Here is a 56,453-nt window from a genome sequence, read left to right on the forward strand (position 1 = left end):
GCATCCGATCGTGCAGGAGGTCGGCCGCTTCGGGCGGCTCGCCCCCGCGGACCAGCGCCGCGGTCTCGTCGAGGACGTCCGCAATCGCCGAGGCCAGCCGGGAAGTCGCCGCGCGCAGGCGTTCCCCGTACAGCGGAGGCAGGACCACCGCGTTCAGCACCGCGCCGATCGCCGCCCCCAAGGCGGTCTCCAGCAGCCTGTCCGCGAGCAGGACGGGTTCGGTCGCGCTGCCATAGGAGATCAGCAGCATGCCGGTGACCCCGACCCACACCCCCGCGTCGCCGAACCCGCGCCACGAGCCGATCAGCAACCCGCCGAAGACCACGAGGCCGAGCGCGACCGTCACCGACGGGACGAAATGGCCTGCTCCCGCCGCGAGCAGGACTCCAACACTGACGGCGCCGACCTGCTGTGCCCAGCCACGCAGCGACCGGTAGACGGTGGCCTGCACGAGGAACACGGCCGCATACGGCGCCAGGAAAGGTTGCGGAAGCTCGAGGACCGAGGCCGCGACGACCCACGCGAGCACCGCCGCGGCCGCGGCCTTCGTGGTCTGGACGAGACTGCGGCGTTCCTCCCCTGGAACGCGGAACACCCTGGCGACCCAGCCGAACGGCGCCGTCCAGCGGTTCCGAACGTCACCCATCACACCTCCCTCGCGATCTCGAAAGGTGGTTACCCGAAGTCCCCGTCCCGCACACGTTTCCGTTTACCGGCGACGAGCGGGGGTAGCCGCGAGGGAACCCACGATCGTGAAGGGGCGGGACCTGTGGCACAGCATCGAAAAGACGCGAAGGACGAACAACTGCAAGGAAACCGGGTGGATCCGGACGGCACCGTACTGACGACGCAGCAGGGTGTCCGCGTCGATCAGACGGACGACTCGCTGACGGCGGGGAGCCGGGGGCCGACCCTGCTCGAAGACTTCCACGCCCGCGAGAAGATCACGCATTTCGACCATGAGCGCATCCCCGAACGGGTGGTGCACGCCCGCGGTGCGGGTGCTTACGGCTTCTTCGAGGCTTACAACGACGCGCTCGCGGACCTCACGGTCGCCGAATTCCTCACCAGCGGCGAGAAGATCCCCGTGTTCGTCCGGTTCTCCACCGTCGCCGGTTCACGGGGCTCGGCCGACACCGTCCGCGACGTCCGCGGCTTCGCGACCAAGTTCTACACCCGGCAGGGGAACTACGACCTGGTCGGGAACAACATGCCGGTGTTCTTCATCCAGGACGGCATCAAGTTCCCCGACTTCGTGCACGCGGTCAAACCCGAGCCGCACAACGAGATCCCGCAGGCCCAGTCGGCGCACGACACGTTCTGGGACTTCGTCTCACTGCAACCGGAGAGCCTGCACATGGTGCTCTGGCTGATGTCGGATCGCGCGTTGCCGCGCAGCTACCGGATGATGCAGGGCTTCGGCGTCCACACCTTCCGGCTCGTCAACGCCGAAGGCAAAGGCACCTTCGTGAAATTCCACTGGAAGCCCGTCCTCGGCACGCATTCCCTGGTATGGGACGAATGCCAGAAGATCGCGGGTAAGGACCCCGACTTCAACCGGCGCGACCTGTGGGACGCGATCGAGTCCGGCCATTACCCGGAATGGGAACTGGGTGTCCAGCTGGTGAACGAAGACGCCGAGCACGACTTCGACTTCGACCTGCTCGACGCCACGAAGATCATCCCCGAGGAGCAGGTACCCGTGCGACCGGTCGGACGGCTGGTTCTCGACCGCAACCCGGACGACTTCTTCGCCGAGACCGAGCAAATCGCCTTCCATACCGCGAACGTCGTCCCCGGCATCGACTTCACCAACGATCCGTTGTTGCAGGCGCGGAACTTCTCGTACCTCGACACCCAGCTGATCCGGCTCGGCGGTCCCAACTTCTCCCAGCTCCCGGTGAACCGGCCGATCGCGCCGGTGCACACGAACCAGCGTGACGGGCACGGGCAGCACAACGTCCACAAGGGACGGACGAGCTACTTCCCGAACTCGCTCGGCGGCGGTTGCCCGGCGATCGCCGATTCGGACGTCTTCCGGCACTACACCGAAGCCGTGTCGGGCCACAAGATCCGGGAACGCAGCGAAAGTTTCAAGGACTTCTACAGCCAGGCGACACTGTTCTGGAACAGCATGTCCCCGGTCGAACGCGAGCACATCGTCGCCGCGTTCCGGTTCGAACTCGGCAAGGTCGAGGACCGGGAGGTCCGGGCCCGGACGGTCACCGAACTCAACAACGTCGACCACGACCTCGCGGCCAGGGTGGCCGAGGGAATCGGGGTGAGTGTGCCGGCCGCGCCGGCCACCGCGCATCACGACCGCACCTCACCGGCGCTTTCCCAGCTCAACCAGCCCTCCGGTACGGCCACCACTCGGAAGGTGGCCGTACTCGCCGCCGACGGGGTGGACACGATCGGCGTCGGCCGCGTCGTCGAGGCACTGACCGAACAAGGCGCGATCGCCGAGATCCTGTCACCCACCGAAGCCGAACTCCGTCCCGGCGGCGAGGGCGATCCGCTGCGGCCCGATCGACAGCTCAACACCATGGCCTCGGTTCTCTACGACGCCGTCGTCGTTCCGTGCGGCCCGGCTTCCATTTCCATCCTCGAACGCGACGGCTACGCGGTGCACTTCGTCGCCGAGGCCTACAAGCACGGGAAGCCGGTAGCCGCGTTCGGCTCCGGTCTGGATCTGCTGCGCCGGGCCGGGGTGACCTCGAAGCTGGCCGACGACGTCGAGACCCTGATCGACCAAGGCGTGGTGACCACGACGGCGGCCGAATCGAGTCTCCCCGACGGCTTCTTCGCCTCGTTCACCGCGCAACTGGGCGAACACCGCTCCTGGCTGCGGAAGACCGACGCGATCCCCGCCTGACCGGGCGTTCCCGGCTGAGGCTCCCGTCGCGGTGCCTCAGCCGGGCGTCGTCTCCCCACTCAGTGCGGCGATGACCTCGCCGCTGTAGTGCGACGAAAGCGATCGAAATCGATGACGGCCCGCCCTGCGCGCCGAGCGGGTGACCTGAACGCGCGCCGCCGGACAAGCCCGAAGGCTCGCAGAAAAGAGTCGCGTTCCGTTCGCCTTCCACGACCGAGCACCACTAGCCGGTCGAGGTGGATGTCTCCGCAGGGATATCAGTGCTGGAAGGCGCGGCCGCCCGGAGTCCGGCGCCATAATCGAATCTTTGCTGACACGGCCGACACCGGCTGTCAGTCAAGGGAGGGCTGATGACACACCTGTCGCCTGTCCTCGACCGTGCCATCGTCGCGGTCGACGTTATGGGCTTCACAGACCCGCAGCGGAACTCGCTCGATCGGCTGACTCTCCGCCAAGGACTCTATGAGGTGCTGAAGACCGCGTTCGCGGAGAGCGGCGTAGACTTCGATGATTGCGAGTTCGAGGACCGCGGCGACGGCGCGCTGATCCTGCTCCCGCATGGCACCGCCAAGGCTGTCGTCGCGGACCGCCTGCCGGACCGCTTCGCGGCCGTCCTCCGCCGCTACAACCACACTCGAACGCCGCAGGCACAGCTTCGGCTGCGGGTCAGTCTCAACGCCGGTGCCGTGCACAACGACGGATTCAGCTGGGGCGGCGACCCGATCGACACCGCTTTCCGCATCCTTGACGCACACGAAGCAAAAAACAGGTTCGCGGAATCCGGCCGGACGATCGCGTTGATCTCCTCGCAACAGTTCTTCGATGACGTCATCTCACGCGATCCAGCCCTGCTGCCTGAGTCGTACAGCCCGATACCAGTGTCAGTGAAAGCCTTCACCGGAACGGCATATCTCCGGCTGCTGGGAGAACCTCCCTCATCCGCCGCCCTCACGCAACAGCCGGTTCTCGCGGAACAGAGCGCAGCTGCTCGGACAGACGACGAGCAGGCCGACCCGGCAATGCACGGCACGGCCCTGGACATGATCCCCCGCACGGATCTGGTAACGCTGCGGCACCGGCTCACCCGGATGGACGTCCCGCACCTGGCGGTCATGATGAGCCGGGCCCTCGGGCCTGCCGTCCCCTTGCCGCGGCTCGAGAATGTCACCGACGCGTGGAGTGCCCTGCTGGTCCTCAGCGACTACAACGCCGGCCCGGACGGCATCCCGCCCGCGATCACCTTCCTCCGGTTGCTGGCCGCGCAGCTCGATGGCGAGGCCGGCGCTTCGATCACCGCTTGGATCAACGACCAGGCGCGTGCGCTGCGGCTGGGACCCATGCTGGCCCGGCAGGCAGAGACCCGGCACGCACCACTGTTCCACCTGGAATGTCACTACACAGAGCTCGACGACCTGCTCGTGTCCGACGGGCCGGACCTGGCCGGCCTGTTCGAGCCTCCGCTTCCTGACGCGCAGCAGGCCGATTCGCGAGGATTTCCCATCTCGATCTACCTGTCCACCGCCGCGGGGCACGAACTGGTCCAGGCGGCGGTCGAAGACCTGGTACGCACAGCCGGGGCAGAGATCATCGAACTGGGCGATCCGGAGATCGGGTCCTGGATGCGCCGTCTCGTCGGCCGCCTGAAGGACGCCGCGAACACCCCCGCGGGGAGGGACGCCGCCGTGACAGCGGCACACGCGGTCGAGGCCCGGCTGGTGCAGGCACAAGACGCCACCAACACCGCGACCCTGATGCAGAACCTCGCGCCGACGCTGACAGCGCTGCAACACACCCCGTCGGCGGTGGTCCGGGTCGGAGCACTACTGATCGTGAAGAACGGGGACGCACTAGCCGTGCACCAGCTCACCGCCGCCCAGCAATTCCAGCTGAATCACAAACCCGCCCTGCTCACCTCGCCTCACGACATCCTGCGGGCGCTGGGCCTGCACGCCACCGAGAGCCCGGCGCTCACCACCACAGCACCGGTCACTCCTCCAGCCCCGCCCCACCTCTCCCCCGTCCCACCCGGCGGTGAACCGGCCGACCATGTCGGTCCGGCATGGCAGCGAATCACAACCTGGCTACACACCCACACACCGGCAACCGCCGCCACCCTCAGGCCACCCGCACCGGCAGCCGAGATCCACGCTGTCCAGCACGCCCTGGGGCACGTGCTCCCAGGCGACCTGCTCGAGTGGTGGAGCCTGATGGACGGCGTCAACGGGGAACGCGACCACCACACCGCGTTCACCCTTCCCGGCACGTACTTTCCGCTGCCAGTGCGACAGGTGCGGCAGACCTGGGCAAGCCTGACCGAACACCCCGCCGAACACTGCTGCCGCCGCGGCGCACACCAGCACGCCGCCGGCACCACCACTGCCGGGTTCTGCACCGCGCTGCTCCCCATCTGCCAGGCCCACGGCGGCGCAGTCCTCGCCATCGACCTGCGCCCCGGCACCGAGCACGGCCGAGTGATGGAATGGGTGCCCCGCACAGGCGCGCGCCGCAGCATCTGGGCCAATATCGAGGCATTGCTCACTGACACTGCCCAACGCCTCGACCAGCGCGACAGCAGGTGCGGAACCCCGCCGCGTCCAGGCGATCCAGTGATCCGCGACGGCGCACTGACCTGGACATAGAGCAGACCAAGACCCGGTATGACCACACCGCAACCTCCCCGGGAAGTCCCCGTGGAAATCCGGCGCCCTGCGACGCTTCTGCGCTCCCCCGAAGAACGGCTTGTAGTCCCTCGCCGGGCGGGTCGACGGTTCCGCAGGGCGATGCCCGGCAAATGCTGCGCTCCTGGCATAGCCCACCTCGCCACAACACAGAACGCCCCGAAACCACACCAGCGGCCACATCGGTGATTCCAGTTGCAGGGAGCCGATGACGACCGCAGCGCAGCAAGCGTCCGGCCCCTGCTTCACCGCCCTCGGCGTCTAGTGTCCCGATGGTGAAGATCTGGACGGAGCCGCCCGCCAAGACCGACGTCGAAGGAGTTGTTCGCCGCTACTTCGGCCTCCTGCGGGACGGGGAGACGACTGAGGCCGAACAACTGGTCGATCACACGTCGGTCAAGCACGTGCTCAAATCGCTCTGGTCGGGTGCTGTCGGTGCGAGCCTCGATACGGAGCCGGCCGCCGATGAGTGGGAACGCGACTTGTCCTGGCTCGCCGAGCTCGCCCTGGGGAACTTCGCCTGGAACGACTCCAGGAGCAATCTCTACATCGAGATCACCTTCCGCGAGCAGACGATCGAGGTGGCCTTGGGCTTCTGGGTCAAACCTGTCGAGGGGGGTTGGGTCGTCGCGGGGCCATCCACGCTCTGGTAAGACGCATCGAGCGATGGGCGCATCCTGTGCGCAGCCAGAGGGGAACGTGCGGCAAGCAGAGGGCTCTTGCCTACGTTCCGGCGTTGGAGCGGAATTGCCCCACCTGCCTTGATCGCTGTAGTCGCGGTGCCGGTTCGGACAACCTCCGCCTGTGGCCAGAATCGGCGGTTGACGGAACCCGTGGCGGTCCGACACCGTCAGTGGTGTTGGGGAAGGGTGCCGAGGGAGGGGCGGTGGCCGGTGGCGGAACTCAGTGATGTCGAGCGCATGGTGGCGGACTGGGAGCGCGACGCGGAGGAGAAGGCGCAGCGCTATCAGCGCATGCAGGAGCAGGTGGAGCGGATCTCGATCACCGAGTCGGTGGCTTCCGGCGCGGTCAGTGTCACGGTGGGGCACAACGGATTGCCCACGGACGTCAAGATGACTCAGGCTGTGCTGAAAATGAGTCCGGACGAGATCGCCTCGAATGTACTGAGCGCGATGCGGAAGGCCCAGTCGAAGTATCCGGAGCGGCTCGCCGAGATCACCGCGGAGACTGTCGGCGACGACCAGACGACCCGGCATCTGGTCGCGACCGCCGTGGACAATTTCCCGGCGCCGCCGGAGGAAGACGAGTCGCTGCCCGCCTCGGAACGGCAACTGTTCCACCACGACGAAGAGCCGCCGAAGTCGCCTTCCGTGCCGAAGCCGACGCCGCGGCGTAAACCGGGACCGGACGACGACGGCGAGGACTTCAGCGATCAGTCGTTCCTGCGACACGACTGACGATTCTTGGGGAGGGGACGACCATGGCCAAGGGTTATCAGGTTCTCAACGACGAACTCACCACGCACACGGGCAAAGTGGACGGGCTCGCCGACCGGATGGGCACCGCCGTGGAAGCGGCGAACACGGTGACCATGGATGACAGCGCGTACGGGGTGATTTGCCAGCCCTTCGCCATGTTGTTGCAACCGTTCGAGGAAATGGGCGTCAACGCCCTGAAAACAGCCGCCGAGTCGCTGACCGAGACCGCGACGAAAGTCCGGGACGCCGCCAAGGCGTATCAGGATCGCGAGGGTGACACCGTCGACGCGATCAAGAAGGCCGAAGCCGGCTGAGCACGTTTCGCTGATTCGAAAGCCATGGGGAGGAGCTGGAGATGACGGCAGGCGGAAATCCACTCGTCGCGCAAGCGCGGTCGCAGACGACGGGTGTGACGGGGATCGGGATCGCGGAGTCGGCGGTCGATCTGGCCAACGGTGTGTCGGATGGTTCGTGGGTCGAGGCGGGTCTGGGGGCGGTCGGGGTCGGGCTGGAGGTCCTGTCCCTGGTGGTGGATCCGATCGGCACGTTGGCGTCGTATGGGGTGTCGTGGCTGATCGAGCATGTGCAGCCGTTGAAGGAGGCGCTGGACTGGCTGGCCGGTGATCCGCCGGTGATCCAGTCGTTCTCCGAGACCTGGGCGAACGTGGCCGGCGAGGTGAACGCGATCGCGGGGGACCTGACCACTGAGGTGAACAACGGGACCGCCGGCTGGCAGGGCGAGGGTGCCGACGCGTATCGGGGCGCCACCGCTGAGCAGGCGGATGCGTTGGCGGGTGCGGCTTCTCTCGCCGATGGCATCTCCGCCGGTGTGATGATCATGGGCACGGTGGTCGCGGCGGTGCGGGAGTTCGTCCGCGACTTGGTGGCGGAGCTGGTCGGGAAGCTGATCACCTGGGCGCTGGAGGCCGCCGCCACTTTGGGGTTCGCGACCCCGGCGATCGCGGTTCAAGCGACCACGGCGATCGCCAAGACCGTGTCGAAGATCGCGGATTTCATTCGCAAGCTGGTCAAGACGATCGGGAACGTCACCCCGAAGATCCGCAAGATCATCGACAAACTCGGCGAGATCATCGAGAAACTGTCCAAGATGCTCCGCAGGGGCGGCAAACCCGACGGCGGCACCACCCCATCCGCGGCCAAGGGCGGCCCGCCGAAAACCGACACCCCGAAATCCCCGGACAGCAGTCCGGATACCACGCCTTCCAGCGCCGACACCACCCCCGACGGCGGCACCGGCACGCCGGACGGTGGCAAGCCGGGCAGCAACGATCCCTCGGTCAAGGGCAACAGCTCCGATCCCAACACCGCGTCCAGGGAACGGCAGTGCGTGCCGGGATCCGGCGAGCCCGTCGACGTCGCCACCGGGCAGATGTACCTGGGTGAGGTCGACGTTTCGCTGCCCGGTGCGCTCCCGCTGACCGTCGAGCGGATGCACTACTCGGAATACCGGGCGGGCAGGCTGTTCGGCGCCTCCTGGGCGTCTACTTTGGACCAACGGATCGAGTTCGAGGACGACGGCGCCTACTTCGCCGGGCCCGCCGGCGAACGGCTGATCTACCCGCTGCCCGCGCGCGACGGCAGCCCGGTGTTCCCGGTGGTGGGCCCGCGCCGGCCGCTCGCCTGGTCACCAGAGGGCTGGCGGATCGAGACCACACCCGGCACCTTCACCACGTTCACCCCGACCGAACCGGTCGCACGCCTCGCCTCGATCAGTGACCACAACGGGCACCGGATCGACATCGACTACGACGACGCGGGTCTCCCCCAGCTCATCCGGCACTCCGGCGGGTACCGCGTCCACGTCGACACCGAAGCCGGTCTGGTCACCGAACTGCGTGCGGCGGACGTGACGCTGGTCAAGTACCGGTACAACGAGCGGCGGCAGCTGACCGAGGTCATCAATTCCTCGGACCTGCCGATGCGCTTCGACTACGACGCCGACGGCCGGATCGTGCGCTGGGAAGACCGCAACGGCCAGTGGTACGGCTACACCTACGACGAGCGGGGCCGCGTCGTGTCGGCCAGTGGTTCCGGTGGCGCGATCGCGGGCAACTGGGCCTACGACGACGGCGGCCGGATTACCGTTTACACCGATTCTCTGGGCCAGCGCTGGGAATACCACCGCAACGAACGCGAACAGGTCGTGCGCGAGGTCACGCCGCTGGGCGGCGTCGTGCTGTCCGAATGGAACCGCTACCACCAACTGCTCTCCCGCACCGACGCGCTGGGCAACACCATGCGCTGGGAGTACGACGCGCGCGGCGACGTCGTCGCGGTCGAACGTCCTGACGGTGCCCGCCAGAGCGCCACGTACGACGAGCACGGCAACGCCATCCGGTTGGTCGACGCAGAAGGAGCCGTGTGGGAGCAGCGGTTCGACACCCGCGGCAACCTCGTCGAAGCGATCGATCCCACCGGCGCCCGCGAGAGCTACACCCGCGACGAACGCGGCAATCTGAGCACGATCACCGATGCCGCCGGTGCCGTGCGCCGCATCGTCACCAACGCCGCCGGGCTCGCGATCGCGACCACCGAGCACGACGGCGCGACCACCCGGTACGAGCGGGACCTGCTCGGCCGCGTCGTGGCGGTGACCGACCCGATGGGCGGGATCACCCGGTTCGGGTGGACGGTGGAGGGGCGGCCGTTATGGCGCACCGAACCCGACGGCACCACCGATCGGTGGGACTACGACGGCGAGGGCAACGAGGTAGGGCACACCGACGCGCTCGGCGCCACCAGCCGCGCCACGATGACCCATTTCGACCGCGTGGCCACCGAATTCCGGCCGGACGGGTCGAGTCTGCATTACGAGTACGACTCGGAAATGCGCCTCGTGGCCGTCACCGACGGCCGTGGTCTGGTGTGGCGCTACACCTACGACGTCGACGGCAACCTGGTCCGCGAGAAGGACTTCAACGGTGCCGAGATCCACTACCGCTACGATGCCGCGGGCCGGCTCGTCGAACGCGTCAACGCCGAAGGGCAAACGATCCGGTTCACCCGTGATCCGATGGGCCGGGTGGTCGAACGCGACGCCGATGGTGAGCGCACCAGCCTTCGCTACGACGCGCAGGGACGGCTGACCTGGGCACGCAACACCGATACCGAACTCAGCGTCGAGTACGACGCGGTGGGCCGGGTCCTGCGCGAGACGGTCAACGGCCGCACCCTGCGGTCCACCTTCGATGCCGCCGGACGGCGAACCTCCCGGCAAACCCCGTCGGGTGCGGTCTCGACCTGGGACTACGCGATGACCGGCCCGCCGCGCGCGCTGCACACGGCGGGCCACACCCTGCACTTCGGCTACGACCGGGCCGGGCGGGAAACCGATCGCCGGTCCGGCGGGCTGACCATGACCCAGACCTGGGACTCCGGCCACCGGCTGCGCACCCAGGCCGTCACCACCAGCGGCGGGCGGCCGGGACTGGTGCAGCGGCGCTCGTACTCCTACCGCGCGGACGGCGCCCTGCGATCGGTCGTCGACCAACTCGCCGGTGCCAGGGAGTTCTACCTCGATCCCGGCGGGCGGGTCACCACCGTACGCGGTCCCGGCTGGAGCGAGCGCTACGCCTACGACGCGTCCGGTGCCCTCGCTGAAGCCGAAGTCCCGGCCGAGGAGGGGTCGCCGCGGATCCTCTGCCGCTACGACCGGCAGGGCCGGGTCCTGCTGCGGCAGCGGAAAAAGCTCTCCGGCAAGCCCGCCACCTGGCACTACACCTGGAACGCCGAGGACCGGCTCACCGCCGTGGTGACCCCGGACGGCACCATGTGGCGCTACCGCTACGACCCGCTGGGCAGGCGGATCGCCAAGGAAAAACTGTCCGAAGACCGCCAGGAGGTGCGGGAGCGCACCGATTTCCACTGGGACGGCACCAGCCTCGCCGAGCAGGCGACCTCGCGCGCGGGCGAGCCCGCCGTGCGGGTGACCCACTGGGACTACCAGCCCGGCACGGACATCCCGGTCACCCAGTCCGAACACTCGACCCTGGGCGCCGGTTCCCAAGAATGGGTCGACGAACGCTTCTACAGCATCGTCACCGACCTGGTCGGCTCCCCGACCGAACTGCTGGACGCCAACGGCGAGATCGCCTGGCGCCGGCAGAGCACCATCTGGGGCCGCGCACTGGCCGGCGTCACGTCCACCGCCCACACCCCGCTCCGGTTTCCCGGGCAGTACGAGGACGCCGAGACCGGGCTGCACTACAACGTCCTCCGTTACTACGACCCCGAACAGGGCAGATACACCTCGCCCGATCCGCTGGGCCTGCTGGGCGGGCCCAATCCGCACGGTTACGTGCCCAACCCGCTGCAATGGACCGACGCACTCGCGCTCACCCCGAGCCGTGGCCAGACCTGCCCGTGGGCGCCGACCTACCGGGACCACCAGCGCGACCTGGCCGGTATCCCGCAGGACGGGCACCACATCATCCAGGACGCCGCGGTCCGCGACCTGCCTGGATACAACCGGAACGACGCCCCGTCGATCGCACTGGGAAGCCCGTCCAGCCGCCGGGAAGGCCCGGATTCCACGGAACACGGCCGGGCGACCGCCGTTCAGGTGCCCAAGGAAGGCCGTGGCACCTATGGCGCCGAGCGTGACGTCGCCTACCGCGCGCTGCTCGCGGCGGGCAAGTCCCCGACCGAGGCCGCCGCCGAGATCGCGCGGGCGGACCTCTACTTCATGGGGCAGCTCGGCGTCACCCTGGACACACCCACGCGAATACCGGGTACCCGGCGGTGAGCGCGCCGGGCGATACCCTCGCCGAAGGAACACAGCGACGATGGAGGGACGGCGGATGGAGGACACCGCGCCGCGGGAGGTCGAGGACCTGGTGTTCCAGGCCGTGTCCATGCTGGTCTCCGGTGATGTCGCCGGTCTGGAGCGCTGGACGGGCGGGCTGCGTATGTCCGCCGCGCAGATGCGGGCCGCCCTCGACGACTACGACGCGGAATTCGTGCTGCCGTCGAAACCCGAGCAAATGTCGTCGACGGATTTCTATGACGCGGCGAAGGAACGGCCCTGGTTCCGGGTGGACACCTTTCTCCGGACGGCGAACGGGCCCACCGATCTGGTCCTCCAGCTCGACGTTTTCCAGGACGAGTCGGGTCGCTACACCCTGCTGGTCAACAACATCTTCATCCCCTGAGAAGGAAGACGAATGATCCCGCCCGAAGCCGTGAACGCCGTACAGGGAGCCGTTGCCCTCCTCGCCGATGGCGACTACACCGCATTGCAGAACCTGACCCAGGGCCGCCGGTTCAGCGCGGACGAAATCGCCACGGCGGTACGGGAATACGGGCACAAACTGGTGTGGCCCCCCGCGGAAGCGCTGCACGACCCCGACGTCCCGGCCACCGAACGAATGGTGGACGGAAGGCGCCACATCGAGGTGGAATTCCGCCTGTGGACCGAGGATGAGGGGCAGAGCAAGTTCACCATCACCCTGATCCTCACCGAAGTGCTCGAACGGGTCTTCGGCGTGGAGATCGCCACCCTCGGCCCCGCTTAGGCCGTGTCTTACGGATCTTCAACAGAGGTGGAGCCAGGCCACGGAATCCTCGCCGACTCCGAGCGGTCCCCTTGATCGTCACCTGCGCTTTTGTGCCGCTCGATGACGCGAACGGCAGAGGACACCGAACGGATCACACCCCTTCTCCTGGCGAAGTGGAACGGCGGCCCCGCAGCATCTGGTCACCGGCGTCCACATAGGACTCGAAGAATTCGGCGACCTCCGAGAGCCGGGCTCCGGCCTTCTCGTCCTCAGCGCTTCGCGTGCCCTCGCGCAGCACACGGATGAAAGCCCGGGTCCGCTCGTGGCTGGCGGCGAGAAGCTGCTCGAATCCGCCCACCGCCTCGATGAGCAGGCGGCGGCTGCCCGGTTGTGGGATCGTCCGGGCCAGTCCCCAGGAGACCAGTTCACGCACCGCGACGCTCACCGCGCCTTTGCTGAGGCGGAGTGCCTCGCCGAGCGCGTCGAGCGACACGGGGCCGGAATTCAGCAGGAGCCGCCCGTAGACACGGCCGGTCGCGCGCGGGAGATTCCACGAGGCGAGGAAATCGCCCATGGTCGTGACGAACACGTCACGATCGTCGTCGATGGTCACGCCGTGGGCTCCGCGGTCCAGCCGTCGACGATGTCCACAATGGCCTCTGTTGCCAACTCCGGGGCGTCCAAGGTGACGACGTGGCCGGCGCCGGGAACGACGTGTTCGGACACGCCCTCGGCGCGCGCCCAGCGAGGCATCGCGGACGCGATATTGCCGGTCCGGTCGTCCTCGCCCCGGATCAGGCCGAGCGGAACAGGCGTGCGGTACCCCGGCTCCGGATCGACGAGCGACACGGTGGCTCGCCAGACGTCGAGAAAGACGCGTTTGGGCATCCGTGCGAACGTGGCCTCTGATTCGGCGATCCCTTCCGGGGTCACCGCCGAGGCGCGGGCCATGAGACCGGGCAGCCGCGCGGCGGGGATGAGCGCCAGAGACGGTGCGGCGCATTTCAGCAAGAGCCGTTCCACTGCGCTGAGGGGACCCGCGTTCCACGTCGAGTCCACGACGACGAGGCCGCCGGCGCGCTCCGGAGACCGGCGGACCAGCGCCTGGGCGAGATTGCCGCCGAGGGAGTGCCCGATCAGGATCGGACGGTCGAGACCGAGGTGATCGAGAAGGGCGGTCAGATCGTCGAGCGCAAGCGCCGCGGTGAACCGGATTCCCGGCGCGAGGCCCGACTCCCCGTGCCCACGCTGATCCCAGACGACCACCCGATGACCTCGCTCGTGCAGAGCCCTCGCCTGGACATCGAACATCCGATGGTCCATGCCCGCCCCGTGGGTGAACACGACAGGGCGCCGCTCACCCGCGAGGTCGCCGTACCCCAGTTCTTGCGCGCCGCGGCGGAACACTCCGCTCAGATTCGCCATTTTCTAAATCTAATGCACGTCGCCTACGGTCGATACCCGCGGCGGCGCACTGATCGGTTCCAGCCGGTCGCGATGGATCTGCGGACGACCGCATTCCGCCCCCGACCCCGACGGCCTCGACTTGGCCGTGGTGTGCGAGATCCAGTTGGATCGGGTGATCTGCTGCCGGTCAGGCCCGGCGGCGCCGTTCAGGGCCGGGCCGGTTTCGCAGGCGAGCTCACTGCGCAGTATGCCCTGAGCTTTCTCGACCACACTGGGTCAGTAACATCAGCGGAATGAGCAACCGCTTAGTTTGTATCGGTGACTCCTTCACCGAGGGTGTCGGCGACGAGGACCCGTCGTCCCCCAACGGCGTCCGCGGCTGGGCGGACCGCGTCGCGGAGCGGCTCGCGGCCAACCACCAGGACTTCCGCTACGCGAACCTCGCGATCCGTGGCAAACTCCTCGGGCAGGTCCTCACGGAGCAGCTCGAACCGGCGCTCGCGCTGAACCCGGACCTCGTGACGATGTACGCGGGTGGCAACGACCTGATGCGGCCGAAGGTCGACATCGACGCCCTCATCGACGACTACGACGTCGCGGTCGGCCGAGTCGTCGCGACCGGTGCGCGTGTCGTGCTCTTCACCGGCGTCGACGGGGTCGAGGACGCCTTGTTCCGCAAGATCCGGGGCCGCGTCGCGATCTACAACGAGCACGTCCGTGGGATCGCCGCCCGGCACGGAGCACTGCTGGTGGACATGTGGGCGATGCGTCAGCTCCGAGACCGGCGCCTGTGGGCACCGGACCGCCTGCACCTGAACTCGTTGGGGCACAACGAGATCGCCATCGCCGTCCTCGCCGCGCTCGGTGAACCGCACAAGCTGTCCCCCGCCGAACTCGGACCGCGACCGCTGCTGAGCCCGCAGGCGCGGCGCACGGAGAACCTCCAGTGGGGCAAGGAACACGCCGTCCCGTGGATCAAGCGCAGACTGCGTGGTGAATCGTCGGGCGACGCGCTCGCGCCGAAGCGGCCGGCGATGGACCCCTACGCCTGACGCGGCCGGAGACCGTCGAAGAGGATGCAGATGGTCCGGGCCCGCAGTTCGGGCCCGGCATGCTCCGCCGCCTTCGCGGTCCCGATGATCACCGGGATCAGCTCGTCCACACCGACGTCCTTGCGAACGTCGCCCGTGTCCTGCGCCCGGTTGAGCAGCACGCCGAGCGCGTCTTTGAGGCGGACACCGATGACCGAGCCCGCCGAGGGCACACTCACTCCGGCCGCCGACAAGGCTTCGAAGTAGGCGTTCTTGTCGTCGGCCATCGCGATCCAGCCGGTCAGGAACCCGAAGAACGCGGCGCCCGGGTCGGGTGACTCCGCGGCCACCGTGGCTTCCGCTTCGTCGACGAAGCGGTGAAGGCGCGCGTAAAGGACCGCCTCCAGCAGGGCTTCTTTCGTCGGAAAGTGTCGAAACACTGTGCCCACGCCGACACCTGCCTCGCGGGCGACTTCTTCGGTGGGCGCACTGGTGCCTTTGGCCGTGAAGACTCGCTCCGCGGCCTCCAACACCCGCGTGCGGTTACGGCGGGCATCGGCTCGGAGCGGTTTTTCGTCCGTCACAGCGGGGATCCTAGACCCGTTGTCGAGAGCCGCTACGGGGCCTGGTCCGGGATCTCGTCCAGCACACGCGCCAATGCCTTGGGGACGCCGGTGCGCCAGCCGCCGCCCATGATCCGGCGGGACATCCGCTGGAACTCGTCGTCGGGATCGAAACCCTCGTGGCTGAGGAACAGCCGGGTGCCCTTGCCCTCCGGTTCGAGCCGCCAGGTGACCGTCCACTCCGGACCCCAGCTGATACTGAGCAACCGCTCCGGCTCCACGGCCAGCACCTCGCAGGCGACCGGGCCTCCCGCGAAACCGGCCGCCGGGACGGGATCCGCGAGCAGTTCGAACCGGTGGCCCACAACGGGTTTGATGTCGTTCGGCATCCGGAGCCAGCGCTCCAGCAGCTGCGGCTCGGTCAGCGCGCGCCACACCTTGCGCGGCGGATGCGCCAGGACCTGGTCGACGTGGATGGCCGTCGGATCCTCGTCGTTCAGAACTCCTCCTCGTCCAGCAGGTCGCGCAGGTTGGCCAGTTTGCCGCGCCAGTACCGCTCGTAAGGCGTAAGCCAGTCGGCGACTTCTTGCAGCGGACCGGCTTCCAGAGAATAGACACGGTTGCGGCCTTGCCGCTCTTCCCGGACGAGCCCGGCTTCGCGTAGCACCCGAAGGTGTTCCGACAGGCTCGGCCGCCGCATGTCGAAACTGTCGGCGATCTCCCCCGCCGCCCGCGGGCCGTCGAGGAGGATGCCCAGCACCTCGCGGCGGGCCGGATTGGCGAGCGCGGCGAAGACGTCGTCGTTGACCGGCACTAGCGCGGCCAGTTGCCGTAGCCGGACGGTTCGAGCAGCCCCATCGCGTTCCCGTCAGGGTCTTTCAGGGAAGTCACCCGGCCCCATGGCATCTCCTCCGCGTCCTCGATCGCGACACCCTGAGCCCGAAGCTCCGCGATGTCGGCATCGACGTCGGCGGTGCTCAGCTGGAAGTGCACGCGCGTGTCGGGATCGAGACCGCCGACGGCGCGGTCGACCAGGACGATGCCGGTTTCCGCGCGCTTGGGACCGACCATGACGAACGGACCATGCGGGCCGCTGACGTCGACGAGCAGATCGAAACCGAGCTTGCCGACGTAGAAGTCCCGGGCCTTGGCCTGATCGGAAACCGGCACGGTGAGGAACTGGATGCGGTCGATGTTCATGCCGCGACAATACGTAGGAGATTTCCTACATGTCAAACGCCGACGGACAGGAACATCTGGGCTCGAAGGGAGGCAGGGGTCGCCTCGGGATCGTCGAACGACGACGGCCGCCGGACGACTCCCGCCACTTCCAGGGCGTCCATGAGGTTCCAGATCAGTTCATGGGCCGCCACGACCACACCGGCCTCCGGCAGATCCCGCACCAGCGCGGAGACGACCTTCGCCGCGATCCGCAGGCCGATCTCGTGGAGGAGATCCTGTCGCGTGATGATCGGAATCCCGGGCCTTCCCCTGTCGTCCGACAAGAGAGAGTCACGTGAGAGTTCCCCGTGAGGAACCGCGCGCATGGCCGACCGCAGGGCCGGATCGCCGGCAAGCCGATTCAAGGCGTTCACCGTGGAATCCGTCCAGACCATCGTCAACCTGACCCCGGCTTCCGCGACTTCGTTGGTACCCATCGCACCCGCACGCGGCGGGTAGACCGCCCAGAAAGCGCCGTTCCAGTAAGGACGTTCGACACTCGGCTCGGTGACAGGAAGTGAACCCTCTTCCCTGAGCCGGTCCCAGACGAGGCCGTCGATCACATAGCCGAAGAACACCCCGTAGGCGCACTGCGCCAGCCCCTGATCAGCCAGGACGCCGGCGAGAGCGGACACCTCGGTCTCGATCGCGGGCACGATCGCCTCGGCGAGCCCCGCCATCCGGGCACGCAGTGCCGCCGTTTCCCTGGAGCCGAGCATCGGGAACCTGGTCTTCAGCCGATCCCCTTCGACGAGCAAGAGGTCGTACGCCCGCAGAAGCGCGATCTGGCTGTCCAACGGATCGACACCTTGCTCCCGCAGTTCCACACGACTGACACCATGGCGGGCGCGGAAGAGAAGGCGACCGTTGTCGTCCATCTTCACGATGTGATGCGGAGTGCTCCGCGCGCCGAGGCAGAAGCAATGAAGTCCCCATTTCGCCAGGTCATCCGGGTCATCGCCGAAGTCGTCCATGACAGAAGACTTATCACAGAACCTTCCCCTACAACCTCGACTTTGATAGAGGTCCAGGGATCGTGATCAGGCCCGCAACGACTTGAGTTCGCCTATGGACGAACTTTTAGCGTCGTCGCCATGAGCACAGAAACCACCGCACAGTCCCCCATCCGGCTCGCCGTGATCATCGGGAGCGTCCGGCACGAACGGTTCGCCGACGCCATCACGGGCTGGCTGCTGACCGAACTCGCCGCCATCGAAGGCCTGGAGGTCGACCCGATCGACCTCGCCGACGTCGATCTCCCGTTGCAGGGGACGCGGCCCGGCGGCACCGAGACGCCGATCAGCGCCAGGCTGCACGCGGCCGACGCGTACCTGATCGTCACCCCCGAGTACAACCACAGCTTCCCGGCCGCACTGAAGAACGCGATCGACTGGCACTTCGGCGAATGGGCGTACAAACCCGTCGCGTTCGTCGGCTACGGCGCCGGTTCGGGCGGTATCCGCGCGATCGAGCAGTTGCGGCTGATCTTCCCCGAGCTGAGGGCCACCACGATCCGCGACGCGGTGCTGCTGAACGCCCCGTGGACCCGTCTCGGCCCGAACGGGTACGAAGGCACCGAAGGCGAGCGCGCCGCGCTGGCCGGGACGATGACCGAGCTCGGCTGGTGGGCCCGCACCCTGCGCGCCGGACGGGTCGCGGATCAGGCGAGTGCGGCATGAACCGCCTGACCGCACAGGAACTGCGCATCGCGGCGGTGATCGCGCTCGGCGGCTTGATGGCCGTGCTGGACACCACGATCGTCGCCGTCGCGCTGCCGCGGTTCATGACGACCTTCTCCGCGTCGCTCACCACCATCCAGTGGGTCGCGACCGCCTACGCGCTCGCCATGGTCGCGGCGATGCCTCTCGCGGCGACTTTCGCACAACGCTGGGGTGCGCGCCGGGTGTACCTGATCGCCTTGCTCGTGTTCGCGGCAACGTCCGCGGCCGCCGGAGCGGCGGCTGATCTGGGCTGGCTGATCGCGGCACGAGCGATGCAGGGGCTCGCCGGCGGCCTGATCAACCCGCTGGGAATGACCATCGGTTTCGGCGCGGTGGACCCGGAACGCCGGAGCCGGATGACCACGATCACCGGGCTTCCTCTGCTGATCGGGCCGATCCTGGGACCGCTGCTCGGCGGTTTCCTGATGGACAGCCTGTCGTGGCGGGCACTGTTCTTCATCACCGTCCCGCCCGCCCTCCTCGGGGTCGCCGGGGTGCTGCGCTGGGTGCCCGCCGATCCCCCGTCGGCGGAACGCACCCCGATCGATCTCCTGGGCGGCCTGCTGCTCGTCCCGGGTGTCGTCGCGGTGGCCTACGGATTCAGCGAGGAGACCATCGGGGTAAGCGCCCGTGCGGCGATCGTCGCCGCCGGACTGACGCTCGTCGCCGTGTTCACCCGCCGGTCGTGGCGCCATCCCGCACCGCTGCTGAACGTCCGGCTCCTGCGTGACCGGACGTTCGGACGGAACACCGCGATCCTGGTCCTGTACGCCGCGCCGTACTTCGGTTCGATGCTGCTGATGCCCGCCTACGTCCAGGTCATCCGCGGTGACTCGCCCATGGTCAGCGCGCTGATGTCGGTGCCGGGGGCGATCGGGATGGGCATCACCATCCAGTTCGCCGCCCGCGTCCTGGAACGCTTCGGCCCGCGGATCGTCGTCGGGACCGGGCTGAGCCTCGCGATCGTCTCGACCGGGCTGACCCTGCTCGTCCTCGCGCCGGACACGCCGTACCCGGTGCTGGCGATCCTGGGCGTGTTCCAAGGAGCGGGTACCGGCGCGATCATGATGCCCACGATCGTGAGCGCAGGCCGGAACCTGCGCGGTCCGGACCTCGCGTCCGGTTCCGCGATCCTCCCGCTGTCCAGCACCATCGCGACCGCGGTCGGTACCGCCGGGGTGAGCGCGTTGTTCACCGGGTTGATCGCGACGGCCACCGGCGGACGGGGGCTCGCGGCGCTGAGCGACCCGTCAGCGGGCGCGACGCTCGTCGGGGACGTCGTCTCGGCGTACCGCCTGACCCTCGTCGGCGTCCTGGCGGTCATGGTGATCGCCCTGGTGGTCAGGCTGAGGACCCGGCCGACACCGGTAGCCTCGGCGGTGGAATCCACGACGGCACGGAGCGCAGCATGACGACGCCGACCCCGGCACTCCCCCGGCTCGATGCCCATCTGACCATCGGTGAGGTCGCGAGCCGGGCCGGGGTTTCGGCCAACGCCGTCCGGTACTACGAGCGCTACCGGGTCATCACCGCGGAGCGCACCAAAGGCAACGCGCGCCGGTTCACCGTCGACGCCATCTGCCGGATCCGGCTCGCGGTCGCCGCGCAGCGGGTGGGGCTCAGCCTCGCCGAAAGCGCGGAGATCCTGGCCGAGATCCCGCCCATGTCTCCCGATCTCGAGAAGTGGTCCCAGGCCGGGCAACGGCTCATCGACGCCGGACAGGCCCGCATCGCCGAACTCACCGCCATGGTCGACGAGTACCGGACGCTGGAGTTCCTCAGGCGCTGAACGGTCCTTCGGCCGGGTTCGACCAGCGGAACACCGGGCGGTTCTCCAGACCGGGGTAGGCCACGGCCATGCCCCGGTCAGGGGACATGGACCACAACAGGGCGTCAGGCGACGCGGCATGGTCCGCCCAGTCCGGGGACCATTCGGGGACGTATCGCTCGTAGATGCGGCGAACCCGCGCCACATCCTTGGCTTCCAGCCTCGCGGGGCCGGTGATCCGTACCTGACGGACGTCGTCGGGCGGGTCGAAGGTCGCGACCATGACGGCGACTTGACGGTTTTCCCTGGCGGCGTCGAGGAACGGTGTGGGCCGGCCGTCGAACGCCGGGGTGTGGAACCACAATCTGCCTTCCTCGGCCACGAACCACATCATCGCCAGCGCAGTGTTCCCGCGACCGGTGGTGGTGGCGACGCTGGCAGGCAGACGTGGCTCGTCGAGAAAGCTCTGTACGGCGAAAACCGGTTCGTTCATGACGCCACCCTGCAACCTCCATCGCGGTCGAGGTCCAGCCCGAGTACATGAAGGCCCCCTTCCTTGCGCCTATCGCAAGGAAGGGGGCCTTCATGTACTTGAAGAGGTGTCAGCGCTGCGGCGGCGGACCGCCCTGCGGACCGCCGAACGGGCCCTGCTGCGGGAACGGGCCGCTGCCCGGCCCCTGCGACGGCGGCCCCTGGTACGGGCCTCCCGGCGGCGTTGCGGGCGGCTGGGCCTGCGGCAACCGGGGCGGGGGCGGCGGAGCCTGCTGCTGCGTGGGCTCGGGGGCGGGCTCCGGCTCGGGAGCGACATTGGGAACCTTGCGCGGAGCGGGCGGCTCCTGCCGCGGCGTCGCGACGCCGAGCGCCGGAACCTCCTTGCGCGCCACGGCTTCCGCGGCCGCGACGGCCTCGGCGACCTTCGGGTCGCTGGAGGTGTCGAACCAGCCCTGGACTTCTTCGTCTTCCAGGTCCGGCTTCTCGACGGGGTCTTCCTTCGGCGGCTCGTAGCGGAACACGCCGTCGTCGCCGGGTGCGCCGAGCGCGCGGGCGAAGCCTTCGAGGGCCTTGCCGTAGTCGCTCGGGATCATCCAGACCTTGTTCGCGTCGCCCTGCGCCAGCTGCGGCAGGGTCTGCAAGTACTGGTACGCCAGGACCTCGGGAGTGGGACGTCCGGCCTTGATCGCCGCGAAGACCTTCTCGATGGCCTTCGCCTGCCCCTGCGCCTGCAGGTACCGGGCGGCACGTTCACCCTGCGCCCGCAGGATCCGCGACTGCCGCTCGGCCTCCGCGCTCAGGATCGCGGCCTGCTTGGCACCTTCGGCCGCGAGGATCTGGCTCTGCTTCTGACCTTCCGCGGTCTTGATCGCCGATTCACGCTGACCTTCGGCGGTCAGGATCATCGCGCGCTTCTCACGGTCGGCGCGCATCTGCTTCTCCATCGAGTCCTGGATGGAGGGCGGCGGGTCGATCGCCTTCAGCTCGACGCGGGCGACGCGGATGCCCCAGCGGCCGGTGGCCTCGTCGAGCACGCCGCGCAGCTGGCTGTTGATCGAGTCACGCGAGGTCAGCGTCTGCTCGAGGCTCATGCCACCCACGACGTTACGCAGCGTCGTGGTGGTCAGCTGCTCGACACCGACGATGTAGTTCGAGATCTCGTAGACGGCCGCCCGCGAGTCGGTGACCTGGAAGTACACGACCGTGTCGATCGACACCGTCAGGTTGTCCTCGGTGATCACGGGCTGGGGCGGGAAGGAGACGACCTGCTCGCGGAGGTCGATCCGCGCCCGTACCTTGTCCAGGAAGGGCACCAGAAACGTCAGGCCGGGAGAAGCCACCGTCCGGAACCGGCCCAGCCGTTCGATCACGGCCGACTGCGCCTGCGGCACCACCATGATCGCCTTGACCACGACGACGACCACGAACAACGCGAGCAGTCCGACGACGATGAACACCACTGTCTCTGACAACTACCTTCCCCTTACGTAGAAACCTGTTGCTGTGCGGCTCACAGCTCGGCCGAAACGACCGCGGTGGCGCCCGAGATCTCGACGACCGTCACCGATGTCCCCGGGGCGATCGGTTCCCCTGCGGTCATGCATCGTGCCGACCACACGTCGCCCGCCAGCTTCACCTGACCGGCCTCGACGTCCACTGTGGACACTACTACCGCTCGCGCGCCGATCAGCGCGTCGGTGTTGGTCTTGATGTCCGGCCCCGCGAGGAACCGGCGCTTGAGGGTCGGCCGGACGAGGGCGAGCATCCCGACCGAGGCGACGGCGAACACCGCGACGTCGATGAACGGGTTCCCGGTCAACGCGGCGGAACCGGCCCCGAACAGGGCCCCGGCACCGACCATGAGCAGGAACAGGTCACCCGAGAGCAGCTCGGCGATGATCAAGAGGATGCCGGCGATCAGCCAGATGAGAGCGCCTGTCATGCGTTCATGCTCCCAGATCGCGCCGATTCATACCGAAGAAGCGAAACCGACGTGACCGACGCGTGACCTTGAGTGACCCCGCGCAAACCGGTCATTCAGGACTCATCGCCCGGGTCGGAGACGAAGTCGATGAGCCGCTCCACCGCTCCGATCAGCGGCGTTTCCAGATCCCGGTAGCTGCCGACCGCCGCCAGGATCCGCTGCCAGCCCTCCCACGGCTCTCCCCAGCCGAGCGCCTCGCAGACACCCTCTTTCCACTCCGTGCCACGCGGGATCTTCGGCCAGGCGCGGATGCCGACGACCGACGGCTTCACGGCCTCCCAGATGTCGATGTACGGATGCCCGGTGACCAGCACATTCTCGTCGCGGATCGCGTCGACGATGCGGGACTCCTTGCTGCCCGCGACCAGATGGTCGACCAGCACCCCGAGACGACGGCCGGGCCCGGTGCCGAACTCATCGATGCGGTCGGAAAGCACGTCCACCCCATCGAGTGGTTCCACCACCACGCCTTCGACCCGCAGATCGTGGCCCCAGACCCGTTCGACGAGTTCGGCGTCGTGTTTGCCTTCCACCCAGATGCGCGAATCGCGCGCGACCCGGGCCTTGAGCCCCTGGACCTGGACCGAACCGGACGCGGAGATCTTCCGGGCGGGGGTCTTCGGGGCCGCCTTGGCGGGCACCAGTGTGACCGGTTTGCCTTCGAGCAGGAAGCCCGCGGGGTTCAGCGGGAACACCCGGTGCTTGCCGTGCCGGTCTTCGAGGACCACGTTGCCGTACTCGATCTTCACCACGGCGCCGCAGTACCCGCTGGCCGGGTCTTCGACCACGAGCCCCGGTTCGGCGGGCACCTCGGGGATCTTCCGCTTACGCGGACCGGACAGCACGTCGTCGTAGGAATGGGAGCGCACGGCGGACGAGGCTAGCGGTGCCCGGGGCCGTCGTCTGCCCGCCACGCCGGTCAGGCGGCCATCCGCCGCCTTGCCGATGTCGATCGCGGACTCAGGTTCACCGACAGAATGACAGCATCGCTTCGACGAACGGGGTCCGTTCCCCGCGTTCGAGCGGGCGCATCACGAACAGCGGAGACAGCGCGACGCACCACGCGTGAACACGCTCGGCGTCGAAACCCGGCAGGTGCGGCGCGATCGCGTCGAAGCCGTCTTCGAGCGTGCCGCCGTCGCGCATCGGCAGCGTGACCCAGTCGGCGAGGTCGAACGACGGGTCGCCGACGCTCGGCCGCGGGTCGATCGCGACCGCTCCCCTGCCCGGCCCGCCGTCGAGGACGTTGCCCGGATGCAGGTCGCCGTGCACGATCGCGTTCCCTACCCCGTCGGTCGCGAGGGCGAGCGCCCGCAACCGTGCGCGATCGAGGGTCTCCATCGACAACGCCGCTTCCGCCACCGACCCGCGGAGACCGCGCTCGGCGAGGTCGTACATGAACACGACCCGGTCTTCCAGCGTCGAGAAGCCCGGTGGCGGGGTCACCGCGTGGATCTGGGTCAGCAGGTCACCGACGTCGGCCCACGGGACGTCCGCTGCCTCCGACAGCTGCGTACCGGGATCGATGCCCTCCAACAGGATCGCGCCGTCGGCGATCTCGGTGGCGAGGACCTGCGCGACCCGCGAGCAGCCGTCCCACGCCCGCAGCGCGGCGGCCTCGGACTCGGCGATCGAGTGGTCCGGGGTCAGCTTGAGAACCTTCTTGGCGCCGTCGTCGCCTTCGCAGATCAGGGTGCGGCCGGTGTTGCCGGGTTTCGTGTCGACGACGGTGAGACCCCAGCGCTCCGACAACCGCGCCACCAACGCGGGCAGGTCGTCGCACCACGCCGCGACGCCTTCGCCGAAGCGCCTGATCAGGCGTGCGCGGGCCTGATCGTCCATGACGTTCAGAACAGGGGCCAAGGGATCGCGCGCCAATCGTCGCCGGGCTCCGGGAAGACACCCTCGGCGAGCAGCAGTTCGGTGCGCTCGGCCAGCGCGCGGATCTCGAAGCCGGTGAGGTGTTCGCCCAGCGCGTCGCCGAGTTCGCCGTCCAGCCGCTCGCGCAGTCCGCGCAGCTTGCCGACCTCGTCCTCGGTCAGCCGCTCGCCGATCCAGCCCCAGAGCACCGTCCGCAGCTTCGGATCGGTGTGCAGGCAGATACCGTGGTCCACGCCGTAGACGCGGCCGTCGGCACCGGCGAGCACGTGCCCGCCCTTGCGGTCGGTGTTGTTGACCACGATGTCGAGCAAGGCCAGTTCCCGCATGCCCTGCCGATTCGCGTGCGCGAGCACCGCGGGCTCACCGTCGCGGTCGTGTGCGTGCAGCACGACCCGCCAGTCGTCCGGCAGGCTCTCCGGCGAGCGGACGTCGACCAGTTCCTCTTCGGTGGTCTCGATCCACAGCTGCACCATGCCGGGCCCGAACGGCCCGTCACGCAACACCGTCGGCGGGATCGCGCCGAGCCCGGACGCATCGGCGATCATGGCCGTCGCGACCTCGCGGCCGGCGAGCGTCCCGTCCGGGAAGTCCCACAGCGGGCGCTCACCGGACACCGGCTTGTACACGACGTTGCCGCTCACGCCGTCGAGCTCGATCGTGCAGAAGAGCGTGACGTTCGAGGCGTCGACGAGCCTGCCTTCGACCTCGATCTTGCCGCGCGTCACCAGCTCCCGCGAAGTCTCCGACACCTCGTCAGTCCTCGAGGACATCGACGTCGCGCCGGTACCCGTTCTGACGCGGGCAGATGTGGCCCGCCGGGTCGAGCGGCTCCGCGCACAACGGGCACGGTTTGCGCCCGGCGTTGACCACCCTGTCGGCACGCTCGGCGAACGCCCGCGCCGCGCCGGGGGTCAGGAAGACGCGGACGGCGTCCGGCCCTTCTTCCGTGTCGTCCAGAACAACCGTTTCGTCCACCTCGCCCTCCGTCATCGCGAGCAGCTCGATGACGACGGCGCTGCTGTCGGCGTCCCAGCCGAGCCCCATCGTGCCGACGCGGAACTCCTCCTCGACCGGAACGGTCAGGGGGTCGACGTCGAGGAGGTCGTCGGGAGCGTCGTCCGGTACGTCCGCGCCGAACCTGCTGGCGACCTCTTCCAGCAGCGAGCCGAGCCTTTCGGCCAAGACCACGACCTGCTGTTTTTCGATGGTCACACTGATCGTGCGGACGTCCTCGGACGCCTGGAGGTAGAACGTGCGGTCGCCGGGCTCACCGACGGTTCCTGCGACGAACCGGTCGGGCTGGCGGAAGACGTGGATTACGCGAGACATGGCACCTTTGACACTAGGCCACGACCCCATGATCGGCATCCGCCGCCCCACGGTTCCGCCCAGGGCGAAACCGCTCGACAAAACCGCCCGTCCGAGCTGTGCCCCGCGCCGCCGTGGGCAAAGGGGCGCTCTTAGTCTTCAACTGTGGTTGAGATCGCCCCTTACGGCACCTGGACGTCTCCCCTGTCAGCCGCCGATGTCGCGGCCTCGGGAGTCAGCGCGCAATGGCTCGCGACGGCGGGAGACGAGGTCTGGTGGGCCGAAGCGAGAACAGGTGAGGGCGGCCGCGTCACCCTCGTGAGGTCCAGCGCGGACGGCACGACCGAAGACGTCCTTCCCGCTCCCTGGAACGTCCGGAACCGTGTCCACGAGTACGGGGGCCGCCCCTGGCTCGTGCTCGGCGACGTCCTCGTCTTCACGCACTGGGCGGATCAGCGCGTCTACCGTCGCGATCTGACCACCGGCGAGACCACTCCCCTGACACCGGAGCCCGCGACCCGGCACGGGATCCGCTACAGCGATCTCCGGCCCGGCCGGACCGGCGAGGTGTGGCTGGTCCGCGAACGCAGCACTGGCCCCCGGCGCGTCGACATCGCCCGCGACCTCGTCGCCGTCCCGCTCGACGGCGGCCAGGAACGCGTCCTGACGGCCAGCCACCACTTCCTCACCGCGCCGCAGCTGTCCCCTGACGGCACCCGCGCGGCGTGGATCGGCTGGAACCACCCCGCGATGCCTTGGGACGGCACGGAACTGTGCGTCGCCGAGATCCGCGAGGACGGGACCTTCGGACCCCACCACGTGCTCGCCGGCGCGGCGGACATCTCCGTCTGCCAGGTCGAATGGGAGTCGGCGGACAGCCTGCTCGCGCTGCTCGACCCGGACGGCTGGTGGAACCTGCACCGCGTCGGACTCGACGGCGGCATCACGAACCTGGCGCCGTGCGAGCGGGAGATCGGTGGCGCGCAGTGGAAACTCGGCACGCGCTGGTTCACACCACTCGGAGACAGCAGGTACGCCGTCATCGCGTCGGGCAGGCTCGCCGTCCTCGACGAGGCGACACGCGAAGTGACCCCGGTGGCGGCCGCCGCCGACCTGACCACGTGGTCCACCAACGGTTTCGCCGTCCACGAAGGCGGCGTCGTCGGCGTCGCGGCAGGCCCGACGCGGGAGGGCGCCGTCGTCAAAGTCGATCTCGAAGACGGGACGGTCACCGAACTCGCTACGGTGCACGACCAGCCGTCGCCCGGCTATCTGTCGACGCCAGTGGAGCGGATCTTCAAAAGCGACGACGGCGACCGGATCCCCGCCTTCGTGTATCTCCCCGCGAACGCCGACTTCGCCGCGCCGGACGGGGAACGGCCTCCGCTGCTCGTGTACCCGCACGGCGGGCCGACCGGCCGGGACAGCGCGGTACTCGACTTCGAGATCGCCTACTTCACCAGCCGCGGGATCGCCGTCGTCACGGTGAACTACGGCGGCTCGACCGGCTACGGACGTGCCTACCGCGAACGGCTCCGGGAGCAGTGGGGCATCGTCGACGTCGCCGACTGCGTCACCGTCGCCGAAGCCCTCGCCGCCGAAGGCACCGTCGACGGCGACAGGCTCGCGATCCGCGGCGGCAGCGCGGGCGGGTACACCTCAGCCGCGTCGGTGACCACCACCACGACCTACCGCGCGGGCACCGTGATGTACCCGATCCTCGACCTCGGCCAGTGGACCGGCGACGGCGGCGAGACGCACGACTTCGAGTCCCGCTACCTCGACGGGCTGATCGGGCCGCTGCCGGAGACCGCGCAGCGCTACCGGGATCGGTCACCGATCAACAACGCGGACACCCTCGTCGGCCCGTTGCTGTTCCTGCAGGGCCTCGAAGACGAGATCTGCCCGCCCGAACAGGCGGACCGGTTCGTCGCCGGGCTGGCAGGCCGCGGCATCGAGCACGCCTACCTGCGCTTCGAGGGCGAGCAGCACGGTTTCCGTAAGGCGGAGACGATCATCGCCGCCCTCGAAGCCGAGTTGTCCTTCTACGGCCAGGTCCTCGGCTTCGAGACACCCGGCGTGCCGAAGCTCCGGCTGAGCCGGTGAGGCCGCCCGAGACGCGACCGGGCGACACGATCGCCCTGGTCGCTCCGGCGGGCCCGGTCCCGGCGGACCTCGTCGAGAAGGCGCTGCCGGTGCTCCGCGGCTGGGGTGTCGAGGTTCGCGTCGGCGACTGCGTCCGCGCGGCACCCTCCGGCTACCTGTCGGCATCCGACGAGGAGCGGGCCGCCGAGTTCACGCAAGCTTGGCTGGATCCGGCAGTGACCTGTGTCCTCGCCGCCCGCGGCGGCTACGGCTCACAAAGAATGCTCGACCTGGTCGACTGGTCGGCCTTGGGCGCGGCCGGGCCCAAGACGTTCGCCGGATCGAGCGATGTGACCGCGCTGCACCGGGCCGTGAACGTCCACTTGGGACTGGAAACGCTGTTCTCCGCCATGCCCGCTACCACCCTCTTCGACGCAGTGGCCGCCGAACACCTGCGGTCGTCGTTGTTCGAGCCGGACGCGGTACGGACGATCTCCTCGTCGACGTCGTCCCCGCTCGTGCCGGGTACCGCGACCGGCACGATCATCGGCGGCAACCTCGCGCTCCTGGCCGCCGGCCTCGGAACTCCGGAGCAGGGCTCGGCGCGAGACGCGATCGTGCTGCTGGAGGACGTCACCGAGAACGTGTACCGGATCGACCGGATGCTGACCCAGTTGCTGCGTTCCGGCTGGCTCGACGGCGTCCGGGGGTTCGTGCTGGGTTCTTGGGAGTCCTGCGGCGACACCGAGCCGATCCGGTCCCTGATGCTCGACCGGCTCGGCTCGTTCGGCGTGCCCATGGTCTGGGAGTTCGGCTTCGGGCACGTCCCGGCGTCGCCGACCATCCCCCTCGGCGCGCAGGCCACCCTCGACGCGGACGCCGGCACGCTCCAGGTTTTGCCATAACGGCAACGGAACTTGCGGACACGGCCGAACCGAGGGCATCTTTCGGACATGGATTCCACACAACAGTTCTGGGAAGACTTCTACCGGGACAAAGACCAGGTCTGGAGCGGGAAGGCGAACCCGATCCTGGTGGCCGAGGTCGCCTCGCTGACGCCGGGCACGGCACTCGATCTCGGCTGCGGCGAAGGCGGGGACGCGATCTGGCTCACGCAGCAGGGATGGCGCGTCACCGCCGTCGACATCTCGGACGTCGCGCTGAAGCGTGCAGCCGGCCACGCGGCCGAAGCCGGAGTCGAGGGCATCACCTGGGAGCGCCATGACCTGGCGAAGTCGTTCCCAGAGGGGCGCTTCGACCTGGTCTCCGCACAGTTCTTCCACTCCCCTGTCGCCGAGGACGGCGAACGGGACAAGGCACTCCGCCACGCCACCGACGCCGTGGCGCCGGGCGGCACCCTGATCGTCGCAGGCCACGCAGGCTGGCCGACGTGGATGGAGGAGCCACCGCACGAGGACTTCCACTTCCCGACGCCCGCCGAGGTGCTCGAAGCGCTGGACCTGACCGACGGCGGCTGGACCGTGGAACGGCAGGACGTCATCACGCGCGACTTCCCGGGGCCCGAGGGCCAGCAGGGCACGCGTTCCGACAACGTGCTCCGCGTGCGTCGCTCGGGCTAGGTACCGTTACGGGCATGCGGTTGACGCCTGCGGAAGCCAGGTCCCGGTTCGAAGGCGAGCGGATCGCGAGACTGGCGACGACCGGCGCCGACGGCGTGCCCCACCTGGTGCCGGTGACCTTCGTGCTCGCAGGCGATTCGGTGGCGTTCGCGATCGATCACAAACCCAAGAGCACGACGGCGTTGCGACGGCTGAAGAACATCGCCGAGAACCCCGTGGTCAGCTTTCTGACCGATCGCTACGACGAAGACTGGGCCGGACTGTGGTGGGCGCGGGCGGACGGCGTCGCCCGGGTGCTGACCGATCCCGATGAGCAGGCCCACTCGGTGCGGCTGCTGCGGGAGAAGTACCCGCAGTACGAGGCGCAGCCGCCTCCCCATGCCGTGGTGAGCACCCTGGTGCGCGCTTGGAGCGGGTGGCGCGCTTCCTGAGCTTCTTTGGCGTTTGTCGCCGTTTACCGGCGACAAACGCCTTCGCCATGCCGTATAGGGCGTTATACACTTTGGTGCCGAAGCCGGAAGTCCGTAAAGGACTCCTTGAGGGACCCTGGGTCCCTCAAGGAGTCCTTCACGGACCGAAGACGTCAGGAGCGAGGGGCCTCGGCGGGCAGGAACTGCTCCTCCCGCTTCCCCCGCCAGGCGGCGATGATCCCCAGCGGATCCGGCCGCAGCAGCGAGGCGGCCGCGTACACGCTCGCGGCGACGACGCCCGCCATGAACCACCAGTCGTAGAGCGCCTGCTCCCCCGTCGGGTAGTACACCAGCGTCACGAACACCGACACCGCGACGACGACCGCGAGGTTCCGGCGGCGCCATTCGAAGGCGGACAGGACGACGAAACCCCAGGTCAAGTACCACGGCAGCGAAGGCGGCGGGACGATCGCGCCGGCCAGCAGGACGATCGCCATCCGGTGGATCGCCGGGTTGCCGCCGTCACGGGCCAACCACCACTGCCGTCCGGCGAAGACGAACAGGCCGACCATCGCGATCGCGCGGAACACCGTGACGAACGGCGAGACCTCGACGTCGACCACGAGGTTCACCAGCGAGTAGAAGATCTCGCCGATCCCGGTCGGGAAGTTCATCCAGTTCGCGATCAGCGTCGGCGCCTTGAGACCGGTCAGCCAGCCGAGGTTGACCGAGCCGAGCGAAATCCACGTGCCCGCGACGAACACCGGCAGGAAGATCCCGACCGACGCCGCGCCCGCGCGGAGGAAGTTGACCACCTTCCGGTCGCCGGGCAGGTGGTTCGCCCACACCCAGACCAGGAACGGCAGCGCCCACGCCGCGGTGGGTTTGATCAGCATGCCGATGGTGACCAGGACGATCGCGACGACGTGCTTGCGCTCCAGCGCGGCGAGCACACCGATGGTCAGGAAGCCCAGCATCAGCAGGTCGTTGTGCGGACCGCCGACGAGGTGGATCACCGTCATCGGGCTGGCGATGGCGAGCCACAGGGTGATGGGCAGCTTGCCGCCGAGGTGCTTGACCAGGCGCGGCAGCGACCACAGCATCCCGGCCAGGCCGAGCATCAGCACCAGGCGGGTCGCGATGACACCGGCGATCATGTCGTTGCCGGTGATCCCGACGATCCACTTCGCGACCAGCAGGAACAGCGGCCCGTACGGGGCGGGCGTCGTCTGCCACAGCGGGTGGACGTTCTGCACGACGTCCGGCAGCACGACCAGCTCGGCCGGGCCGTTGGCGTACGGGTCGAGCCCGTTGAGCAGCTGAGCGCCCTGCGCGAGGTACGAGAAGACGTCGCGAGTGAACAGCGGCGGCGAGACCAGCAGCGGCGCCATCCAGCAGGCCGCGGCGATCACGATCGGGCGGCTGCCGATCCGGCCTGCCAGCGCGTAGCGGCCCAGCCGGACCCAGGCCCAGATGATCAGCGCGAAGCCCGTGTAGAGCATCGTGTTCGCGAGGATGCGGCCGTGGCCGTACCGGATCCACGACAACGGTCCGTGCCCCAGGATCGGGTCACGGATGAGGATGCCGCCGGCGCCGAGCGCGGCCAGCATCAGCAGCGTGCTGCCTATCGTCCCCATCGCGATGGTGCGGTACGGGAACCGGGAAGGCACCCGGAGCCGCTCGCCGAGCGAGCCGGACGAGGGCGTCTGCGGGGTGTCTGTCGTGGTCGCCATTTCGAGATTGGAGGTTACACACCGCGCCTGTGCGAGTGCGCGGCAATGGGTGTTTCCCGCGTCCGGCACGGAAATCCCGTCGCTCAGTGGTCGGCCGTCTCTCGCTGAGCGGTACCGCCGGGCAACGCGGCGAGCAGCGACTTCGTGTAGTCGTGCTTCGGGTCCAGCAGGACCTCCTCCACGGTGCCGACCTCCACCAGCTCCCCTCGGTACATCACGGCGACCCGGTCGGCGATGTTCCAGGCCAGCCCGAGGTCGTGGGTGATCACGAGCCCGGCGAGACCCAGCTCACGTCGCAGGCGCAGCAGCAGCGCCAGGATCTCCCCGCGCACCGACGCGTCGAGCGACGCCACCGGCTCGTCGGCCACGAGCACGCTCGGGTCCAGCGCGAGCGCGCCCGCGATGACGACCCGCTGCCGCTGTCCGCCGGACAGCTCGTGCGGGAGCCGGTCGAGGAACTTCTCGGCGGGCCGCAGTTCGGCGGCTTCGAGGGCCTTGGTGACGATCTCGTGCTCGTTCGCGCCCAGTCCGTGGATGCGGGGGCCTTCAGCGACGGCCTCGTACACCGTGTGGTTCGGGTTCAGCGCGCTGGTCGGATCCTGCAGGACCAGCTGGACCTGCCGTCGGTACGCCTTCAACCCGGCGCCACCGTGCGGAACCGGTTTGCCGTCGTACCGGACGGCGCCCGAATCGGGTTTCTGCAGGCCGAGCAGCGTGCGGGCCAGTGTCGTCTTGCCCGAACCGGACTGGCCGACGAGCGCGACGATCTCGTCCTTCCGCACCTGGAGGCTCACCCCGGCGACCGCGTTGATGCGCTTGCCGGTCCGGTCGCGGAAGCTGACGCGCAGATCCTCGGCCTCCAGCAGCGCAGGTCGGTCTCGGTCGCGTTCCGGTTCCGGAGGCAACGGCGTGCTGGTGGCGGGCGCGAACCGGGACACCGGATCGCCGACGGTCGGGAACGCGGCCGCCAGCGCCTTGCTGTGCTCGTGACGCGGCTCGCTCATCAGTTCGGCGCTCGGCCGTTCCTCGACGATCTCGCCGTCGTACATCACCGCGATCCGGCGGCAGGTCGCGGCGAGCACCGACAGGTCGTGACTGATCATGATCAGCCCGATCCCCTGCTCCGCGACCAGCCTGCCCATCAGGTCGAGCACCTGGGCCTGGACGACGACGTCGAGCGCGGTCGTCGGCTCGTCCGCGATGATCAGCCGTGGCGAGCAGGCCAGCGCCATCGCGATCATGACGCGCTGCTTCTGCCCGCCGGACAGCTCGTGCGGGTACGCCCCGGCCCGGCCCGGTGGCAGATCGACCTGTTCGAGCAGCTCCGAGACCTTGGCCTTGACCTCGCCCTCCGACAGCGCCTTGCCACCAGGCGGGTGCAGGCGGATCGGCTCGGCGATCTGCTCGCCGATCTTGCGGACCGGGTTGAGCGCGTGCATCGCGCCCTGGAACACGACCGAGGCCTCGGCCCAGCGCACCGCGCGCAGCCTGCCCCACTTCATGTCCGTGACGTCTTCACCGTCGAGCAGGATCTCCCCGCTGACCTTCGCCGACCGCGGGAGCAGCCGCAGCACGCTCATCGCGACGGTCGACTTCCCCGACCCCGACTCCCCCGCCACGCCGAGCGTGTCGCCGGGTTCGAGCACCAGGTCGACGCCGCGGACGGCGGCGACCTCGCCGCCTCCGGTGGCGTAGGTGACGCCGAGGTTCTTCAGTTCCAGCAAGGGGCTCATGAGTGCTGTCCCTTCAGGCGCGGGTTCAGCACGGTTTCCAGCGCGCGTCCGACGAGGGTGAAGGCGAGGACGATCACGACGATCGCGATGCCCGGCGGCAGCAGGTTCCACCAGGCGCCCCGGGTGATGGCGCCGTTGTTCAGCGCGGCCTGCAACATCGCGCCCCAGGAGATGGCGTTCGGGTCGCCGACTCCCAGGAAGGCGAGGGTGGCGTCGGCGATGACCGCGTTGCCGACGACGAGGGTGGTGTTGGCGAGCACGAGCGGCATCACGCCGGGCAGGACGTGTTTGCCGACGATGTGCAGGTGGCCGCCGCCGAGCGCCTTCGAGCGCTCGATGTACGGCCTGCTCTCGATGGTCAGGGTCTGCGCCCGGACCAGCCGCGCGGTGCTCGGCCAGGCGGTGACGCCGATGGCGATGATGACGGTCGCGGTGTTGCGGTCGAGGACCGCGGCCAGGACCACGGCCAGCACCAGCGACGGCAGCACCAGGAAGAAGTCCGTGAACCGCAGCAGCAGGCTGGAGAGCCAGCCGCCGAAGTGCGCGGCCGCGATCCCGATGACCGTGCCGATCAGCACCGACAGGAACGCGGCGGAGAACCCCACGAGCAAGGAGATCCTCGCGCCCCAGTACGTCATCAGGAGGACGGATCGGCCGTTGATCTCGGTGCCGAGCCAGAACTCCCCGCTGGGGGGCTCCAGCGGGCCACCGGTGACCTTGGTGACGTCGAGCCCCGACTCGTCGGTCAGGACCGGCGCCAGGATCGCCAGCACGGTGATCACGCCGAGCAGGACCAACCCGGTCAGCCCGGCCTTGTTGGCCGCGAACTCGCGCCAGTGTTTCGCCACCGCCGCCCGGCGACGGCGCCAGGCGATCGTGCTCGGTTTGTCCATGGTGGTCATGCCGTCCGCACCCTCGGGTCGAGTACGCGGTAGAGCAGTTCCGCGAACAGGTTCATCACCACGACCGCACCGGCCAGAACCACGAATACTCCTTGCAGGAGAGGAAGATCCGGCCCCTGGAGGGAGGTGTAGAGCAGCTGGCCGAGGCCGGGCCAGCTGAACACGGCCTCCACCGAGACCGCACCCGACACGACCATCCCGAACTGGATGAAGATGAGCGTGACGGTCGGCAGGAGGGCGTTGGGCACCGCGTGCTTGCGCCGCACGAGGTCGTCCCGCAGCCCCTTCGCCCGCGCGGTGGTGAGGTAGTCGGAGTTCATCTCCCCGATGAGGGACGACCGCATCACGAGCATGTACTGGGCGTAGAAGACCACGAGCAGCGTCAGGCAGGGCAGCACCAGGTGGTGCAGGACGTCGAGGCCTTCGGAGAAGAACCCTGGTTCGACGTCCGGGGAATGCATGCCGCGGCTGGGGAAGAGCCCGTTCGTGGCGACCAGCAGAATGAGCCCCAGCCAGAACTGCGGGACCGACCACAGCGTGAGCGCGACCCCGGTCTGGACACGGTCGAAGGTGCTGTTTCGCCGCCACGCCGCCCGGATGCCGAGCCACAGACCGAGCAGGATCGCGAGCACCGTCGCGCTGCCGACGAGCAGGACGGTCGGCCACAGCCGTTCACCGATCAGGTCCGCGACCGGCTGCCGCAGGATGTAGGAGTCGCCCATGTCGCCGGTCAGCAACCCGGTTACATAGTCCCAGAACTGCTGGAGCAGGGGCTTGTCCACGCCCATCCGCTCGCGCAGCTCCGCCATCATCTTCGCGTCGGTCGGCCGGTCCCGGACCATGGTCCGGACCGGGTCGCCGGGCAGCATCCGGAACAGGAAGAAGCCGAGGACGACGACCAGCACGAGGCTGGCCAGCGCCTCGCCGATCTTGGTGAGGACGAACCGGGTGGTCCCGGTCCCGCCTCGGCGCTCGTCGGGATCGACGAGCGCCGAGGGCTGATCGAGGGAACTGAGTGCTTCGGTCAACGCTGTCCTTTACTCCCGGTCGTCGGCCGACTTGCCGCGCCGCCCGAGCAGCACGCCGCCGCCGACGAGCACCACGAGCACGACCGCGCCGATGCCGATCCACAATCCGGTGTTGCTTCCGCCGTCCTCCGAGCCCGACGCGGCCGCGTCGGCCGGGGTGGCGCCGTAGACGCCCCAGTAGCCGGACTGCTCGAGGATCGCGCCGTCGGGCTGCGGCTGCTTGGTGAACGAGGAGAACTTGTCCGAGCGGTAGGCCTCGAGCACGTTGTCGTAGTCCAGGACGACGTCGACGTACTCCCCGGCCAGGATGGCCTGGGCCTGCTTGACGATCTCGGCACGCTTGGCCGGGTCGAACTCGGTCAGCTGCTTCTTGTAGAGGTCTTCGTAGCGCGGGTCGCAGAAGAAGGTCGCCGAGCTCCCGCCGTTGCCCTGGGCGTTCGGGCGGCCGGCGCAGGTGTTCAGGCTGAGGGCGTAGTCCGGGTCCGGTGAGGTGCCGTAGCCGGAGATGGCGAGGTCGTAGTTGCCCGCGGTGGTGCGGTCGTCCAGTTCGTCGTCGGAGACGAGTTCCTGCTTGACGCCGATGCCGGCGTCCTTGAGCCAGCCGCTGACGAACTGCGCGGTGCGCTGGTCGAACGGCCGGTTCGCGTGACCGGCGAGACGGAACTCCAGCTTCGCGCCGCCAGGGGCGACGCGGATGCCGTCCGCACCCTTGGCATAGCCCGCCTGGTCGAGGGTGGTGTTCGCGGCCGCGATGTCGAACTTGGTCTTCTCGGCGTCCGACGGGGTCCAGGTGTAGGACTTGTAGATCGCCGGCACGACGCCGGTCCCGGCCTGGCCGTAGCCGTTCATCACCTTCTCGACGATGGTCTTGGTGTCGATGGCCTGCGCGATCGCCTTGCGGACGCGGACGTCCTTCAGGATCGGGTTTCCGTCACCGATCGGCTGGTCGACCACGTTCTTGACGCCGAAGTTGATGATGAGCTCGTTGTACCGGCGGCCGGGAGCCTTGTTCGTGGTGATGTTCTTCTCGCCCTTGAGCGCATCGAACTGCGTCGGCGTGAGCCGGTTGATGACGTCGACCTCGCCCTGCTTCAGCGCGTTCACCGCGGCCTCGGCGTCCTTGAACTGCAGCAGCTGCAGTTCGTCGACCTTGGGCGCGCCACGCCAGTAGTCCTTGTTCGCCTTGAACTTCACGAACTCGTTCTTCTTGTACTCGGTCAGCAGGTACGGCCCGCTGCCGACACCGACGACGGCCAGCTCGTCGGTCGACGGGGCATTGAGGTCCTTGATCGGCTCCCAGATGTGCTTGGGCACGATCGGGACGTCGAGCGAGGTCATGCTCGACTGCGGGGTCTTGGTCTTGATGACGAGCGTCTTGTCGTCCGGCGCCGACACCGAGGCGAAGTTGCCGACGTAGCTGCCGTTCGCGGTGCGGGCGTTCTCGTCGTCGAGCATCCGCTGGAAGGTGTACGCGGGGTCTTGCGCGGTCACCGGCTTGCCATCGGACCACTTCATCCCCTGGCGGATGGTGAAGGTCCAGGTGAGCTTGTCGTCGGACGTCTTCCACGACTCCGCGACGCCACCCGTCGGCTGGGTGTCTTCGGCCGAGGGCAGGGTCAGGAACTCGTAGTTGAACCGGCCGACCTGCGTCGCCGCCGACAGCTGGGCGGTGAACGGGTTCAGGTGGTCGATCCCGGTCGTGAGCGCCACCCGGAGGACCTTGCCCTGTTGCTGCGCCGCCGCGGCGGGCACGAAAGGCACCGTCGCGACCGCCGAAGCGGCGAGGACCGCGACCACGCGAAGACCGCGCCGTCGCTTCGGAAAACGCTCTGTGCGCACGAAGACCACCCCATCGAAACTCGCTGTGTCCCAACCCCCGAGGCGGAAAAGTAACCACATGTCGCGGTAACCGCGCAATGACTCGCCAACACCGATCGTGCACAGCGGATGCCTTCGCGTGGTCGACAGCTACTTTACGCTCAGCCAAGGTAGCACTGAGTCACCGTTTCGGTGCGTGAAACGGCAGCACGTGCAGTGTCCTGGGTATTCAAGGGAAGCGGGCTTGCAAAAGGCTTGCGCGCGATGATGCTCAATCGATACGTGCGACGAAGTGCGAGCAAAGCGGCTTCAGCCGACGGAGACCTCACGCCGCCGCGCGGTGGCGGCGCCCGCGTAGAGCCACGCGAACAGCGCCCACATGCCGGCGAAGATCAGTCCGACGGTGGCGTACGCGACCGTCCACAGCACCGCCGGCGTCTCCGACTTCCGTTCCCGTTGCAGGAACTCGATCTCGGACATGAACGGGCGCGAGCCGGACGCCGCGTCGATCGACGGCGCGTTCGCGGCGGGGTCGGCGGGCGCGTAGATCGGGGCGAGCCCCATCATCCGGTTCGGGACGTGCACGCGGATCCCGGTCTTCCACTGGCCGAACACCGGCAGCGGCTGGACCGTGCGGTACACGCCGTCACCGATCTTCTCCAGCGGCGCGGTGAAGAAGTCGCCGCCTTGCCAGGCGAACCCGTTCAGCCAGACCGAGTCGTCGGCGAGATCGGGCCGCGAGATCGTGACGGTCGCGTCGACCCACCGGGGCGTGCCGCCGCCGTGCGGGTTCGAGATCGGCTGCCTGACCGCGGCTTCGGTCAGCCGGACGTCGGCGGTGAAGTCCGGCTCCGGGTCCTGCGGGACGGCGACCGCCGACATGAGGACGACCGCACCGAGCGCTCCGACGAGTCCGATCGCGTGACGGGGCCCCGCCGCGGGCACCAGGGTCGCCGTCTCCTCGACCCGCTGGTACTGCCAGACACCGATGAAGGCGCCCGCGAGGGCCGCGCCGGTCCCGAACAGCACGAAAAGCGGCAGATGAGCGGGAGGCCAGGGGTTCGGCATCAGCCACTGGGTGAACGCCGCCTCGGCCAGCATCCCGGCGGTCCCCACGAGCAGGCCCGCGACAGCGGCGAAGGTGTAGCCCTGCCGGTTCCGCATCGCCAAGGCCACGACCTCGACGATCACCGCTTCGGCGACGTACGGGAGTAGCGAAGCCACGTGCAGATCGGCGAACAGCGGAATGACGGTGAAAGACGCACGGGACGCGAGGAAGACCGCGACGACGATCAGCGCGCCGCCCGGACCCCAGGACAGGCGCCCGTAGGTCAGGGTCCACGCGCCGATCAGGCCGACGAGCACGACCTGGGACAGCATCGGGAACTGCGGGACACCGAGGTCGAACTCCATGAGGAACGCCGAAGCGCCCATCATCCAGGCACCGGCGAGCACCGGGCCGAGCAGGCGCACGATCGGCCCGGTCGCGCCCACCTGGCGGGCCTCGCCGAGCAGTAGCTGCAGACCCAGCACGACACAGACGCCGCCACCGATCATCAGGACGTGGGTCGGCCCCCATTCGGTGACGTCCTGGCCGAACAGCCGGTGCCACACGTCGTCGAGCGGGAACCCCGCGATGCCGACCAGGCCGGTCGCCATCATCTGGATGGAGCCCATCGGCGCCTTCCAGTGCGGGCCGATCTTGAGCGTGCGTTTCGGCAGGTTCTTCGTCGCGAGGGTCGCGCTGAGCACGCCACTGGCGAAGATGCCCATCAGTCCGAAGTAGATCGGGTAGTGCGACGGGTTCGCGAGCGGGCCTTCGTCGCGGCCGAGCTCCATGTGGATCGGCACGTCCCAGTAGACGCCGATCAGCGCCGACATCCCGGACAGGAACGCGACGAACATCGGCAGCGCCGCCCAGCGCGGCAAGCCGCTGAAGTCACCCATCCAGTCGGCGACGCGACCGACGACGGTCCGCTTCCCCGCACGCTCGCGCAGGACGAAGGCGGCCAGGGGCAGGAAGACCGCGGTGAACATCAGGCCCGCGATGACGATCTGCCCGAATTGCGCACCGCCGGCAGGCGGGCTCTCCTGAGCCAAGAACACCGTTGTTCGCCTTCCTGCTAACCTGAGTAACTGTTACCTTGGGGTAACACGATAGGGGCATGGTCTCGGACAGGCAAGCCGGGGCGTACGACTTGAAGGGACCTCGATGCAGAGGATCGGCGGAATCTGCGGGATCACCGTGGCCGCACTGCTGGCCGTGACCGGCTGTTCGGGATCGACCGGCACCGAATCGGCGCCGGGTACCGGCACCAGGACCGTGAAGTTCTCGATCACCGAGGGCAAGCGCACGGCGGGGCCGGAAGAGGTCGCGCTGCGCACCGGGGAGAACGTCGCACTGGAGGTCACCTCCGACCAGGCGGACGAGCTGCACGTCCATGGCTACGACAAGGCCGCCCAGCTGGCGCCCGGAGTTCCGGGAACGGTTTCCTTCACCGCGAACATCGACGGGATCTTCGAGGTGGAACTGCACAAGAGCGGCGCGGCGGTGACCAAGCTCCGGGTCGGCGGATGATCCTGGCGCACGGCCTCGGCGGCCGGTCCGATCTGCCGGTCCCGTTGTGGCTCGCGCTCTACGCGGGAGCGGCGGCCGTCGTGATCTCGTTCTTCGCGCTCACCGTGCTCTGGAAGGAGCCCAAGCTCCGCGGCGCCGACGCCGGCCGCGTGCTCCCCCGCCCCCTGGAACGGTTCGTCGACAGCGCGTTCACCCGGGTCGCGTCGCGCGTGGTCGGCATGGTGCTGTTCACGGGTTTCCTGGCGATGGCCTGGGCCGGTCCCGCGAGTTCGGCCGACAACCCGGCTCCGGCGTGGTTCTACGTCTGGTTCTGGGTCGGCCTGGTACCGCTTTCGCTACTGCTCGGCCCGGTCTGGCGACGGCTCAATCCACTGAGGACGATCGCGTCGCTGCTCCCCGCCCGGCATCGCGTACTCCCGGACCGGCTGGGCTACCTGCCCGCGATCGTCGGCCTCCTGGCGTTTCTTTGGCTGGAACTGGTTTTCCCGCACTCGGACTCGCCGAGAGCGATCGCCCTTTTCTGCACCGTGTATGCCGTTATACACATTGCGCTCGGCGTGGTCTTCGGTCCGCGCTGGTTCGACCGCGGTGACGCTTTCGAGGTCTACGCCCGCCTGGTCGCGGCCCTCTCCCCCTTCGGCAGGCGCGGCGACGGGCGTCTCGTGGTCCGGAATCCGCTGGACGGGCTGCTCACCATCTCCCCCGCGCCGTGGCTGACCGCGCTGGTCTTGGTGGTGCTCGGCTCGACGGCGTTCGACGGCCTGACCCGGCTCCCCTTCTGGACGTCGCTGGACGCCGGCGTTCTCGGCGGAACCGCCGGGCTCGCCGTCTGCATCGCGCTCACCTACGGCGCTTACGCGGGCGCCATCAGCCTGACCAGGCCTTACCTGCGGCGGGGGTTCGACCCGTATCCCGCGTTCGCGCCGTCGCTGATCCCGATCATGGTCGGCTACACCGTCGCGCACTACTTCTCGTTCGCCGTGTTCTCCGGACAGCAGGGCTTCGACCGCGCGATCGACTACACGGTGGTCTCGACCGGCATGATCGCGCTGGTGCAGATCGCCGGGATCGTCGCCGGGCACGTCTTGGCCGTAACCTCGGCACATGATCGATCCGTCGGCGTGCTGCGCGCGAACTACGTCAAGGTGGGTCAGTACCCCATGCTGGCGCTGATGATCGGCTACACCGCGCTCGGGATCGCGCTGGTCTCCGGCTCATGACCATCGCGGCGCGGGTGATGATGATGCACCAGGGCGGCTGGGACGAGATCCTCATCTTCGTCGGCCCCGTGGTGATCATCGGGCTGCTCATCTACGTCGCGCGCAAGCAGGTCCCGACGACGCCCGGAGAGGACGACGACTAGCTCGTCATTCTACCGGGACGTAGTCGCCGCCGGTTCGAGCCGCGGCGAGATCCGGGTATGAAGACGCGCTGGTCATGAAGCGGCCTTGGACGACGCGAACATAGGAACTGTCCAGGGGAAAGACGAGCACGAACTTCGACCCGTCGTTGCCGCGGAGCATGGCTCCCTTCCTCAGATTGTCGAGGAATTCGATGATGTCGCGTTCGATCTCCTCCGCGAACTCGCGCTGCTCGTCCTGCGACAGGTCGTACAGATCGGTGTCGATGTCATAGGTGGCACGCTTGCCGGTCACGGGATCCAGCGCCTCGAACGCCAATCCGAGCCAGCGGCGCGGTTCGACGTCCACCGTGGCCCGCCAGATCGAGCCACAGAGCTGCCACCGCGACTCAGCGATCTCCACGGCTTCAAGCTCACGAAGGAAGGCCAGGAGCCGATGGCCTGCCTCAGCCGTCACGTCCGTGCCCACCGCCGAGGATCAGGCTCCCGGCCAGTTCGGTGACCTCGTCCCGGCTGCGGCCGCCGTGGTCGGCGGCCATGAAGTGCTTCCCGACCAGGAGCGAGAACGCGAGCAGGCAGCGCGCTTCGACCTCGTCGTCGTCGGTGAAGATCTCGCGCATGAGTGAACGCAGGTAGTCCATCAGCTGGTTGTCGACCCGCCGGAGCCGTTCGGCCACCTCCGGGTCGCGCCGGGACCAGTCCCGGATCGCGAGGTCGACCGACAGGACGCGGTCGCCGGTGAGAATGCCCGCCCGCCGGATCTTCGCCCTCGCGTCGCCACCCCCGTGCTCGACGCTCGCGATCAGCTCGCCGGTGCTCAGTCGTTCCCAGGTGGCGAGCATCTCTTCTAGCAGTGCGCCCCGGTCGGAGAAATGGCCGTAGAAACTGCCTTTCGTGACACCCAGCGCTTTCGCGAGCGCCTCGACCCGGACCGCGCCGGGGCCTCCGGCGGCGAGGGCGAGCAGTCCCGCGTCGATCCACGCGCTCGGCGGGGTGCGGGTTTCGGCTGCCATGCGATCACCGTATCTCCCGTCACTCCGGCACCACGACGACGATATATACGCTACCGTATAGATGGCGGAGTTCACTGGGAGGAACAACGACATGACTGTCGGATTCGTGGCCACGCACTACCCGCACGCCGATCATCACGACGATTTCGTCGAGCGGGTCCACCGCGTCGCCGGCGTCCTGCGCACCACTCCAGGTTGCCTCGCCGCCGAATGCTGGGTCACCGCGGACGGGGACGCGGTGGTGTCGATCGTCCGCTGGGAATCAGCCGCGGCACAGGCGGCTTCGATGCAGGCTTTGGGCTCCGCGGACGTGGACGTCACCTTCGACGACCGCGAGGTCCGCCCGCGTGAGATCGTCCAGCTGGTGTCGGCATGAAACTCGCGAACACGGCCCACACCTCGCATTCCTGGCGGATCCACGAAATCGCCGGGGATTTCGACCTCGAAGACGTCTGGGCGTTGGACACACCCGGCGGACCCGGCGAGTTCGACAAGCTGGTGAAGCAGTTCTCGTCGGGCGACTTCCCGGACGAGGCACCGCTCCCGGTCCGGGCGTTGTGGGCGCTGCGCTGGAAACTGGGCGGACTGCTCGGGCTGGACAAACGGAGCTCCGGCCTCGACACCCGCGTGGGATCACTCCGCGGCAAGCTGCCGGAAGACCTCCGCGAAACCCCCACGGGCCCGGACGAGGACTGGCTGCCCTTCACCCCGCTCTACCGTCTTGAAGACGAATTCGCCGCCGAAATGGCGAACCGGACCATGCACGGCGTCATGCACATCGCGTGGGTCGACGACGGCCAGGGCGGGTATCGCGGCCAGATGGCGGTGCTGGTCAAACCCAACGGCCTGTTCGGCCGGGCGTACATGGGATTCATCAAGCCGTTCCGGTACACGATCATCTATCCGGCGCTCATGCGGATGATCGCGCGGGAGTGGCGTAACCGCGGCTGACGCGAGTCCGTGAAGGCCTCCTTGAGGGACCCAGAGTCCCTCAAGGAGGCCTTCACGGACATCTCAGGAACTGGCGCGTCGGCTGCTCCGCACCAGCGTCATGTCCTTCTCCCGCACCGGTTCGCGGCAGTGCGCGCACACCGTTTCCGGCGCGAGTTCCTCGCCGCACGCGTGGCGCCACACCGTCGGAGGCGGCCCCTCCGTGACGTACCGGTCGCCCCACGCCATGAGGTTCAGCAGCACGTGGTTGAGCGCGTGCCCCGCCTCGGTGAGCACGTATTCGTAGCGCGGCGGATGCTCCTCGTAGAGCCGTTTCTCGAGGATTCCCGTCTCGACGAGTTTGCGCAGCCGCGCGGTCAGGATGTCGCGGCTCGCCCCGGTGTTGCGGACGATCTGGTCGAACCGCCGCGCCCCGAAGAACACCTCTCGCAGCGCGAGCAGGCTCCAGCGCTCCCCGATCACCTCCATCGCGTTGGCGATCGAGCAGTCCCTCGGTCCTTCGGTCATGCTACCAGCGTAAACCCAGTGAGTCTTGATTTCCAACCCACTCGATGCCACAGTGAGTTGGAGAACCCAACTCACCACTGGAGGCAGCCGTGCACGACGCGGTCATCGTCGACGCCGTCCGGACCCCGATCGGCAAGGGCAAGCCCGGCGGCGCCCTACACGAGGTCCACCCGGTCCAGCTACTCGCCCACACGTTGCGGGCACTCGTGCAGCGCAACGGACTCGACCCGGCGCTGATCGACGACGTCATCGGCGGCGCGGTCGACCAGGTCGGCGAACAGGCCCAGAACGTCACGCGGTGGGCGGCGCTCGCGGCCGGACTGCCGGAAAGCGTGCCCGCGACCACCGTCGACCGGCAGTGCGGGAGCAGTCAGCAGGCCGTGCACTTCGCCGCGCAGGGCGTGATGGCCGGCGCGTACGACGTCGTCATCGCCTGCGGTGTCGAGTCGATGAGCCGCGTCCCGATGTGGTCCAACGTGCTGCCCGGTACCGATCCCCTCGGCCCCGGGGTCGCGGAGCGCTATCCGGAAGGCTTGGTGCCCCAAGGGATCAGCGCGGAACTCATCGCCGCGAAGTGGTCGCTCAGCCGGGAGGCGATGGACGAGTTCGCCGTGTCGTCGCACCGGAAGGCGTCGCGGGCACACGACCTCGGGCGGTTCGCGAGTCAGATCGTGCCGATCGAGACACCCTCGGGCCTCGTGTCCACCGACGAGTCCGTTCGCCCGGGCACTGGCCTCGAAACCCTCGCCAAGCTGCGCCCCGCGTTCCAGAACCCTGACGTGGCCGCGCGATTCCCGCAGATCGACTGGTCGGTGACCGCGGGCAACAGCAGCCCGATCAACGACGGCGCTTCCGCCGTGCTGATCACTTCCAGCGAGACCGCGGCCCGGCTGGGTCTCCGTCCCCGCGCGCGCCTGCACAGTTTCGCCGTCACCGGATCAGACCCGTTGCTCATGCTCACCGGCGTCATCCCGGCGACGGAGAAGGTGCTGCGGCGCGCGGGGCTGCGCCTGTCGGACATCGACCTCTTCGAGATCAACGAGGCGTTCGCCAGTGTCGTGCTGGCCTGGCAGCAGGAGACCGGGGCCGATCCGGCCAAGGTCAACGTCCACGGCGGCGCGATCGCGCTGGGCCATCCGCTCGGCGCCAGCGGAACCCGGCTGATGGGCACGCTGGTCAACGCCTTGCACCACCACGGCGCCCGGTACGGCCTCCAGGCGATGTGCGAAGGCGGCGGCCAGGCCAACGCGACCATCCTGGAGGCGTTGTGACCGACCGGCTCCCCAGGAAACTCGCGAGCCATCCGTCGGTTCAGGCGGTGCTCGCCAACCCGCGGGACAAACCGTCGCCGGTGATCGACGCGGCCTGGCTCAAGGAGATCTGTCTCGCCGCGGGCGCCGACGACGCGGCGGCCGTGTCGCTCGACCACCCGGACCTGGTGAGCGAACGCGAGCACGTCCTCCGAGCGCTTCCCGGCACCAAGACCCTCGTCTCGCTCGTGGTGCGGATGAACCGCGACGACGTCCGATCCCCCGCCCGCAGCGTGGCCAATCAGGAGTTCCACCGCACTGGTGAGATCATCAACGAAGCGGGCCACACGATCGTCCGGGCCTTGCAGGACGCCGGCTACCGCGCGATCAACCCGTCGGCGACGTTCCCGATGGAGATGGAGCACTACCCCGGCCGGATCTGGGTGGTCGCGCACAAGACGGTCGCCGTCGCGGCCGGGCTCGGCGCCATGGGGCTGCACCGCAACGTGATCCACCCGAAGTTCGGCAACTTCGTGCTCTTGGCGACGTTGCTGGTCGACGCAGAGGTGTCCGAGCACGGCGAAGCCCTCGACTACAACCCTTGTCTGGACTGCAAGCTGTGCGTCGCGGCCTGCCCGATCGGGGCGATCTCGAAGACCGGCGAATTCGACTTCGTCGCCTGCTCGACACACAACTATCGCGAGTTCATGAGCGGTTTCACCGACTGGGCGCAGACCGTGGCCGACAGCGAGGACGCTGCCGACTTCCGGTCCAGGGTGACCGACTCGGAGAACGTCTCGATGTGGCAGAGCCTGGCGTTCAAGCCGAACTACAAGGCCGCGTACTGCATGGCCGTCTGCCCGGCGGGCGAGGACGTGCTCGGGCCGTACCTCGACGACCGCCGAGGCTTCCTCGGAAACGTGGTGAAGCCGTTGCAGGACAAAGTGGAGACCCTCTACGTGCGGCAAGGTTCGGCGGCGAAGGAGTACGCCGAACGCCGTTTCCCCCACAAGCCGGTGAAAGAGGTCGACGGCGGCTACCCGAAACGGTAGGGCCGGCCCTACCTCGCGCCCGGGGGCCGGTCCCATGTCCGGAGCCGTCCCGCCTCCCTAACCTGGGGGCAAACCCCTGGGGAGGGCTGTTCGCATGATCGCGACCAAGCTGGTGTTCTCGTCGCTTCGCCGTCGTCCGACCGGGTTCATCGCGAGCTTCGTCGCGCTGTTCTTCGGTGCCACGATCCTGATGACGTTCGCGTCCCTTTTGGACACCCGGGCGGCCGCCGGACCGGAAGCGGGGAAGACCCTGCTGATCATGGCGTGCGTCGTCGGCGGCTGGGGTCTGGTGATCGTCCTGTTCGCGACGCTGTCGACCCTGTCCCTGCTGATCAGGCAGCGCGCCGCGGAGCTGGCGTTACTCAAGAGTGTCGGCGCGACGCCGTCGCAGATCACCCGGATGATCGTCGGCGAGGCGGCGGCTGTAGCAGTCCTCGCTTCGGCCACTGCCGTCACTCCGTCGGTCTTCGCGGGCCGGTGGCTGGTCGGGCTGCTCGGCGACACGGGCCGCGTACCGGCCGGGCTGGCAGCGCGGTTCGGTCCGATCGCGGTCTCGATGGGTACCGGCATCACGCTGCTCGCGGCGTTGACCGCCGCGGCCGTCGCCGCACGCCAGGTGACCGGGCAAGGGGCGGTGGAGGCGATCCGTGAGGCGGGCGTGGACACCCGTCCGACCGGCCGGACCCGCGTGATCGGCGCGACGGCCGTGCTGGCGTCCGGACTCGGCTGCGGCGTGGTGACGATGACCGTGTTCACCGGGAACGAGCCCGCGCTGATGGCGATCGGCGGTCAGGGCGCGATCCTCGCCGCGATCGGCTTCGCGCTCCTCTCCCCCGCACTGCTCGGCCCGATCGCCGCCGTGCTGGCCGCACCGCTGCGACGAGCGGGCGTCAGCGGTCACCTCACCGCGGCGCACCTTCGCGTCCGAAGCCGTCAACTCGCCGGCGTGCTCGTGCCGATCATCCTGTTCACCGGGATCGCGACCGGCACGCTGACCATGCAGGCCATCGAGAACACGGCGGGCACCGCGCCGGCGAAGATCGCGAGCAGCCTCGAGACCCTGAATTACGTCGTCGTCGGCATGATCGTGTTGTTCGCCGCCGTGATGCTGGTCAACACCGTCGTCGCCGCGATCGTCGAGCGCCGCCGGGAATTCGGTCAGCAGCGGCTCGTCGGGGCGACACCTTCGCAGGTCTTGCGGCTGGTCGGCACCGAAGGCGCCGTCCTGGTGGCGGTCGGCGTCCTGTTCGGCTCGCTCGCGGCGGCGGTCACCGTCGTCCCGTACAGCGTGGCCAGGACCGGCAGGCTCGTGCCGGAGCAGGCGCTCGGGTTCCATCTCGCCATCGTCGCCGTCGCGGTGGCGCTGACCCTCGGTTCGCATCTGGGCGCGGCGGCGAAGGCGCTGCGCACCCCGGCGATCCAAGCCGGCACCCGCGGCTGAAGGCCTGTCACATCTTCGCTCTCCCACGCGTCAGGGTTACGACTGATCGATGAAGGATGGGGACCGTGGACGAACACGACTGGCTGGCGCGGCGCTTCGAAGGGCACCGGACGCACCTGAGGGCGGTGGCGTACCGCATGCTCGGTTCGCTCAGCGAAGCCGACGACGCCGTGCAGGAGGCTTGGCTGCGGCTGAGCCGGTCGGACAGCGACGACGTGGACAACCTCGGCGGCTGGCTGACCACCGTCGTCGGCCGGATCTGCCTCGACATGCTGCGTTCACGCAAGTCGCGGCCGGAGGATCCGGTCGGTGCGCAGCTCCCCGACCCGATCATCGGCCGCGAGGGCGGGATCGACCCGGAACACCAGGCGCTGCTGGCGGATTCGGTCGGGCTGGCGCTCCTGGTCGTGCTCGACACCCTGGACCCCGCCGAGCGGCTCGCGTTCGTACTGCACGACATGTTCGCCCTGCCGTTCGACGAGATCGCGCCGATCGTGGGCCGGTCCTCGGCGGCGACCCGGCAACTCGCCAGCCGCGCCCGCCGACGTCTGCAAGGCTCACCGACGGTCCCGGACTCGGACTTGAACCGTCAGCGGGAGGTCGTCGACGCGTTCTTCGCCGCCGCCAGAGGTGGCGACTTCGACGCGCTGGTCTCGGTGCTCGATCCGGACGTCATCCTGCGCGCCGAGGGAGGCGCGGCTCCGGCGGGAACGTCGCGTTTCGTGCGCGGGGCGGCCACGGTCGCGAGCCAGGCGCTCATGTTCCGGGCCACGGGTGCGGGCGGGGTCGCGCGCCCCGCGCTGGTCAACGGCGCGGCCGGGATGGTCGTCACCAAGGACGGCGTCCCGACGACGGTCTTCGCGTTCACCGTCGTGGACGGCAAGATCGCGGCGATCGACATCCTCGCCGACCCGGACCGCCTGGCCGCTCTCGATTTCGAGCCGCTCGGCTGAAATGTCGTGAGGGGTCTTCTCGGGACTCGCCCCGAGAAGACCCCTCACGACTTGCGCGCTGCCGGGATCAGGAGGTCGGGAAGTTGTCCGCGGTACGGATACGGTCCCGGATCCAGACACCGGCGGGCTTCAGCGGACCCGTGCCGGTGAACGAGCCGCCCGCGCAGGTCCCCGGCTTGAACACCGCGCCCGAACGGTCGTCGTCGGAGAAGTTCCAGTTGGTCCAGCTGATCTTCTTCGACGCCAGGAAGTCCAGGTACTTCTGGGAGTTGGTGAAGTCGTTCCCGCCGTCACCGCTGGCGGTCTGGGTGCCGAACTCGGTCACGAACAGCGGGATCTTGCTCGCGGCCCGGCTCAGCGCGTTGAAGTACTCGGTTTTGTGCGACGCCGCGTAGAAGTGGAACGTGTACATGAAGTTGGTGGCGCGCACCGGGTTGTTGATGATGTCGGTCTCGTTGCGGCCGTCCGAGATGCCGAGCGAGCCCCAGCCGTGGGTGCCCACGAGCACGACGCCGTCGGAGTCCTGGGCGCGGATGACCGGGATCATCTGCTCCGCGTAGCTGCGGACGCGGTCCCAGCTGACGTTGTTGGGCTCGTTGGCGATGTCGTAGATGATGTTGGTCTTGTCCTTGTGCCGCTGGGCGATCTCGGTGAAGAACGTCTTGGCGCGGCTGAGGTTCGCGTTCGGGTCGCCCGGGGTCAGCTGGTGCCAGTCGACCAGGGCGTACATCCCGCGTTTGGTGGCTTCCTCGATGTACCCGTGCACCATGTCGGTGAACTTGCGCGGGTTGGTCTCGTAGCCGCCTTCCTGGATGTACATCGAGATCCGGAGGACGTCGGCCTTCCAGTCGCCGGCCAGCGCGTCGAGCGAGGCGGTCTTCACGCATTGGCTGTACCACTGGATTCCGTGGGTGCTCATGCCCCGGAGCTGGATCGGTTTGCCTGCGGAGTTGCAGAGCTGGAGGCCGCAGACCTTCAGCTGTCCGTTGACCGCCGCCGGACTGCCCGGCGGCAGCGCGGCGGCTGCCTGCGTTGCGGGTTCTGCCGCGGGCTCGGCGGCCGTCGAGGTGCTCGCGGCGGCGACCGGGGCCAGCAGTCCGGCGGCCAGTGCGGCCGTCACCCGGAGACGGATCTTGTCCCAACGCATTCGGCTTCTCCTCTCGCGTCGACGGCACCGGCGTTGGTGCGCCGACGGTCAGGGCGGCGGGATTAAATAGGAAACTTTCCTTACTATTGGAAAGTAAAGGAGAGATTACCCACGGGATCGACGGACGGTCAAGACTTGACCACCGACTGTTTCGACGACCTCCGGCATGCTCGGAGCGTGACGACGATCGTGGCCTTCCACGCGCACCCCGACGACGAAGCTCTGCTGACCGGCGGGACCCTCGCCCGCGCGGCGGCGGACGGGCACCGCGTCGTCCTGGTCCTGGCCACGATCGGCATGAAGGGCGAAGACCCGTCGCGCCGAGCCGAACTCGAGGCGAGCGCGAAGGTGCTGGGCGTCGAGCGGGTCGTGCACCTCGGGTACTCCGGCAGCGGTCACGGCGCGATCCTCTACCCGGACCCGCCGGGCTGGGTCCGCTTCGTCCGCGCGAGCACCGACGAAGCGGCCGCGCGACTCGTCGCGATCCTGCGCGAGGAGCGGGCGTCGGTGCTGCTGAGCTACGACCGCAACGGCGGCTACGGCCACCGCGACCACGTCAAAGTGCACGAGGTCGGCAAACGGGCGGCGGAACTCGCCGGCGATGTCCGGCTGCTGGAAGCCACGATCCCGTGCGACGCCGTCGCACGACTGGTGCGGATCGTGCGCTTGGCGCGAATCCCGTTCCGCTACGACGTCGATGTGCTTCTCCGCGCCTACAGCGCCCGGTCCGATATCACCCATACCTTCGACATCAGGCGCTTCGCCCGACAGAAGCAGGCCGCGATCGCCGCCCATTCTTCCCAGGTGAAGGGAAACGGCAGGCTCGCGCCGCTCATGCGTGTCCTGACCCGGCTTCCGGCGCCGCTGTTCGGGCTCGTGTTCAACCGCGAGTGGTACATCGACGCGACACCGCGCGGCTCACGAACCTGACCGCCGGGCCCGGTACGCGGCGGCCTTCACCCGGTTCTGGCAGGCCAGCCCACAGAATCGCTTGATCTGCGCCTGACTCGCGTCGATGTACACCTGATCGCAACGCGGCGCCGCGCACAGCCCGACGCGATGCGGGATGTGGTCGCCGAGCGCCGCGGCCACCGATACCGCCAGCCCGGCCGCCCACTGCTGTACGAAATCCGCGTCGGGACTGTGGAAGTGCAGGTGCCACGACTGTTCGCCGTGTCGATGCAGGTACGGACGGGCCCGGCTGTCGGCGAGCATCTGGTTGAGCAGTCCGGCCGCCTGGTCTCGGTCGCGCCGCGAGAGCGACTCGATGATCTCCCGCAGCCGCGACGCGACGATGCGAAGTCGTTCCGCCACCGCGAGATCCACCTGACCGTCCACCGGCCCGAGTGCCCCGGCGGCCGCGCGCACCAGTTCGTCGCCGTCCAGCCCGGGTTTCGGCCTGCCGTGGACGTGCTGTCCGGTCAGGGCGTTGATCAGCGCCACCCCTGCTTCCAGGTGCATCGCGTGGTGCCCGTCGACCCTGTTCCCCTCCGGCTCGTCAGCCATGTTTCCCCTCTCCCCCGGCGTCACTGGTTCGCAGGACGCTGCGGTGACGCTACCAAAGGCCCGCGACGCCACAAGGGGCATGAAGTCTTTTGGAGCACAAGAATCCGACGAAGGGCGCAGCGTTCGTCCACTGTGGACACCTCGGTCCGTGAAGGCCTCCTTGAGGGACCCTGGATCCCTCAAGGAGGCCTTCACGGACTTGCGACAGGTAGAGCCACATCACCTTTATTTGGTAGTTAGTAACTAGTAACTTGGGGCTCATGGCCGGACGGATGAGCGGAACCGAACGACGAGCCCAGGTGCTGACGATCGCGGCGAAGGAGTTCGCCGAGCACGGGTTGCACGGGGCGTCGACGGAGGCGATCGCGCGGGAAGCGGGGATCACGCAGGCCTACATCTTCAGGATGTTCGGAACGAAAAAAGCCCTGTTCCTCGAACTCGTCGAGTCGGCGTTCGCGGCGGTCAGCGAGGGGATGCGAGAAGCGGGCGACGGGAAGAGCGGCCTCGAAGCGCTCTCGGCGATGGGCGGCCGGTACTTCGACCAGCTGGCCGACCGGACCGGATTGTTGTTGCAGCTTCAGGGCTTCGCCGCGTGCGGCGACCCGGAGGTGCGGGACGCGGTACGGGCGTGTTTCGCGCGGATGTGGGATACGACCGAGGACGGCACCGGGCTCGAACCGGTGTCGGTCAAGGCGTTCCTGGCCTTCGGGATGCTGCTGAACGCCGGCGCCGCGATGGACGTCGAGCAGGTCGACGCGGGCTGGGCGGACGGCGTCCGCACCAGGATCCAGGCCGGACTGTTCGCGCACATCACGAGTGAGACGAACCGATGAGCGACCGGCGGGACGGACGGCTGAGCGCCGCCCTCGTGGGCACGGCGTTGTCGGCGGCGGTGATCGGCAGTGTCGGCGCGCCGCTCATCACCCCGGTCGCCACGGGCCTGCACGTATCCCTCGACGCCGCGCAATGGACCCTGACCATCACCTTGTTCGCCGGTGCGATCGCGGGCCCGGTCCTCGGCAGGCTCGGCAGCGGCCCGTATCGCCGCACCACGATCCTGGTCACTCTCGCCCTCGTCGCGGTGGGCGGTCTGCTGACGGTGCTCCCGCTCCCGTTCGTGGCCTTGTTGATCGGACGCGGTCTGCAAGGACTCGGCGTGGCCGTCGGGGCGTTGCTGATGAGCGTCGCCCGCGCGCACCTGCCGCCGGAGCGGTCGACGTCGACGATCGCTCTCTTGTCCGTCGCCACGACCGTGGGTATCGGCGTCGGCTATCCGGTGATCAGCCTTGTCGACCAGCTCGCGGGGCTCCGCGCCGCCTACGGCCTCGGGTTCGTGCTGTCCGTCGTCGGACTGGCGATCGCGTGGCGCTCCCTGCCCGCGGAGGCGCCGGGAGAACGCCCTCGGATCGACTTCCTCGGCGCGTTCCTCCTCGCTCTCGGCTCGCTCGGCCTCCTGCTGGTCATCGCCCAGCCTTCGATCTGGGCGAACGCCTGGACGGCCGGTGGCATCCTCGCCGGTTCGCTCGCGATCCTCGCCGTCTGGGCGGTCGTCGAACTGCGCGTCGCGGCGCCGCTGGTGGACCTGCGCCTGCTGCGGCAAGGGCCCCTCCTGCGCGCCAACGTCGCGATCCTCATCGCAGGACTGGGGCTGTACCTGCTGTTCAGCCTGTTCACCCGCTACGTACAGACCCCCGACGGTGCCCCGTACGGATTCGCGCTCCCCGGAGTCGCCGCCGGCGCCGCGCTGATCCCGTTCTCGCTGCTCGGATTCCTCGCGGGAAAGTGGGTGCCCCGCCTCGTCGCGCGTCTCACCGAACGGTGGACCTACGCGCTCTCGGCCGCGATCGCGATGTTCGGCGCGCTGCTGTTCGTCGTCGCCGGCCACTCGATCATCGCCGTGCTCGCAGCGATCGCTTTGCTCGGCTTCGCCGTCGGAGGCATCTTCGCCTTGATGCCCAAGTTCGTTCTCGTCGGTGTGCGGCAAGAGGAAACGGCCAGCGTGCTTTCGATCAACCAGATCATCCGCAGCATCGGTTTCAGCCTCGGCAGCGCGCTCGCCGGTTCCCTGCTCGCCGCGACGACCCCGAGCGGAAGCCTGCTCCCCGCCCAGAACGGCTACGTCACCGCCGTGCTCTGGGCCTTGCCCCCACTCGCGGCCAGCGCGCTGATCATCACCACCGCGGCGGGCCGGCGTCGACGATCTTCTGCGAAAGCTCCAGCGGATCGAGATGCATCAGCGACTCCATCCACCACGTCATCCCTGCCTGCCCCAACGCGGGCAGATCGACCTTGATCGGCTCCTCCCACGCCGGACTCGCGTTACCGGCGACCGCGACGTCGAACGGGCGGCCCGGCTCCAGCCCGGCGAGACCGAGCGCGCGATGGGTCTCGGCGATCTCTTCGGCGGTCGGCGTGTGGTCCTCGGGGTTCGGGAAGATCCCGTCGCACAACGCCGCTCGCCGGACCACGCGCGGGTTGTCGGTGGAGCTGGCCACCCAGATCGGGATCGGGAACGGCTCGGGCGGCGCCTCGGCGAGCGCGACCTGGTAGTGCGCGCCGTCGTGGTCGAACCGCTTGCCGGACCAGATCGCGCGGATGACGTCGAGACCTTCGTCGAACATCGCCGACCGGGTGAGCAGGTCAGTCTGCTCACCGAACCGGCTGAAGTCACCGGATTCGTCCGAACCGAGCCCGGTGCCGAGGATCAGGCGCCCACCGGAGAGCCTGCTGACCGTCGACGCGTGCCGGGCGACCACCCACGGGCGGCGCCGGGCGGGCGGCGTGATCATCGGCCCGAAGAGCAGCCTGCTGGTGGCGTGCGCGATGGCGCCGAGCGTCGTCCACGGATCCGCGATGGGCATCGTGTCCGCGACCACGTGATCCCACAGGAAAAAGCCGTCCCAGCCCGCCCTCTCCGCGCGCACGGCGAGGTCGACGAGCACCCCGGGCTCACCGAACGGGCCGAAAGGCGGCAGATAGACGGCGTGGCGGACCGTGCTGCCGGTCAAGTCGATCATCTCCCTGACGTCATCGTCGAAGTCCCCGGACGGCCGCTTGTTTACGCTGTTCACTCACGTTAGCGTCCGGAAGATGGCGGACACCGGTGAACGATCGTCGAAGTGGCCGGAGCATCGGAGAAGATTACGCCGAGGAGCCGGTTTGCTTCTCGCCGTCTCACTATGCGCGACACTTTCGGCCGTGAACGCGTCCGCATCGCAAGACGACGGCTGGTCCCGGGACTTCTACTGGGGCGTGGCGTCGTCGGGTTACCAGTCCGAGGGCAGCGCGCCGGACAGCAACTGGAAGCGGTTCGTCGACCGCTCCGCCGGCAAGGACGGCGTCGACGAGTACCGGGATTCCGTCGACTTCCGGCACCGCTACGCCGACGACATCCGCCTCGCGGCCGAGCTCGGCGTCAACACCTACCGCTTCGGTGTCGAGTGGGCTCGCGTCGAACCCTCTCCCGGCCAGTGGGACGAAACCGGACTGGCCTTCTACGACGACGTGCTCCGGCAGGTCCGGGCCGCGGGCATGACCCCGATGATCACGCTCAACCATTGGGTCTACCCGGGCTGGGCGCTCGATCAGGGCGGCTGGGCCGAGACACGGACCGCCGACGCGTGGCTGGAGTTCAGCCGGAGGATCGTCCAGCGCTACGCCGGGCAGGACGTCCTTTGGGTGACGTTCAACGAGCCGCTCGTCTTCCTTCAGAACGAACAGAAGGTCGGCGCGCTGAACGCGACGCGGTACTTCGCGGCGCAGTCCAACGTCGTCCAGGCGCACCGGCGGGCCTACGACCTGATCCACGAGCTCGACCCGACCTCGAAGGTCACCAGCAACCAGGCCTACATCACCGGGGTCAACGGGATGGCCGACTGGTTCTTCCTCGACCAGGTCAAGGACAAGCTCGACTTCATCGGCATCGATTACTACTACGGCCTCAGCATCGACAACTGGACGGTGTTCGCCGCCGCCTCCGACAAGTTCTGGGACGTCAAGCTCCAACCCGAAGGCATCTACTACGCGCTGCGCAGCTACCACAACCGGTTCCCGCGCCTGCCGCTCTACATCGTCGAGAACGGCATGGCCACGGACAACGGAAAACTCCGCGACGCGGACTACACGCGCGGCGATCACGTGCGCGACACCGTGTACTGGCTCCAGCGGGCGAAGGCCGACGGGATGAACCTCATCGGCTACAACTACTGGAGCCTCACCGACAACTACGAATGGGGCAGCTACCGCGCCCGGTTCGGACTGTACACAGTGGACGCTCTGACCGACCCCGCGCTGACCCGGCGCCCCACGGACGCCGTACCCGCCTACCGCGATCTGGTGGCGGCGGGTGGCGTACCGCAGGGCTTCCGGCTCAAGCGCGGGCCCGGGACCTGCTCTCTCGTCGACGGGCTGAACAGTTGCCTCAACCCGGCCAAAGTGGACGGTCCGCTCACGCCGCTGCGGTGACGAGTTCGAGCCGCCTGCCCTCGAAGGTCCGCCGCATCCGCCGGTCGTGGGTGACGACCACGAGCGCGCCGGAGTACTCCGCGAGCGCCCGCTCCATCTCCTCCACGAGATCCGGGGCGAGGTGGTTGGTCGGCTCGTCGAGCAGCAACAGGTCGGTCCTGGCCGTCACCAACCTGGCCAGTTCCAGCCTGCGACGCTGCCCGACGGACAGCTCCCGGACCGGCTTCCGCAGATCCGGCGCCCGGAACAGGCCCAGCGACAGCAACCGCTCGGCCGCCTCCGCGTCGTCCCTGTCTTCCGAGAAGACCTCGAGGACGGTCCGGGCGTCGGGTGCTAGGCCGCCGTTCTGATGCAGGAACCCGATCCGGCCCGCCCGCTCCGCCGATCCGGTCGACGGAGCCAGTTCACCGGCGAGCACCCGCATCAGGGTGGTCTTGCCCGCCCCGTTGGGTCCGGTGACGAGCACCCGCTCGCCCGGCAGCACGCTGAGCGACGTCCGCGGCAGACGGCCGTCGACCGACACGTCGTCCACCTTGACCACGTACCGATCGGCCTCCGCCTCCCCCGCCTCGATCCGCCCGGTGAACCGGAGCGGCCGCGGCGGTGGCGGAACCGGGTCCGCTTCCAGGCGTTGGATCCGCTCGCGAGCCGACCGGATCCGGCTCTTCGCCCCGTGCGCCCGGGAGCGGGCCCTGAACGCGCCAGCCCCGCTGAAGGCCGCCGGAGCCTTGCGCGGGATCGCCGAGAACCGGTCGATGTTGACGTCCGCCATCCTTTCGTAGCGGGCCTTCTCCAGCCGCCACTCCTCGTACTCGCGCGCCCACCTGGCCCGCGCGGCCTCTTTCGCCGCGAGGTAGCCCGCGTAACCGTCGCCGTGGCGGTGCACGGTCCGCCGGTCGGCGTCGACCTCGAGGATCGTCGTGGTGACCCGGCTGAGGAACATCCGGTCGTGGGTGATCGCGACGAGCCTGCCGCGATGCCCGCGCAGGTGGTTCTCCAGCCAGGCGACGGCTTGATCGTCGAGATCGTTGGTCGGCTCGTCCAGCAACAGCAGTTCG

At 68.6% G+C, this 56,453-nt stretch carries 56 protein-coding genes and 1 pseudogene (2 of these 57 cut by a window edge); 29 read left to right on the plus strand and 28 right to left on the minus strand.

All coding sequences use genetic code 11. The features are described from left to right. Positions 1–646, minus strand: partial view of an FUSC family protein gene (locus B0293_RS32020; RefSeq protein WP_005151097.1) — the 5' portion only. It extends 413 nt beyond the left edge of the window; only the first 646 of its 1,059 coding nucleotides appear in the window; the start codon lies at positions 644–646; its stop codon lies off the left edge, out of view. A 123-nt stretch (positions 647–769) separates the two neighbouring features. Here B0293_RS32020 and B0293_RS32025 point away from each other — a divergent pair, with 123 nt between their 5' ends. From B0293_RS32025 to B0293_RS32060, 8 genes are all read left to right on the plus strand, one after another. Continuing rightward, complete coding sequence (locus tag B0293_RS32025; protein ID WP_039915446.1) at positions 770–2,875, plus strand: catalase; 2,106 nt, start codon at positions 770–772, stop codon at positions 2,873–2,875. A gap of 350 nt (positions 2,876–3,225) precedes the next feature. Next, on the plus strand, positions 3,226–5,514 hold the full coding sequence (locus B0293_RS44415) for an SMI1/KNR4 family protein (RefSeq protein ID WP_245191824.1): 2,289 nt from the start codon (positions 3,226–3,228) through the stop codon (positions 5,512–5,514). A 311-nt stretch (positions 5,515–5,825) separates the two neighbouring features. After that, entirely contained in the window at positions 5,826–6,206 is a 381-nt protein-coding gene (locus B0293_RS32035) for a hypothetical protein (protein ID WP_005151091.1), read from the plus strand. 240 nt (positions 6,207–6,446) lie between these two features. Then, complete coding sequence (locus B0293_RS32040) at positions 6,447–6,971, plus strand: YbaB/EbfC family nucleoid-associated protein (RefSeq protein WP_005151089.1); 525 nt, start codon at positions 6,447–6,449, stop codon at positions 6,969–6,971. Positions 6,972–6,994: 23 nt separating this feature from the next. After that, the gene (locus B0293_RS32045; RefSeq protein ID WP_005151088.1) at positions 6,995–7,306 is read left to right on the plus strand and encodes a type VII secretion target; all 312 of its coding nucleotides are present in this window, start codon (positions 6,995–6,997) and stop codon (positions 7,304–7,306) included. 41 nt (positions 7,307–7,347) lie between these two features. Next, complete coding sequence (locus tag B0293_RS32050; RefSeq protein ID WP_005151087.1) at positions 7,348–11,757, plus strand: RHS repeat-associated core domain-containing protein; 4,410 nt, start codon at positions 7,348–7,350, stop codon at positions 11,755–11,757. A 55-nt stretch (positions 11,758–11,812) separates the two neighbouring features. Continuing rightward, positions 11,813–12,163, plus strand: a complete 351-nt coding sequence (locus B0293_RS32055) for a DUF7668 domain-containing protein (protein WP_077241435.1) — start codon at positions 11,813–11,815, stop codon at positions 12,161–12,163. Between the two features lie 12 nt (positions 12,164–12,175). Next, entirely contained in the window at positions 12,176–12,526 is a 351-nt protein-coding gene (locus B0293_RS32060; RefSeq protein ID WP_005151083.1) for a DUF7668 domain-containing protein, read from the plus strand. 133 nt (positions 12,527–12,659) lie between these two features. Here the strand turns inward: B0293_RS32060 and B0293_RS32065 are convergent, their stop codons facing one another. Then, positions 12,660–13,121, minus strand: a complete 462-nt coding sequence (locus B0293_RS32065; RefSeq protein WP_005151081.1) for a GbsR/MarR family transcriptional regulator — start codon at positions 13,119–13,121, stop codon at positions 12,660–12,662. Continuing rightward, the gene (locus B0293_RS32070; RefSeq protein ID WP_039915443.1) at positions 13,118–13,933 is read right to left on the minus strand and encodes an alpha/beta fold hydrolase; all 816 of its coding nucleotides are present in this window, start codon (positions 13,931–13,933) and stop codon (positions 13,118–13,120) included. Before B0293_RS32070 ends, B0293_RS32065 begins: the two co-directional genes overlap by 4 nt. Positions 13,934–14,208: 275 nt before the next feature. On the opposite strand from B0293_RS32070, the gene B0293_RS32080 reads away from it, so the two are divergent. After that, entirely contained in the window at positions 14,209–14,967 is a 759-nt protein-coding gene (locus B0293_RS32080; RefSeq protein ID WP_005151077.1) for an SGNH/GDSL hydrolase family protein, read from the plus strand. Here the strand turns inward: B0293_RS32080 and B0293_RS32085 are convergent. From B0293_RS32085 to B0293_RS32105, 5 genes are read right to left on the minus strand one after another with little or no spacing between them, the layout of a single operon-like run. Then, a complete protein-coding gene (locus tag B0293_RS32085; protein WP_005151075.1) occupies positions 14,958–15,530 on the minus strand; it encodes a TetR/AcrR family transcriptional regulator in 573 nt (190 codons plus the stop codon). The genes B0293_RS32080 and B0293_RS32085 overlap by 10 nt on opposite strands. A gap of 32 nt (positions 15,531–15,562) precedes the next feature. Next, positions 15,563–16,060, minus strand: coding sequence for an SRPBCC family protein (locus B0293_RS32090; protein WP_281256284.1), 498 nt, complete (start codon positions 16,058–16,060; stop codon positions 15,563–15,565). Next, positions 16,006–16,323 carry a metalloregulator ArsR/SmtB family transcription factor gene (locus tag B0293_RS32095; RefSeq protein WP_005151072.1) on the minus strand — a complete coding sequence of 106 codons (318 nt, stop codon included), beginning with the start codon at positions 16,321–16,323 and terminating at the stop codon, positions 16,006–16,008. The genes B0293_RS32090 and B0293_RS32095 overlap by 55 nt, the downstream gene beginning before the upstream one ends. Next, complete coding sequence (locus B0293_RS32100; RefSeq protein WP_005151071.1) at positions 16,323–16,709, minus strand: VOC family protein; 387 nt, start codon at positions 16,707–16,709, stop codon at positions 16,323–16,325. The genes B0293_RS32095 and B0293_RS32100 overlap by 1 nt, the downstream gene beginning before the upstream one ends. 32 nt (positions 16,710–16,741) lie before the next feature. Continuing rightward, complete coding sequence (locus B0293_RS32105; protein ID WP_005151070.1) at positions 16,742–17,704, minus strand: hypothetical protein; 963 nt, start codon at positions 17,702–17,704, stop codon at positions 16,742–16,744. A gap of 120 nt (positions 17,705–17,824) precedes the next feature. On the opposite strand from B0293_RS32105, the gene B0293_RS32110 reads away from it, so the two are divergent. The 3 genes from B0293_RS32110 to B0293_RS32120 are packed head-to-tail and all read left to right on the plus strand — an operon-like array spanning position 17,825 to position 20,240. After that, positions 17,825–18,409, plus strand: coding sequence for an NADPH-dependent FMN reductase (locus tag B0293_RS32110; protein WP_039915436.1), 585 nt, complete (start codon positions 17,825–17,827; stop codon positions 18,407–18,409). Further along, positions 18,406–19,863: a DHA2 family efflux MFS transporter permease subunit gene (locus tag B0293_RS32115; RefSeq protein ID WP_005151067.1), complete on the plus strand. Its 1,458-nt coding sequence runs from the start codon at positions 18,406–18,408 to the stop codon at positions 19,861–19,863. Before B0293_RS32110 ends, B0293_RS32115 begins: the two co-directional genes overlap by 4 nt. Next, the gene (locus B0293_RS32120; protein ID WP_005151066.1) at positions 19,860–20,240 is read left to right on the plus strand and encodes a MerR family transcriptional regulator; all 381 of its coding nucleotides are present in this window, start codon (positions 19,860–19,862) and stop codon (positions 20,238–20,240) included. The genes B0293_RS32115 and B0293_RS32120 overlap by 4 nt, the downstream gene beginning before the upstream one ends. Here the strand turns inward: B0293_RS32120 and B0293_RS32125 are convergent. From B0293_RS32125 to B0293_RS32155, 7 genes are all read right to left on the minus strand, one after another. Further along, positions 20,230–20,712, minus strand: coding sequence for a pyridoxamine 5'-phosphate oxidase family protein (locus tag B0293_RS32125; RefSeq protein WP_005151065.1), 483 nt, complete (start codon positions 20,710–20,712; stop codon positions 20,230–20,232). The two genes, B0293_RS32120 and B0293_RS32125, sit on opposite strands and share 11 nt — an antisense overlap. Positions 20,713–20,821: 109 nt before the next feature. Beyond that, complete coding sequence (locus tag B0293_RS32130; RefSeq protein WP_005151064.1) at positions 20,822–22,171, minus strand: SPFH domain-containing protein; 1,350 nt, start codon at positions 22,169–22,171, stop codon at positions 20,822–20,824. Positions 22,172–22,221: 50 nt separating this feature from the next. Beyond that, positions 22,222–22,653: an NfeD family protein gene (locus tag B0293_RS32135; protein WP_005151060.1), complete on the minus strand. Its 432-nt coding sequence runs from the start codon at positions 22,651–22,653 to the stop codon at positions 22,222–22,224. A gap of 95 nt (positions 22,654–22,748) precedes the next feature. Beyond that, positions 22,749–23,564 carry a DUF3097 domain-containing protein gene (locus B0293_RS32140; RefSeq protein WP_005151058.1) on the minus strand — a complete coding sequence of 272 codons (816 nt, stop codon included), beginning with the start codon at positions 23,562–23,564 and terminating at the stop codon, positions 22,749–22,751. Positions 23,565–23,661: 97 nt separating this feature from the next. Continuing rightward, a complete protein-coding gene (locus tag B0293_RS32145; RefSeq protein ID WP_407640111.1) occupies positions 23,662–24,537 on the minus strand; it encodes an aminoglycoside phosphotransferase family protein in 876 nt (291 codons plus the stop codon). A 5-nt stretch (positions 24,538–24,542) separates the two neighbouring features. Beyond that, complete coding sequence (locus tag B0293_RS32150; protein ID WP_005151054.1) at positions 24,543–25,325, minus strand: SCO1664 family protein; 783 nt, start codon at positions 25,323–25,325, stop codon at positions 24,543–24,545. A gap of 4 nt (positions 25,326–25,329) precedes the next feature. Then, a complete protein-coding gene (locus tag B0293_RS32155) occupies positions 25,330–25,905 on the minus strand; it encodes a DUF3090 domain-containing protein (RefSeq protein ID WP_005151052.1) in 576 nt (191 codons plus the stop codon). A 144-nt stretch (positions 25,906–26,049) separates the two neighbouring features. On the opposite strand from B0293_RS32155, the gene B0293_RS32160 reads away from it, so the two are divergent. The 4 genes from B0293_RS32160 to B0293_RS32175 are packed head-to-tail and all read left to right on the plus strand — an operon-like array spanning position 26,050 to position 29,980. Then, positions 26,050–27,990 (plus strand): S9 family peptidase, encoded by a 1,941-nt coding sequence (locus B0293_RS32160; protein ID WP_005151050.1) that lies wholly within the window; start codon positions 26,050–26,052, stop codon positions 27,988–27,990. After that, complete coding sequence (locus tag B0293_RS32165; protein WP_005151048.1) at positions 27,987–28,874, plus strand: S66 peptidase family protein; 888 nt, start codon at positions 27,987–27,989, stop codon at positions 28,872–28,874. The genes B0293_RS32160 and B0293_RS32165 overlap by 4 nt, the downstream gene beginning before the upstream one ends. Positions 28,875–28,922: 48 nt before the next feature. Next, positions 28,923–29,549 (plus strand): class I SAM-dependent methyltransferase, encoded by a 627-nt coding sequence (locus B0293_RS32170; RefSeq protein WP_005151046.1) that lies wholly within the window; start codon positions 28,923–28,925, stop codon positions 29,547–29,549. Between the two features lie 14 nt (positions 29,550–29,563). Beyond that, positions 29,564–29,980, plus strand: a complete 417-nt coding sequence (locus B0293_RS32175; RefSeq protein ID WP_005151044.1) for a TIGR03668 family PPOX class F420-dependent oxidoreductase — start codon at positions 29,564–29,566, stop codon at positions 29,978–29,980. 152 nt (positions 29,981–30,132) lie between these two features. On the opposite strand, the gene mptB is transcribed toward B0293_RS32175, so the two are convergent. The 6 genes from mptB to B0293_RS32205 form a co-directional block, all read right to left on the minus strand. Next, positions 30,133–31,692, minus strand: coding sequence for a polyprenol phosphomannose-dependent alpha 1,6 mannosyltransferase MptB (gene mptB, locus B0293_RS32180; protein WP_039915424.1), 1,560 nt, complete (start codon positions 31,690–31,692; stop codon positions 30,133–30,135). A gap of 83 nt (positions 31,693–31,775) precedes the next feature. Continuing rightward, complete coding sequence (nikE, locus tag B0293_RS32185) at positions 31,776–33,425, minus strand: nickel ABC transporter ATP-binding protein NikE (protein ID WP_005151041.1); 1,650 nt, start codon at positions 33,423–33,425, stop codon at positions 31,776–31,778. Next, on the minus strand, positions 33,422–34,327 hold the full coding sequence (locus B0293_RS32190; RefSeq protein ID WP_005151039.1) for an ABC transporter permease: 906 nt from the start codon (positions 34,325–34,327) through the stop codon (positions 33,422–33,424). The genes nikE and B0293_RS32190 overlap by 4 nt, the downstream gene beginning before the upstream one ends. After that, the gene (locus tag B0293_RS32195; protein ID WP_005151037.1) at positions 34,324–35,355 is read right to left on the minus strand and encodes an ABC transporter permease; all 1,032 of its coding nucleotides are present in this window, start codon (positions 35,353–35,355) and stop codon (positions 34,324–34,326) included. Before B0293_RS32195 ends, B0293_RS32190 begins: the two co-directional genes overlap by 4 nt. Positions 35,356–35,364: 9 nt before the next feature. After that, entirely contained in the window at positions 35,365–37,152 is a 1,788-nt protein-coding gene (locus tag B0293_RS32200) for an ABC transporter substrate-binding protein (protein WP_039915420.1), read from the minus strand. A 330-nt stretch (positions 37,153–37,482) separates the two neighbouring features. Then, a complete protein-coding gene (locus B0293_RS32205; protein WP_005151032.1) occupies positions 37,483–39,279 on the minus strand; it encodes a hypothetical protein in 1,797 nt (598 codons plus the stop codon). Positions 39,280–39,385: 106 nt separating this feature from the next. Between B0293_RS32205 and B0293_RS32210 the strand changes: the two genes are divergently transcribed. Genes B0293_RS32210 through B0293_RS43800 form a run of 3 tightly spaced genes read left to right on the plus strand, consistent with a single transcriptional unit; the run spans position 39,386 to position 41,114 of the window. Next, positions 39,386–39,751 (plus strand): cupredoxin domain-containing protein, encoded by a 366-nt coding sequence (locus tag B0293_RS32210; protein WP_005151030.1) that lies wholly within the window; start codon positions 39,386–39,388, stop codon positions 39,749–39,751. After that, positions 39,748–40,971: a hypothetical protein gene (locus B0293_RS32215; protein ID WP_005151028.1), complete on the plus strand. Its 1,224-nt coding sequence runs from the start codon at positions 39,748–39,750 to the stop codon at positions 40,969–40,971. Before B0293_RS32210 ends, B0293_RS32215 begins: the two co-directional genes overlap by 4 nt. Next, positions 40,968–41,114 carry a hypothetical protein gene (locus B0293_RS43800; RefSeq protein ID WP_005151026.1) on the plus strand — a complete coding sequence of 49 codons (147 nt, stop codon included), beginning with the start codon at positions 40,968–40,970 and terminating at the stop codon, positions 41,112–41,114. Before B0293_RS32215 ends, B0293_RS43800 begins: the two co-directional genes overlap by 4 nt. Before the next feature lie 4 nt (positions 41,115–41,118). On the opposite strand, the gene B0293_RS32220 is transcribed toward B0293_RS43800, so the two are convergent. After that, on the minus strand, positions 41,119–41,580 hold the full coding sequence (locus B0293_RS32220; RefSeq protein ID WP_077241436.1) for a hypothetical protein: 462 nt from the start codon (positions 41,578–41,580) through the stop codon (positions 41,119–41,121). Then, on the minus strand, positions 41,558–42,124 hold the full coding sequence (locus B0293_RS32225; RefSeq protein ID WP_005151022.1) for a TetR/AcrR family transcriptional regulator: 567 nt from the start codon (positions 42,122–42,124) through the stop codon (positions 41,558–41,560). The genes B0293_RS32220 and B0293_RS32225 overlap by 23 nt, the downstream gene beginning before the upstream one ends. 91 nt (positions 42,125–42,215) lie before the next feature. Here B0293_RS32225 and B0293_RS32230 point away from each other — a divergent pair, with 91 nt between their 5' ends. Further along, positions 42,216–42,500 carry an antibiotic biosynthesis monooxygenase family protein gene (locus B0293_RS32230; protein WP_005151019.1) on the plus strand — a complete coding sequence of 95 codons (285 nt, stop codon included), beginning with the start codon at positions 42,216–42,218 and terminating at the stop codon, positions 42,498–42,500. Continuing rightward, on the plus strand, positions 42,497–43,075 hold the full coding sequence (locus B0293_RS32235; protein ID WP_005151018.1) for a DUF2867 domain-containing protein: 579 nt from the start codon (positions 42,497–42,499) through the stop codon (positions 43,073–43,075). Before B0293_RS32230 ends, B0293_RS32235 begins: the two co-directional genes overlap by 4 nt. Before the next feature lie 63 nt (positions 43,076–43,138). On the opposite strand, the gene B0293_RS32240 is transcribed toward B0293_RS32235, so the two are convergent. Continuing rightward, the gene (locus B0293_RS32240; RefSeq protein WP_005151005.1) at positions 43,139–43,582 is read right to left on the minus strand and encodes a winged helix-turn-helix transcriptional regulator; all 444 of its coding nucleotides are present in this window, start codon (positions 43,580–43,582) and stop codon (positions 43,139–43,141) included. 89 nt (positions 43,583–43,671) lie between these two features. Between B0293_RS32240 and B0293_RS32245 the strand changes: the two genes are divergently transcribed. The 4 genes from B0293_RS32245 (at position 43,672) to sigJ (ending at position 48,278) form a co-directional block, all read left to right on the plus strand. Beyond that, positions 43,672–44,853 carry a thiolase family protein gene (locus tag B0293_RS32245; RefSeq protein ID WP_005151001.1) on the plus strand — a complete coding sequence of 394 codons (1,182 nt, stop codon included), beginning with the start codon at positions 43,672–43,674 and terminating at the stop codon, positions 44,851–44,853. After that, on the plus strand, positions 44,850–45,884 hold the full coding sequence (locus B0293_RS32250) for a hypothetical protein (protein ID WP_005150998.1): 1,035 nt from the start codon (positions 44,850–44,852) through the stop codon (positions 45,882–45,884). Before B0293_RS32245 ends, B0293_RS32250 begins: the two co-directional genes overlap by 4 nt. Before the next feature lie 94 nt (positions 45,885–45,978). After that, positions 45,979–47,325 carry an FtsX-like permease family protein gene (locus tag B0293_RS32255; RefSeq protein WP_005150996.1) on the plus strand — a complete coding sequence of 449 codons (1,347 nt, stop codon included), beginning with the start codon at positions 45,979–45,981 and terminating at the stop codon, positions 47,323–47,325. Positions 47,326–47,390: 65 nt separating this feature from the next. Next, positions 47,391–48,278, plus strand: a complete 888-nt coding sequence (gene sigJ / locus B0293_RS32260) for an RNA polymerase sigma factor SigJ (RefSeq protein WP_005150994.1) — start codon at positions 47,391–47,393, stop codon at positions 48,276–48,278. Between the two features lie 67 nt (positions 48,279–48,345). Here sigJ and B0293_RS32265 read toward each other — a convergent pair whose 3' ends face one another. Further along, the gene (locus B0293_RS32265) at positions 48,346–49,425 is read right to left on the minus strand and encodes a glycoside hydrolase family 5 protein (RefSeq protein ID WP_005150992.1); all 1,080 of its coding nucleotides are present in this window, start codon (positions 49,423–49,425) and stop codon (positions 48,346–48,348) included. Positions 49,426–49,602: 177 nt separating this feature from the next. Here B0293_RS32265 and B0293_RS32270 point away from each other — a divergent pair, with 177 nt between their 5' ends. Continuing rightward, positions 49,603–50,355, plus strand: coding sequence for a PIG-L deacetylase family protein (locus tag B0293_RS32270; protein ID WP_039915541.1), 753 nt, complete (start codon positions 49,603–49,605; stop codon positions 50,353–50,355). Here the strand turns inward: B0293_RS32270 and B0293_RS32275 are convergent. Continuing rightward, positions 50,344–50,931, minus strand: a complete 588-nt coding sequence (locus B0293_RS32275) for a CGNR zinc finger domain-containing protein (protein WP_005150988.1) — start codon at positions 50,929–50,931, stop codon at positions 50,344–50,346. The genes B0293_RS32270 and B0293_RS32275 overlap by 12 nt on opposite strands. Positions 50,932–51,191: 260 nt before the next feature. Between B0293_RS32275 and B0293_RS32280 the strand changes: the two genes are divergently transcribed. Further along, a complete protein-coding gene (locus B0293_RS32280; RefSeq protein WP_005150984.1) occupies positions 51,192–51,764 on the plus strand; it encodes a TetR/AcrR family transcriptional regulator in 573 nt (190 codons plus the stop codon). After that, positions 51,761–53,224: an MFS transporter gene (locus B0293_RS32285; RefSeq protein ID WP_005150973.1), complete on the plus strand. Its 1,464-nt coding sequence runs from the start codon at positions 51,761–51,763 to the stop codon at positions 53,222–53,224. Before B0293_RS32280 ends, B0293_RS32285 begins: the two co-directional genes overlap by 4 nt. A 34-nt stretch (positions 53,225–53,258) precedes the next feature. Here the strand turns inward: B0293_RS32285 and B0293_RS32290 are convergent. Continuing rightward, positions 53,259–53,948: pseudogene (locus B0293_RS32290) on the minus strand (LLM class flavin-dependent oxidoreductase); the annotation flags it as partial. A 181-nt stretch (positions 53,949–54,129) separates the two neighbouring features. On the opposite strand from B0293_RS32290, the gene B0293_RS32295 reads away from it, so the two are divergent. Continuing rightward, the gene (locus B0293_RS32295; RefSeq protein ID WP_077241437.1) at positions 54,130–55,395 is read left to right on the plus strand and encodes a glycoside hydrolase family 1 protein; all 1,266 of its coding nucleotides are present in this window, start codon (positions 54,130–54,132) and stop codon (positions 55,393–55,395) included. On the opposite strand, the gene abc-f is transcribed toward B0293_RS32295, so the two are convergent. Further along, positions 55,379–56,453, minus strand: the 3' portion of a protein-coding gene (abc-f, locus tag B0293_RS32300; RefSeq protein WP_005150968.1) for a ribosomal protection-like ABC-F family protein. 548 nt of this gene lie beyond the right edge of the window; the window shows 1,075 of its 1,623 coding nt (coding positions 549–1,623); the start codon falls outside the window, past its right edge; the stop codon is at positions 55,379–55,381. The genes B0293_RS32295 and abc-f overlap by 17 nt on opposite strands.

The organism is Amycolatopsis azurea DSM 43854, from assembly GCF_001995215.1.
In the GTDB taxonomy this organism is placed as follows: domain Bacteria; phylum Actinomycetota; class Actinomycetes; order Mycobacteriales; family Pseudonocardiaceae; genus Amycolatopsis; species Amycolatopsis azurea.

What these genes read in the sequence shown, in the direction of transcription:
- B0293_RS32035 (WP_005151091.1), top strand. Translation starts at nt 5,826, where the DNA reads ATGGTGAAGATCTGGACGGAGCCGCCCGCCAAGACCGACGTCGAAGGA.
- B0293_RS32080 (WP_005151077.1), top strand. Translation starts at nt 14,209, where the DNA reads ATGAGCAACCGCTTAGTTTGTATCGGTGACTCCTTCACCGAGGGTGTC.
- B0293_RS43800 (WP_005151026.1), top strand. Translation starts at nt 40,968, where the DNA reads ATGACCATCGCGGCGCGGGTGATGATGATGCACCAGGGCGGCTGGGAC.
- B0293_RS32055 (WP_077241435.1), top strand. Translation starts at nt 11,813, where the DNA reads ATGGAGGACACCGCGCCGCGGGAGGTCGAGGACCTGGTGTTCCAGGCC.
- B0293_RS32210 (WP_005151030.1), top strand. Translation starts at nt 39,386, where the DNA reads ATGCAGAGGATCGGCGGAATCTGCGGGATCACCGTGGCCGCACTGCTG.
- B0293_RS32170 (WP_005151046.1), top strand. Translation starts at nt 28,923, where the DNA reads ATGGATTCCACACAACAGTTCTGGGAAGACTTCTACCGGGACAAAGAC.
- mptB (WP_039915424.1), bottom strand. Translation starts at nt 31,692, where the DNA reads ATGGCGACCACGACAGACACCCCGCAGACGCCCTCGTCCGGCTCGCTC.
- B0293_RS32215 (WP_005151028.1), top strand. Translation starts at nt 39,748, where the DNA reads ATGATCCTGGCGCACGGCCTCGGCGGCCGGTCCGATCTGCCGGTCCCG.
- B0293_RS32230 (WP_005151019.1), top strand. Translation starts at nt 42,216, where the DNA reads ATGACTGTCGGATTCGTGGCCACGCACTACCCGCACGCCGATCATCAC.
- B0293_RS32115 (WP_005151067.1), top strand. Translation starts at nt 18,406, where the DNA reads ATGAACCGCCTGACCGCACAGGAACTGCGCATCGCGGCGGTGATCGCG.
- nikE (WP_005151041.1), bottom strand. Translation starts at nt 33,425, where the DNA reads ATGAGCCCCTTGCTGGAACTGAAGAACCTCGGCGTCACCTACGCCACC.
- B0293_RS32110 (WP_039915436.1), top strand. Translation starts at nt 17,825, where the DNA reads ATGAGCACAGAAACCACCGCACAGTCCCCCATCCGGCTCGCCGTGATC.
- B0293_RS32280 (WP_005150984.1), top strand. Translation starts at nt 51,192, where the DNA reads ATGGCCGGACGGATGAGCGGAACCGAACGACGAGCCCAGGTGCTGACG.
- B0293_RS32045 (WP_005151088.1), top strand. Translation starts at nt 6,995, where the DNA reads ATGGCCAAGGGTTATCAGGTTCTCAACGACGAACTCACCACGCACACG.
- B0293_RS32060 (WP_005151083.1), top strand. Translation starts at nt 12,176, where the DNA reads ATGATCCCGCCCGAAGCCGTGAACGCCGTACAGGGAGCCGTTGCCCTC.
- B0293_RS32135 (WP_005151060.1), bottom strand. Translation starts at nt 22,653, where the DNA reads ATGACAGGCGCTCTCATCTGGCTGATCGCCGGCATCCTCTTGATCATC.
- B0293_RS32105 (WP_005151070.1), bottom strand. Translation starts at nt 17,704, where the DNA reads ATGGACGACTTCGGCGATGACCCGGATGACCTGGCGAAATGGGGACTT.
- B0293_RS32070 (WP_039915443.1), bottom strand. Translation starts at nt 13,933, where the DNA reads ATGGCGAATCTGAGCGGAGTGTTCCGCCGCGGCGCGCAAGAACTGGGG.
- B0293_RS32265 (WP_005150992.1), bottom strand. Translation starts at nt 49,425, where the DNA reads ATGCGTTGGGACAAGATCCGTCTCCGGGTGACGGCCGCACTGGCCGCC.
- B0293_RS32275 (WP_005150988.1), bottom strand. Translation starts at nt 50,931, where the DNA reads ATGGCTGACGAGCCGGAGGGGAACAGGGTCGACGGGCACCACGCGATG.
- B0293_RS32240 (WP_005151005.1), bottom strand. Translation starts at nt 43,582, where the DNA reads ATGACCGAAGGACCGAGGGACTGCTCGATCGCCAACGCGATGGAGGTG.
- B0293_RS32225 (WP_005151022.1), bottom strand. Translation starts at nt 42,124, where the DNA reads ATGGCAGCCGAAACCCGCACCCCGCCGAGCGCGTGGATCGACGCGGGA.
- B0293_RS32155 (WP_005151052.1), bottom strand. Translation starts at nt 25,905, where the DNA reads ATGTCTCGCGTAATCCACGTCTTCCGCCAGCCCGACCGGTTCGTCGCA.
- B0293_RS44415 (WP_245191824.1), top strand. Translation starts at nt 3,226, where the DNA reads ATGACACACCTGTCGCCTGTCCTCGACCGTGCCATCGTCGCGGTCGAC.
- B0293_RS32125 (WP_005151065.1), bottom strand. Translation starts at nt 20,712, where the DNA reads ATGAACGAACCGGTTTTCGCCGTACAGAGCTTTCTCGACGAGCCACGT.
- B0293_RS32050 (WP_005151087.1), top strand. Translation starts at nt 7,348, where the DNA reads ATGACGGCAGGCGGAAATCCACTCGTCGCGCAAGCGCGGTCGCAGACG.
- B0293_RS32255 (WP_005150996.1), top strand. Translation starts at nt 45,979, where the DNA reads ATGATCGCGACCAAGCTGGTGTTCTCGTCGCTTCGCCGTCGTCCGACC.
- B0293_RS32235 (WP_005151018.1), top strand. Translation starts at nt 42,497, where the DNA reads ATGAAACTCGCGAACACGGCCCACACCTCGCATTCCTGGCGGATCCAC.
- B0293_RS32175 (WP_005151044.1), top strand. Translation starts at nt 29,564, where the DNA reads ATGCGGTTGACGCCTGCGGAAGCCAGGTCCCGGTTCGAAGGCGAGCGG.
- B0293_RS32285 (WP_005150973.1), top strand. Translation starts at nt 51,761, where the DNA reads ATGAGCGACCGGCGGGACGGACGGCTGAGCGCCGCCCTCGTGGGCACG.
- B0293_RS32100 (WP_005151071.1), bottom strand. Translation starts at nt 16,709, where the DNA reads ATGAACATCGACCGCATCCAGTTCCTCACCGTGCCGGTTTCCGATCAG.
- B0293_RS32145 (WP_407640111.1), bottom strand. Translation starts at nt 24,537, where the DNA reads ATGGACGATCAGGCCCGCGCACGCCTGATCAGGCGCTTCGGCGAAGGC.
- B0293_RS32120 (WP_005151066.1), top strand. Translation starts at nt 19,860, where the DNA reads ATGACGACGCCGACCCCGGCACTCCCCCGGCTCGATGCCCATCTGACC.
- B0293_RS32190 (WP_005151039.1), bottom strand. Translation starts at nt 34,327, where the DNA reads ATGACCACCATGGACAAACCGAGCACGATCGCCTGGCGCCGTCGCCGG.